Here is a 57,671-nt window from a genome sequence, read left to right as displayed (position 1 = left end):
TTCGAGCACGGCGGGCCGCGGCATCGTGGGCGGCACGCCCAGCGCGACGCGCCAGAGCGGTGGCCGTGGTGTCGGGGGGACGCGTGCCTCCCGGCCGGCTTCTTCGCTGGGCGCGGGCAGTAACCGCGGGCGACCGCACGGCGCGGCGGAGGACGAGGAGACCCGGCGGCAGGGCGGCCGCGGCACCGTACCGCCAGTCATCGACTGATGTGTCCAGGAACGAAAGAGAGCGACGTTCATGCGTACCAGCAGCACTCGACACAAGGGCCGCCGTGCGGCGGCTTCGGCGGTCCTCGGACTGCTGCTGGTCACCGCCGCGGGCACGACGGCCCACGCGGAGTCGATACGCGGGCAGCAGTGGTTCCTGGACGCGATGAAGGCCGAGCAGATGTGGCAGACCAGTACCGGCGAGGGTGTCACGGTCGCCGTCATCGACAGCGGCGTCGACCCGAACAATCCCGACTTGAAGGGACGCATCCTGCCCGGCAAGGACCTCGCGCCGGACCAGCCGGGCGATGAGCACACCGACTACGACGGCCATGGCACGGGCATGGCCAGCCTGATCGCGGGGACCGGCGCGTACGGCGGCGGCAACGGCGCTTTCGGGCTCGCGCCCGGCGCGAAGATTCTCCCGATCCGGCTGCCCGAGGGCGGTACGGCTGCCAACAAGGCGGAGGGAAACGCACGCTTCAACAAGGTTGTTGCTCCGGCGATCCGCTACGCCGCTGATACAGGAGCAAAGGTCATCAACATCTCCCAGGCTGTTACAGAAGGTTCACCACAGCTCACCGCAGCGGTCAAGTACGCGCTTGACAAGGGATCCTTGATCTTCGCCGGTGTCGGGAACGACGGTGACAAGGCCAACGAGGTGATGTACCCCGCTGCCACTCCGGGAGTGGTCGGTGTGGCGGCGGTGGGCAAGGACCTGCGCAGGACCGCCGAGTCCGAGTACGGCCCGGAGGTCGACATGGCCGCCCCGGGGGAGGACATGGTGGCCGCCTGCAAGAGCGCGACCGGCTTCTGCCGGAGCCGTGGCACCAGCGACGCCACCGCCCTCGCCTCGGCCAGCGCCGCCCTGATCTGGTCGGTGCATCCGGACTGGACCAACAACCAGGTCCTGCGCGTCATGCTCAACACCATCGGCGGCCCGACGGACGGCGCCAAGCGCAACGACTCCATCGGCTACGGCATCGTCCGCCCCCGCGTCGCCCTGCAGAACCCCGGCGACCCGGGCCCCGCCGACGTCTACCCGCTCCCCGATCTCGCAGCCGCCGAGCCGAAGTCACCTTCCCCCCGACCTTCCGGCACCCCCGAGACGGGCGCTCCGGCCCCGGACGACGACACCGCCGCGACGGCTTCCGAGGCGTCCACGGACGACGGCGCCCTCTGGACAACGCTGGGCATCGGTGTGGCCGTACTCCTCGGAGCCGCCGTCGCGGTTGCCACCGTCGTCCGCAAGCGACGGAAACACTCAGCAACGGCACTCCCGACATCCACCCCTTGACCAGGCCGGTTTCCCTACCCGACAGCGGGGTTCACGGCGCATCCGCCCACTCCTCCGGACGCACCGGGCAGCCTCCCCGGCCTGGTCAAGGACCTGGTCCCGTCTGAGTACGGCTACTCAGACACAGTGGTGGCCGATACGGATGAGGCGCATGATGACGGGCCGTTACCGTTCCTCTCGACCACAACCACTGCGTTGCGGGCGCACATCCATATCCGCTCGGCAGCGAGTGACAGGAACGAGGAGGAACCACGCATGGCGTGGGAGGAGTGGGAGCAGCTCAAGACCGCAGCGGCCGAGCGGCAGTCCGCGCAGACGCAGCTCAACCAGGTACCGGTCGACCCCGGTGGCAGTACGGGGACCCTCATCTCGAACAAGTCGACCTGGACGAAGGCCGGTGCGGACATCGGCTCGCTGCGCGAGGACATCGGCAAGGCGACGGCGAAGCTGAAGGACGGCCAGTCGGGACTCGGCAGCGACGTCGGTTGCCTGGCCGCCGCTGCCCAGAAGGATGTCCACGCTTCCTGGGAGACTTACGTCAAGAACGTCAGCGGGCGCTGCGGAAAACTCTCGGGCCTGCTGGTGAAGGCGGGCAACGACCAGCGCCAGACGGACGAGTCGGTCGAGGCGGAGATCGCCAGGCTTGAGGTGGCGTACGCGGACACGCCTGCTGTCGGCGGCCAGGACAAGGGGCGGTAACCGGACGTCATGGACCTCGCCACACTCAAGGCCCTCGAGCCGGCCGAGTACTCCGAAGCGGCCGACGGCTATCGCAGCACCTCCGACATGGCGAGTACGGCCAAGGACCGCATCGACAACCAGATCGCCGTGGCCATGCGGAGCCATCTGAAGGGCGAGGCCGCCACCGCGGCGGTCAAGCAACTGGGGAAGCTGAGCCAGAACTTCCACTACATCCAAGCGCAGTGCGGGCTCATCGGTACCGCTCTCGAAGCCTTCTCGTACGAGATGGAAGCGGCCAGGAGGAAGCTCGACGCGGCCCTGGAGAACGCCCGGGCGGCGAACCTCACCGTGAACAGCGATGGATCGGTCACCTACCCGCCCGGCGGCGAAAAGGGCGAGGACGGCAAGACCCCTGGCGGTGGCACGGTGAGCGGCCTGACGGACGGCACGGCCTCCGCCGTCGGCCGCCAGGCAGCCAACTTCGCCCCCAACCCCCACCACCGCCTCGCCCAGGACTGCGCCGACCTGATCGCCACCGCCCTCAAGGAAGCGACGGAAGCCGACAAGAAGTGGGCACCGAAGCTGTGGGCCTTGAAAGCGGACGACGACCTCACGGTCTCCGATGCGGACTGGGCTGACACGTCCTCGGACACCAAGGGTGTGACCCAGGCCGGCAAGCAGTACCTCGACTCACTGCCACAGCCACCCAAGGACGGCAGTCCGAAGGAGAACGCGGAGTGGTGGAAGGAGCTCAGTGCGGAGGAGCGGGCCGCATGGGTCTCCATGCGCCCCAGCACCGTGGGTGGGCTCGACGGGCTGCCCTCCACGGTCCGGGACGAGGCCAACCGCATCGTGCTCGACACGACGCGGGGCAGAATGCAGATGGAACTGAACTCGATCCCGGCGCCACCCGCCAATGAATGGACCTGGATCACGGCCGGGGGCTACCCGACCAAGGTGCACACCGATGAGTGGATGCAGTGGCACAACAAGTACGGGGACCGGTACGACCAGCTCAACAGGTCCCTCAAAGGCGTGCAGGCCATCCAGAACCGCTTCGACGCGACCGGTAAGAGAGGGCTGCCGGAGGCGTACCTGCTGGGATTTAACGCGGAAAAAGACGGCCGCGCGATCGTCGCCAACGGAAACCCCGACACCGCGGATCACACGGCTGTCTATGTGCCGGGCACGGAGTCGGACTTGGGAGGAATCGAGGGAAACATCAGCCGGATGGTGAACGTCTGGCACGCAGCCACCGGAAAATCCGGTGGAGAATCCGTTTCCACGATCACCTGGCTCGGTTACGACGCGCCTGACGACGTTTTTAAAGACGCGCCCTTCGAACACTATGCATACGACGGCGCCCCGGCGTTCCGCAGCTTCATGGATGGACTTGACACATCGCGTTCCGGTGATTCACCGGGTCACACCACCGTGATCGCCCACTCGTACGGGACGACTCTTGTCGGTGCGGCAGCCCAGACAGGGCACCTCGACGCCGATGAAGTCATCTTCGCGGGCAGTCCAGGCGTCAAAGTGTCCAGTGCAGATGAGATGGGCGTCCCCAAGGGACACGTGTGGAACCAGGAGGCCGATGGAGATGTGGTTCCGGACATCGGTCGCTGGGGCCACGGCGGGGACGGTTTCATCATCCCCAGCGACCCGGAGTTCGGCGCCAACCAGGTGACCACGGACACCGAAGGCCACAGTGATTACTGGAAGCCGGACACCGAGAGTCTGCTGAATCAAGCCCTGATCGTTGTCGGAAGGGACGACGAAGTAGCGCTGAAGCCGCCGCCCGACCCATGGGCGCATGCCAGGTAGGAGCCGATAATGAATGTTCGACCGAGCGCCCTCGCGCTTGCCGCTGCCGTTCTCCTCGCCACTCTCACTGGATGCAGCATGACTAAAGGTAACTCCGGCAGCGTTCCGTTTTCCGGCACAAGTACATCATCCGATGCCGCTGATGCGACGGAAAAGGTGTCCAGTGGTATCTACGATCTGATCGGAGTCAAGGGAAAGGCATCCGAAAGCTATTCGACGGTCATGGAATGCTCAGGCAAGGACGCGGAAAAGTACTTCCAGATCCTTCATCCCTGGAGCTTCTATCCAGCCTCGGCGAGCGACCTTGATGTGGCCATGGAACGCCTCAAGGAAGAACTACCGAAACATGGATGGGAAATCGTCGACTACGGACCGGATACCAGCAAGAACAAGAACATCAGGATGACCGCCGACAACGACAAGAAGAAGGTCAGCGCAAGAATTATCAAAATGAAGAAGGGTGACCCCCCGATGTTAAGCCTGGATGTCGTCTCCGGCTGCTACAAGATCCCGGACGGCCAAGAGATCGAACGCTTTTGAGGTGCGAACAGGGAGTAGGGCGACACTCATTTCGGCGACCCCCTGACCCGCATGGCGAGGATCGTGACTGGAGGAACTCCGTGAGGCAGTCCCAGGTGAATTTTGATGACCGCGCTCACCGGAGTCGTCGACCGGGCGAAGGACTGGCGTCCATCAGTGTGACCTCGCCATGCTTCGCCGATGACGTCGGATCTTCACGGGGATTGCAGGTGGAGAATTTGCGGGCTTCATCCTAAGTGGCGGGATAAGGGTAAGGAGCCTGCCAAAAATATCGCTTTGATGTTTTCGGGGAATTCTAGTGGTATTCAGTTGGGGCGACCTCGGTGAAGAATTTATGGAGAGCACCTCTGATCGTTGCATCAGGTGTCATCGCGCTGGTCGGCTGCGACGTAGCCTCTAACGCTGCAAAGCAAGCTCCAGAAGAAAGTCATAGGCCGGTTATGGATATCACCATGCAGCAGGCGAGTGAACGCGCGGATTCGATGCTTGACGCGACTTTGAGCGCAATCGAGCCTGAAGTTATATGGACTCATAGTGGGACCTCTGAAGGTGGTTGCGATGTTTCTCGCTCGCGTATGGTGATGACCATCATCTCCAAGGAGCGTCGAGGGAACTTTCTTGGAGTCGTGCAGCGCTTCTGGGGGAAGAGCGGATACATGATCAAGTCTGTAAACAAGAGTGGGGAATTCCCGGCCATTTTCGCTCAATCGTCTGACGGGTTCGGCATCTCTCTTGTAGTCGGTGGCGCAGGGCAGGTCGCCTTCGAGGTTGATTCTCCGTGTGTCAAGCCGTCCGAGGTTGCCGATCCCGCAACTCCAGCCAACGGTCCTGACTACGATCACCCCATTCCTCGCCCCAACGTTCACTCTGGCTTCTGGTCGTCAAGCACGTCAATCTCCGCGTCCTCACCAACAGTTTCGGCTGACTGACGATGACTCAGGAAATCCGTCTCCATCCCCCTGCGGTGGCATGTGCAGGGGGATACCGTCACCCCGCTCCAGGCATGATGCGTGCCGACCCCGTGAGACAGAGTTCCCGTTGGGCAGCCGCGGCGCTGGTTCTGATGCTTGCCGGATGTGGGTCGGCCGGTTCTGAATCCTCTGCCAAGAAGCGGGAGGCGCGGATGAACATGCAGGAGGCAGCTGACAGAGCGGACAGCATTCTAGATGAGACGTTGGCGGCCGTAAATCCCCCCGTTCAGTGGACGCACACGTACTCCATGCCGGGTGATTGCTATGTGGATCGCGAGCGTTCCGTCATGACGATGATTTCGGAAGAGCGGCGCGGCAGCTTTCTAGGTGTTTTGGAAGACCATTGGAAGGGCAGTGGTTACAGTTTTGTTGCGGCAAGTGAGAACGGATTGGCCGTGAACTTCAAAACGCAGGACGGCTTTCAAATCCAAGCCCTGGTCGGGTCCAACGGTCAGGCCCATCTCAGTGTTACTACTCCTTGCGTGGAGAAGTCCGAGGTTGCTTCGCCGACCAGTAATCCGAACGGCCCGAACTACTCGAAGCTGGAGCTTCCGGCTCCAAACATTCGATCTGACTTCTGGTCGTCAGCCATGCCAATCTCCACAGCCTCACCAACAGGGCCGGCTGGCTGACGATGACTCGAGAAATTCGTCTCCACCCCCCTGTGGTGGCATACATAGGGGAATGCCGTTACTCCGCTCCAGGCGTGATGCGTGCTGACCCCGTGAGGCAGAGTTCCCGTAGGGCAGTCGCGGCGCTGGTTCTGCTGCTTGCCGGGTGTGGGTCGGCCGAGTCCGGATCCTCCCCCGAGAGGCGGGGCACGCGGATGGCCATGCAAGAGGCGACCGATCAGGCGGACGCCATCCTCGACGGGACGTTCGCTGCCATCGAGCCTGCCGTCCACTGGACCCACGGGGAGTCAACCGAGGGCAGTTGTGACGTGTCGCGGCGTCGCGCGGTGATGACCATCATCTCCCCGGAGCGCAGGGGAAGTTTCCTCGGGGTGGTGGAACGCTATTGGAAATCCGAAGGGTACCGACAGCTCGGTGTCAACCAGAGTGCCAAGAGTCCTGCGACATACTTCGAGACACCCGACCAGTTCCGCGTGCGCCTTCTCATCGGTGGCAACGGCCAAGCCTTCTTCGAGGTGGCCACACCATGCGTCGCCAAGTCCTCGGTGTCGCCACCGACAGCAGATACGACCGGCCCCAATTATGCAGGAAAACCCATCCCGGACCCCAACGTCCGATCTGACTTCTGGTCGGCAGCCAGCCCGATTTCCTCCGCTTCGCCAACGACGCCGACGAGCGAAGGCTGAACCGTAGCGACGCACATGCCGGCGACGCCTTCGTGGCCATCGCCACCGAGTGCCGAACGGGATGTTCGCGGTCAACGCGCAGAGGCGGCGGATGCCATGAGCGAATCTGTCTACTACTGGCAGTTCTGAAGCAGCTCCACCGCCCTGGGCCGGGTGCCTTCACATATCCGTCCCGGGGTCGACCGACGCCCGTCCCGCTCCACTGCATCCTCCACGACTTCGCACTGCTGCGGCCGGAGTTAAGGTCGCCGGATGCATCAATGCACAGGGGTAGAGGCCTTTTCGGGGCTTGCGCACGAGACGCTGGGGCCCGATTTCCGCACAGTCGGGGTGGACCGGTTGCGGGGTGGGAGCAGAAAGGGGGTCTACCGGGTCCGGGTCGACGGGCCGCGCGCGGGGAGTGTGATCGTCTACAGCTGGGCCGAGTCCGAGAACTTCTGGCCCGGTGCGGAAGGCGCCGACGCGGCCCACCCGTTCGCTCCCGCCTCCGGGCTGGCCCCCTTCCTCGCCGCTCAGCGGAGGCTGGACCGTCTCGGGGTCCGGGTTCCCGGGGTCCTCCTGGCTGACGACAGCCGCCGGCGGTACCCGGCGGACGTCGCGGTGGTCGAGGACGTGGCCGGCGGCACCCTCGAAGCGCTTCTGGCGACGGACCCCGCCCGTGCGGCGGCTGCCTTGAGGGAGTTGGCCGCCGTGCTCGACGTGATGCACCGGCAGCACAGCCGGCGCTACGGCAGGGTGGACGTGCTCGAACGGGGCGACCGGGCGAGCGGTGTCTCGTGCGAGCAGCTGGTTCTCGAGCGTGCCCTCGAGGACCTGGCGGACGTGGCGGAACGGGACCCCGGGATCGGGTCAGCCGCGAGCCCTCTGCACGACCGCCTCCAGGAGCTGGCCGCAGACGTCCCGCCGCGGACGAGCCACGGACTGATCCACGGCGAACTCGGGCCCGACCACGTCCTGGTCGACTCCTCCGGGCGTCCGGTCCTGATCGACATCGAGGGGCTGATGTTCTTCGACGTCGAATGGGAGCACGTCTTCCTTCAGCTCCGCTTCGGTGAGCGGTACCCGGCCTTGTCCCGCCCCGGCCTCGATCCGGCACGGCTCGACCTCTACATGCTCGCGATGCGTCTCTCCCTGGTGGCCGGCCCTCTGCGCCTCCTCGACGGCGACTTCCCGCACCGGGCGGCGATGCGCGGGATCGCCGAACACAACGCCAGGGAGGCGTTGGCCCTCCTGCCGTCGACGTGACCGAGCGGACAGTTCCCCACGGCCCACACCTCCCCGGGCCGAAGTCAGGTGGCCGGATGCGGCAAGAGGTCGTCGAGCAGGTCGTCGAGCAGGTCGTCGAGCGGGGCGGGTACGCGGTCGGGTTCGAGGGCCTCGACGAGGACGCGGCCGTAGCGGATCTTGCGCCCCTTCTTCGTGCCGAGGAAGCGCCGCAGTTGCTGCTGCGGGGTGCGGCCCTGCTGGGCGGGCTGGCGCAGGAACGTCCGCAGGGCGCGCAGGTCGCCCTCGGCCCGGACGAGTTCCTCGACCCGTGCCACACCCAGCGCGCGGATCAGCTCGTCCTCCAGATCCGCCGCGCAGACGAAGAACCGCTGCGGCTGTGCCGTACCGGCCACCGTAGGCCCGGCCCCGGCAGGCCCGGCCTCCGCCGACCCGGTCAAGGCACGGGCGTAGAAGGGACGTTCCCTCACGTCGCACAGTCCCGTGAGGCGCAGCCCCAGGCCGGGTGACGGCCCGAGAAGCCGGGCGAAGCGCCCTACGCTCATCGCACCGCCCATCGGCAGCACGCAGACCCCTTCGCCCTCCAGGTCCTGTCCGCGCCGCTCGGCCAGTGTGTCGACGGCCGCGGCGTCGCTCGGCCCTTCGAGCAGGACGACCGCGCGGACGGACAACCGCGCCGCCAGTTCGCGCGCGGGCTCACCCGGCCCACCGGCGTCCCACGCGACGACTGCTTCCCGGAACGCCCCCATGTCGGCCATGCGAAGAGTCTGCGCCCTCTCCGGCCGGCACGGTACGGTTTTTCTCCGCCGGAGCCTCGGCGATCTCCCCCTCGGCTGGACGAGCGGCAGTATGAGGAGTCCGGCCGACGCACGGTGGGAGAACATGGTGGAGGCGAACATGACCAACCAGTGGGTGAAGCTCGAACTGGACGTCGCAGCGTTCGACGCGCCCTACTTCGAGACGTATGTGGCACGGTGCCGCGAGGACGGCATCCGCCTGACCACCCTCGCCGAACTGGGCGACACACCGGAACACCGTCGCGCGCTGTACGCACTGAACAAGGAGTGCTCCGCGGACATCCCCGAGCGCGGGGAGTTCTACACGTACGAGGAGTACGCCGAGCGCCGATTCGGAGCCGCCGGCTACGACCCGCGCGGCATCGTGATCGCCCTGGACGGCGACGAGTGGATCGGCATGGCGGCCACGTCCCTCCAGGAGGGCTTCCTCTTCAACGAGATGACCGGCGTACGGGCCGGCCACCGGGGCCGCGGCATCTCGATCGCCATGAAGACCTTCGGGATGGCGTTCGTCAGGGAGTCCGGAGCGAGCACGGTCCGTACCTTCCACCACCCGGCCAACGCGAACGCGATAGCGATGAACCGCAGGATGGGCTACGTGGAAACGGACACGGAGACGGAGACGGATGGCTGAGCGCGGGCCGTCCCCGGCCGGCGGGGGACGCCGACTGCTCTGTTGCCCGGTTTCCCCCGAGGGCGCATCTCCCCTCGGACGGAACCAGATGATCCGGACGGGTGCTCTTGACGGTGGAGACCTCGGCCGGAGGAAAAGATGATCCTGAATACCGCAGGGAAGCCCTCGTCCCGGCGCACAGTGCTCGCCCTGGGAGCCGGAGCAGTACTGGCCACAGCCTTACCTACGAGCGGAAGTGCCCACGCCTCGACACCCGAGGGCAGCAGCGAGGTCGTGTGTCGGCTGCGGGATCTCGAACAGCGGCACTCCGCCCGGCTGGGGGTCTACGCCCGCGACGTCGCCACCGGCCGGACGGTGCGGTACCGCGCGCACGAGCGTTTCCCCGTCTGTTCGCTCTTCAAGACACTGGCCGTCGCGGCCGTGCTGCGTGACCTCGACCGTGACGGTGAGTTCCTGGCCAGGCGCGTCCGGTACACCCGGAAGGACGTCACGGACTCCGGTTACGCGCCGATCACCGGTGAGCCGGAGAACCTGGCCGACGGCATGACGGTCGCGGAACTGTGCGCCGCCACCATCTGCCACAGCGACAACGCCGCGGGAAACCTCCTGCTCCGGGAGTTGGGAGGACCCACCGCGATCACCCGGTTCTGCCGCTCCGTCGGGGACGGGACGACGCGGCTCGACCGCTGGGAGCCCGAACTGAACTCCGCCGAGCCGGGGCGCAGGACGGACACCACCACCCCGAGCGCCATCGCAGGGACCTACGCCCGTCTGGTCCTCGGCACCGCACTGGCGGCCGGCGACCGCGAACGGCTCACCGACTGGCTGCTCGCCAACACCACGGGCGGCGCGAAACTGCGCGCCGGCCTGCCCTCCGACTGGATCGTCGCCGACAAGACGGGGGGCGGGATGTACGGGACCAACCACGACGTGGGCATCATCTGGTCTCCGGGCCGCCGCTCACCCCTGGTCATGGCGGTCCTCACGACGAAACACGAGCCCGACGCCTCCCCCGACAACCCGCTGATCGCCGAAACCGCCACCCTCCTGGCAAGAGCACTCACCTGACCTCTGGAACAAGTACCGACCTGTCAGTCCTGTGCACCGAGGCTCGGAGACGGTGGGGAGCCCGGTGCACTTCCACTCCACGGGCCACCGACGCCGAGCCCGGGAGGGCACGTCAGTCCGAACGCGCCGCGTCATCCGGAGTCAGGGCGACAACAGCCACCGTCGGGGGCGGGGGCGACGGCGTGTACACATAGGCCACGGCGAACCCGGGCACGTTGTTCCGGGGCTCGATTCTCGTCTTCCGCACCTCCGTGCCGTCCTGGCGCACCGGTCCGAGGCGCACCCCGAGACGAGGAGCCTGTTCCAGTTCCTGCCGCAACGCTTCCAGTTCCTGTTCGACTCCCCATTCCTTCGCTCGCTGGGCAGCCCGCACGGTAATGGCAGCGATCACACCGCTCACGCGTCAGGGTCCTCCTGCTTCAGCTGTGCCGTCAGCTCTTGGCCCTCCTGTATGGCGATGTCGAAGTCCGGGTCCTGGTAGAGGCGAATTCGTCCCCGATAATCGACGATCACTGACGCGACCGCATGGAGATCAGCCTCCGAGGAGGCTTCCAGTGCTTGCTGGAGATCGGCTTCGAAGGTCTCCTGATCGCCGGGGAACCCGAGCCCGGACCGCAGCGCAGCCCGAATGTCGCCGATGGTCCTCAAGGGCAGTGATGCCGGGATCGGTGTCTCTGCGTGCTGTGCGCTCACAATCTTCTGCTCCTTGTTCTTCCGTTCTTCCCGTTCCACGAGGAGTGTCCTACATCTTCGTATCCTCATCCTGTGCAGTCGCCGCTTCGAGCCGAGGTCGGCGGCGGCACAGAGGCAGGACTCCCAGAGTGCCACCAGCGCTGGAGAGGAAAGGTGCAGCCTTCCGGACCGAGCCGCTGGTGCACGCCGTTCTCTTCGGCCGTGGCCGTGCGGAACAGGCCCCGAAAACACCTCGGGCGGTGCCCGCGCGGTGAGCGCGGGCACCGCCCGAGGCGATGTAAGAGGGCGAGGAAAGCGAAAGGACTTGTTCAAGGAAGGAGTTGAGAAGGAAGCCCCTTCATGGCCTCGCCGTGGGCAACGCTAGCACTCAGCCCGGGATCACGTCGCGCAGGTTTTCGAGGGTGATGACCCGGGAGTCCGGGTGCAGTCCCTCGGGACGTTCGAGACCGATGTACGTCACGGGCTCCTCCGGGACCGGCCCGCCGTCCCACAGGTCCGCGGCCGTGGTGGTGGTGCCGTCGGACATCAGGTCGACCAGGTACCGCACCGTCAGGTGCTCGCGCTCCACGACGGCGCGCACCACCTTGGACACCGACACCTGGTTCTGCTCGACCCGGTTGGCCGACGAGATGCCCTTCAGGTACAGGTGCAGCCACTTCGCACGCCACCGGCCGTCGTCCCCGCGCCGGAACACCAGCGGCAGCGCCACCCGGCCCGCCCCGCGGAGGTCCGACTTCATGCGCACCGTGCGCGGCTCGAACGGCCGGCCCCTCTGTTCGCCGTCGCGCAGCATGAAACCGAAGAACGACTCCTCGACCTCCTCGAAGCCCTCGCCGGCGTAGATGTTGACCTGCGGAACGATGAACGCGCCGCGCACCCGGCCCAGGGTCAGGTCGATGAACTCCGAGGCCCCCTCGGGCGCCTCGGTGAGGTCGCCCGAGTGCCTGCCCCCGACGCCACTGAGGGACGTGTAGGAGAGCCAGGAGAGGGTGTTGTAGTCCGCGTCGAGGAGCAGCGCCGAGAGGTCGTAGTCGGTCCGGTGTGCGGTCTGCTTCCAGTACACGAAGAAGCGGAGCCGTTCGCCGTCGACCGCCGAGAGCGAACCTCGCGGCAGTACGCCGAGCCCGGCCGCGGTCGCCCGGCCGCTGAGCGGGAGCGCCACGTCGAGGACGTCGGGGTCGAGCAGCAGCCGGCCCGGTGCGGGGAGCCTGCGGCGCAGCTCGGCGTCGAGGGCGGCGATCAGCCGGTCGCGGTCGGCGGCGGGGACCGGCGGCCGGGTGTCGGGGGCGGCCCAGCCGCGGCCACGGCGGTTGACGAAGATCCGGGGCGCGCCGGTCGTCCGCTCCCGGTTCTGGAAGTGCTCGCGGACCGAGAGCACCACCCGGCCGGAGACCTCGGGGGCGACCCGCGCCGCGGCGGCCACCACCGCGTCCCGCTCCTCCTGGCCGGCGGCGCTGCGCAGCAGGAGGTCCAGGGCGCGGAACAGTTTGCCGGGAGCGGACTCCAGCAGCCGCACCGCACCGGGGACGTCGGACGTGCCGAGCAGCTCCTCGGCACGGCTGTCGAAGGAGCGCGCCTCCTTCTCGCCCCGCGCCACGGCGAACACCTCGGCGGCGTGCGGCCAGCGCGGGTACTCGTGCGGGTGAAGACGCTCCCCGAGCCGCTTGAAGGGCTCGCGGTGCGCGTGCACGTCCGCCAGCTTGCCGGGGTTCGCCGCGACCACGGCGTCGAGACCCGCGAGCAGCGCACGGCGGGCCGGGCGCGGGAGAGTACGGAACCGGGTCGGCTCCTGCAGCGTCACGTCGCCGCCCGACAGCGCGCAGGCCAGCCGCAGCACGTCGGTGACGGTGTCCAGCAGGAGGTCCGTGCCGGCGGCGAGTCGGGCCTCGTTGACGACCGCCCGGTTCTCCCGGACCGGGATCGACTCCGGCTGGGGGCCGAGCGCGCAGCACTCGGCGAGGGTCCTGAGGTCACGCAGGTGCTCCTCGCCCAGCGGCGTCGTACTGCCCGCCAGGGCCAGGTACAGATCGGTCAGTTCGTCGTCCAGGCCCCGCCCGAGGTGCAGCACGGTCACCCGGTCGCCCGCCGAGGCGATCAGCTCGTCCTGCGCCGCGAGCATCTCCTCGTAGGTGTGCTGGTAGCGGCCGTACGTGGGGAGGCCGAGCAGGTTCAGCGCCCCGTGCGTCAGCTGCGTCAGCACGCTCTCGCGCGTGGTGTCGTCGCCGAGCGCCTCCGCCACGCACCGCATCCAGAACTCCTCGGTGTCGGGCACGTTCGCCGGGAAGTCGATGAAGTACGCGTTGTGCCGGACGTGGTCGCCCACCATCTCGCGCACGGTGCGCAGCGTCCGCTTCGCGGTGTGCAGGACCGCGGCCTCGGACAGCCCCGACAGCCGCTCCAGCAGCTCCGCCGAGAGCTTGAAACCCACGGACGTCAGCGCCGCGTCGAACTGTCGCGCGGCGACGGCTCCTTGCCCGGCGGAACCTCCGGGGGAGGGAAGGCGGTGGGTGTGCCGGATGACCAGCGATTCGAGACTGTGCGCCATTCGGGGATGGTCGCAGAGGTGTGCGAGCCGGCGCACCGGAGTTTCCGTACGCGCTCCCACGAGGGTCCGGCGAGGACGGCAGCCGGACCCCGCTTCCCACCTACGGGTGAGCGACACGTTCCGGGAGCGCATCGCCCCGGCACTCTTCCAGGTGAACGCGTACTTCCCCGTACCGCTTCTCGGCGCGGCTCCGCACAGGGCCCGGGACGGCCCTCCCCGCAGCGCCGCCGGCGCAGCCCGCCGTGATTCCGACGAACCGCCGACGACGCAGATCACCTGTAGGGCTGTTCATTCCCTTTGCCTCTCACCTCGAGCCCGAGAACGACGACATGTTCCACACACGCGTCACACCCGTCACAACAGCCATGCCGGCACCGGTCGCAGTGAGGAAAGCCAGAGAGGACACGGTGGGGTTGACCCAGGCCGGGACGAGGTCGAACTCCGCATTGCACTTGTTGTGCAGCGGGAACCAGCGATCGGCCTCGTCGGCGTGCCGGATCCGGTAGTCGTCGTCGTACTTCTGGCCGTGCACGAGGGGGCACCCCAGCGGCGCTGCCGGACCGCCCGCGTACGCCCGGTACGCGGACGGCCCTCCGCCTTGCGATCACGACGCACCGGACACCGCGAGCCCCACCCCGCGGACAGGCGAAGCCACTTCACGGCCAGGACCCGGGACGGATCGCGCACCGCGATCCGCTCAGCTGAAGGGGACGGCATCCGCCGGGACGGTGTGCCAGTTGGTGACGATCGGCTTGTCGACCGTGATGGTGCCGACCTTGAGGGAGACCGGGTTGGGGTCTTCATCGCCGACGCCGACGATGATGGAGTCCAGTTCCTTGCCACCGTCTTCGTTGGTGGTCTTCGGGTTGACCCCGGCGTACGCGGTGGTGCTCCCGCTCAGCTTGATCTGCTTGCCGACGGTCTGCTCCGCGGGCCCCGCCTGGGTGCCGTCGGAGCCGAACGCCACGGTCGGAAGCGCGGCGGGCAGGTAGCAGGTGATCCCCGACTTCGCCTTGGCCATGATCAGGATGTAGCCGCCGGCCTGGCTCTCGGACCTGGTGCTCCAGGAGATGTCGTTGGCGCCGCAGACCTGCTCGACCGGCTGCCGCCCGCCGTCGCCCGTGTCGACGCCGGAACCGTCCGACCCCTTGTCCTCCTTGACCGGCTGCCGCCCGCCGTCACCGGTGTCGGCGCCGGAACCACCCGGCTTCTTGTTCTCCCCGCCCGTTGCGGAGGAACCGGACGAGGCGGCCGCCGAGGAGTCCGCCGCGGGGGTGGCTCCGTCCTCGCAGGCGGTCATCAGCAGGGTGCCGCACACGGCGACTGCGGAGAGGAGTAAGGCCTTGCGGCGGTTGCTGGACATGAAATCCCCCTGAGGGCAAAGTAGTTGAGTCCGGGGCCGTGGCGGCTCCCGGTGGTCGCTCGATCACTATGACGGGACCCCGAGCCGAAGGGTCACCGGCGTCTCCGCTCCAGGACAACGCTGTCACCAACCGGTGACACGGTCACGGACAGTCGGAGGAGCCCGGACCGGTTCGACAGTGCAAGGCAGCCGGTGCCGGTATTGACAAGCGGCTTGGCGCAGCCGATAACGAGTTGACTTCGCTTTCCCTTCGACCGTTGTGCACGCCCAACACAGTTGACGTGAACGGGGGTTCCATCCGTATGAACCGCATCCGTCGTTCCCTCATGCCCGCGCTCGTCGTGGGCGGCCTCGTCCTCGGCCTGGGTGCCTGCTCCGAGACCGCCGAGAAGGCCGAGGAGGAGCTGGTCGAGGAAGTCGACCGGCAGCTCGACGAAGAGTACGAGGTCACCTATGAGGTGACCGGTGAGAAGGCCGACTCCATCGAGTTCAACGCAGGCGGCGGGGACGCGGCCGACCCGAAGTTCGAAACGGTGGACAACCCCACGCTGCCGTGGAAGAAGACGGTGAAGCTGCGTGGCATCGAGGCACCCGTCGTCATACCGGTGACCGTGGACGCCGATGGCTCGGGCAACCTCTCCTGCAAGATCCTTCACAAGGGCAAGACCCTGGCCGAGGAGTCCGACGCGGGCACGGTCTCCGTGACCGGCTGCGTCGCCGCCTCCCCGATCGTCGGCTGAGCCGGTGGCCGCCGAGGCCGGTCCACCCCCGTGGGTCCGGCCTGCGGCGACGTCAAACGAGCCTGAACCGTGGGAACTTGTCCGGCAACGGTGTGCGCTGTCCGGGACAAGGGCCGGGCTGTCCGGGCCGGTCGGAAGGCTGTCCGGAACAGCGGAGGCGGGACGCCCGACGTGGCCGGGTCGGGGATTGCCGGGTGTGAGGCGCCTGACGACAATGACGGAATGGCGATCTCAGGCGGCATGGAGCCCGGTGAGGCGCGGACTCCGGCCGAGTACGTCGGACTGCTGCGGCGGCTCAAGGAGCACAGCGGGCTGACCTACCGGCAGTTGGAGGAGCGGGCCGCCGAACGCGGCGACGTGCTCGCGCGCAGCACCCTGGCGGACGTCCTGCGCCGGGACTCACTGCCGCGGGCCGAGCTCGTCGCGGCGCTGGTACGGGCCTGCGGCCCCGGGGAGGACGTGGCCGAGTGGCTCGCCGCCCGGGAACGGCTCGCGGAGTACGAGCACCTCGCGGATGCGGAGAGGCCGGAAGCCTCCGGGGCCGGCGATGCGCCGGAGTCCGATCGCGCCCTGGACGCCGACCACGTTCCGGGGACGGGCCGCGCCCCGGAGAGCGGGACCGCCGAGGGCGAGGCCACCGGTGGCGGTCGTACGCGTAACACCCTGCTCACCCCGCTCACCCCGCTCGTCGCGCTGGCCTCGCTCGGGACGGTCGTCCTGCTCGTCATCGCCGCAGTGGTTCTGCTGCCGGACGACGAACGGACGGGAGACTCCAAGGGCGGTGGCCCGGAGGCCCCCATGAGCCCGGCGGCCACCCCCGTGGCGGCCGGGCCGACTCCCGGGTGGTCGCGGTTACGGCCGGTCGGGGCGCCGACGTTGTGCCTGACCGACGGGGAGGCCCGGGTGGACGGCGACACCAAGACGGTCGCGGTGCAGCGGCCCTGCACGGAGGCGGTGCCGCCGCGCACGTATCTCCAACGGGAGTCCGACGGCCTGTACATCATCAAGTGGGACCACCCGGACCACGGCCCCGGCTGCCTCACCGTCCTCGACGGGGGGCCGTTCCACGGGATGCTCGAACCCTGGCCCTGGAAGGCCTGCCAGGGCGGCAGCACCGCCCAACGGTTCCGCATCGAGCCCGCCCCCGGCGGCGGCACGGACCACTGGCGGTTCAGGCCGGCCCAGGACGCGGAACCCCTGTGCGTCGGCATCCGCGAGAGAGCCGAGGACCCCGACGGCTCCCAAAACTCCGACAAGGCGGGCGCGGTGGCCGTGGCCCAGCGGTGCACCGTGCAGGACGCCAACGGCCAGGTGTTCATCATCGAGCCGGAATGACACACCGTCACCGACCGCGCGCCCACCACCGCACCCGGCCCCACCCCTCGTCGTCCGGAAATCCGCTCCGCCCATGAGGTGCCACCCGTACGTCACCGGCCTCCCGGGGCCCTCCCGCCGGCGTACGAGCGTGAGACGCGCAGTCGAAAGGGGCGCCCGAAGCCACCTTCTGTGCCTTCGGGCGCCCCTCCTGCAAACACTCCCCATCAAGGAGACCCACGCCAGGCCTGCACCTCGGGTGTGCGGGCGAGACCGTCACCGGAGTGACGACAAGCCGCCGTGCCGTCTGCCTGCGCGTCCGGCCCACTCCGGAGGCGGGGGGCTCCGGGAGTCATCAAGCCCTGACGGGTCCTCCCGTGCCCGGAACGACCCGCCAGTTGCTCCCATGGGAAGTGCAGTAGGCGTACGACCAGCGGTTGTCGTTCGTCTGGACCCCCCTGGCGATCTTCGTGCTCTTGCCGTTCGTGCAGGTGACCTTCGCGTAGTAGGCGAAGGTCACGTCACAGCGAACCCCGTACGTCCTGCCGTCCACATCCCACGCCTCACCGTTGGTGCACCACGAGGGGAGGGCCAGCGCGCCCTGCGGTGCTGCCTCGACGGCCTGTGCGGGAACGGCCACGGCACCGAGAGCGAGGACAGCTCCCCCGAGTCCGGCACCAAGAGCGGAACGAATACGCACGATGTACTCCTTCTCGTCTGCTTACGGATTCAGCCGGGGCATCCCCGGCTGACAGCCTCAAGAATGGCAAGGACGAAGAAGGAGGAAAGCGGAGAAAGCTGTCCCGGACAGGGCACGGACTGTCCGGCCTGGCCAGGGCCCTGTCCGAGAAGCGTCCGGGACAGCTCCGCCGCAGTGAATGCCGGATCCACTGCGGCGGAGCCCCTGCGGTGATCACCGCGACCCACGGCGGACCGCCCCGGCCGCCGGGGCGGGGTGTACGCATGTACTTGCGGCGGCATCGGAAGGGTGGGGCGGGCATGACGATGGAAGCAGTGACCGAACTCGGGGCCGAATGCGCGCTTCGGCCGCCACACGCCCGGGCCGTGGTGCCGCTGTCCGCCCCGCTGCCGCCACACCCACACATTGACGGTGAGAACCTCTCGTCCCCCGCGCGCCACCTCGGCGAACCGGGCAACTCCGCCGACTACGGTGCGACGGGCCCGAAAACCGTGCAGTCCCGCGGTCCGCTCCAGCCGTGGACGGGCTGGGGCTCGCGGAAACGGTCAGGGCCGAAGGGCGCGGCGGCGTACAGCACACCAAGGACGGCCACCACACCGTCGACCGGCCGCCGGCCGCGCACGGGGCCGCTCGTCGTCCGAAATTCCGACCCCGCCCACGAAGGTGTGTCCCTCATGCGCCAGCAACCTTCCACGGGCCTCCGCGGCCCACGAGCGACTTGTCGGTTCCGAACAGTGGGAACCGTGGCTCTACCCGGAAGGATTGCGGGTCAGGGACCCCACGAACACACTCCACGCACCGGCCCGCACACGCACCACCGGTCCCTCCGCCCGCTTCGAGTCACGTACGAGCGTGCCGTGGGTGGAGTACGCGCATTCCACACACTCCCCGCCCGCGCCGTTGCTGTAGGACGACCTGAACCATGCCGAAGCGGGTCCCGTCCGATCCGCGGTGCTCACTTCGCGTACTCCTTCACCACTGACTTGATGAGTTGGGCGGAGCGCTGAGGACTCAGGGCCGCGGCGCGCAGCCTGTCGAAGGCCTTGGTGTACTCGCGGACGTGATGCTCGCCCTCCAGGTAGACAGCGTCCGTGATGCCGTCCCGATACACCAGGTCCGGGTCCTCGGGGGCGGGGAAACCGAGCATGGTGAAGGAGCCGGTGGCCGGGTACGTCCCCGCGTCGAAGGGGAGCACCTGCAGGGTCACGTTCGGCAACGCGGCTGAGTCAAGGGCTCGTTCGAGCTGCTCCCGCATCAAGGCGCGGTCGCCGATGACGTTGCGCACCGCACCCTCGTTCACGACGAACCAGGCATCGGGGGCGTCGGGGCGGGTCAGCATCTCCTGGCGCTCCAGCCGTACCCGAACGGCCCGGTCGATGTCCTCCGGCGAGAGGTGCGCGCCCGTGGTGTGCAACTCACGGGCGTACGCGGCGGTCTGCATCAGACCGGGCAGCAATTCGCACTGGTACTGGCGAAGTGCGGAGGCGTCCTGCTCCAGGCCGATGTAGATGTTGAACCACTCGGGCACACCGGCACCGTGCACCTGCCACCACCCGCGTGTCTTCGCCTCGCGAGCCAGCGACTTGAGGAACTCGCGCAGCTCGTCACTCGTCTCGTAGAACCGACAGAGCGCGTCGATGTCGGACGGCTGGACCCTGCCGCTGCCCGTCTCCATGCGGTTGACCTTGGAGCCGCTCCAGTCCAGTGCCTGCCCGACCTGGGCGCAGGTCAGCGTGCTCTTCTCCCGGAGCTTCTTCAGCTCGATCGACAGACGCCGACGGCGTGCCGTCGGTGATCCGGCCATCTCGTTCTCCTCAACCGCATGACGCGTAACGAGACTTCAGTCTCATGCCAAGAGGGCTGCTTGCCAATCACTCAGAAGTGGGAATCCCGTGCTGCACATTGCATGAAGGGATGGGCGGACGTCATGCTGAATCCGCGAAGCAACACAGAGTGAGCGTTCATCACGCTCCGGTGGTGCCCGTGAAGGCCGACCGGACCTCGATGGGAGAGACCCCGTGATCCAGAGAAGCTGCGTGACACGTGAGTCGTGGGACGTGCAGTTCGTCGCCCACCCGGAGGAAGTGGCCGCCCTGCGCCGCGTCGTACGGCTCCGTCTGTCGGCCTGGGGCCTGCACGAACTCGTGGACACAGCCCAGCTCTGCGTCAGCGAGTTCGTCTCCAACGTCGTCACGCACGTCGGTGTCGGTACCCGGGGCTCGCTCGTGGTCGCGATGACCGGCGCGTGCTTGCGCATCGAGGTCCACGACCCGGACACACGAACCCTGCCCGCCCTCGTCGTCGCGGAGACCGACGCCGAGGGCGGGCGAGGCATGACGCTGGTCGATGCGCTCGCTGACCGCTGGGGCGTTCAGCTCCACAAGGACCGCAAGGTGACATGGTGCGAGCTGGCTATTGGGCTCGCCTCGTCAGCAGGCGACGGGCAGGACCCGTCAGTGACGCGGGCTGAAGCGCTGTTGGACACGTACGCGAAGCTGAAGCCGGCGTCCTGCTCCTACGAACCCGGGCCCGGCAGGGTGAGTCGGGCGGTGGCGGAGGAGTCCGTGATCGACGTCATCACGGACTTCCTCCGCTGGCTCCGGGCCCACGGTGGTGACGCGGACGAGGTGCTCGACCACGCGCAGAGACGCTTCGAAGCCGCTCCGCCCGCGCACGTACGGTGAGGCTTGCCTCAGGCGGTCAGGACCTGCCGGAAGAATCCCACCGAGGGATCCTCCGGAGTGCCCACCAGCAGAGCACGGTCGAGCAGGATGTTGTTGTGCTCGCAGCTCGTCTCCGGAAGCATCACGCAGGCGTGACAGGCAGCGAGATTCGTCCCGGTGGAACCGGCCGCCTCGGCCTCCATGCAGAGGGGGTCGGAGGAGCACCACTCGGCCCGGCGGATCGCCGAACGCACCGTGCGGTCGAGGAGTTCCGGTTCGCCTTGGGCGACGAGACCGCCGAGGCTGCCCGCCGAATCGCTCGTCGCCGTGTAGATCAGCACCCCGGCCATGTCGTCCGCGGCGTACAGGCGCTCGCGCAAGGAGGCGGACGGGTAGCCCGCCTCCAGGCTCCACTCATCGATGAGGACGTGGGCCAAGGTGTGCAACAGCACCATGCGAGGCGTCGCCGGGGACGACACGGCCCGGCTCGGGTCGTCGGCCCGCTGCTCGAGCACCCGTTGGTGAGCGGTACGCATGCGCTCGACCCGGGCTGCCACGGCCGTAGCCTTCTCCCAGGCGTCCAGTCGGCTTTCGTCCAGGCGCAGGAAGACGCCCTCGCCCTGGACCTCCATGGCCGGCAGCCAGCGCAGCGGGTTCTGGGAGAGCGGCATCTCCTTCGCGTCGGTCGTCGACTCGGCGTCGACGAGACGGGTGAACGCCTTCAGGGCCCGTACCTCGCGGAGCTTCTTCACCAGCATCGGACCGGTGATCCCGAGGGGCTGGAGCACGCTCGGGTCACCGAGCGGTGTCTCGCAGACGAACTGCTCGTCACGAGAGTGCTCGCTCTCGTCGTTGCCGGAACGCAGGCGCTCGTACTCCTTGTTGCGCAGGGCGCGGTAGCGGTGGTCGAAGCTGTGCGCCTTGTCGTCCTCCGGGTCCTCCTCACGTTCCGCGTCGAGCAGGGCCGTGATCTCCTCCAGGGGAAGGGGCCACTTCTCGTCGCCGAAAACGGCGTCGAGATAGCCCGCGATACGCGCGGGGTCGTCGTACTTCCTCAGCTTCGCCCAATGTTTGGCGAGCGGATCCGCACGGCCGCTGCTCCACGGTGGGATGGAGAGCGCCGACTTCAGCACAGGCTGCCACACCGACGAGGAACCGCGCTGCAGTGTGCGCAGGGGAAGTCCGCACCCCGCCGGGTCCGTGGCGGAGGTACCGAGCCAGGGGCGGGCGCCTCGGCAGGTGAGACGCAGGTCCTTCAGCGCGTTCCTGCGGAAGGAACCCTCCATCGAGACCTCGGGCACCTGGCCGCAGGTGCAGGAGATGACGATGGAGCGGAGCGAGGAGGTGCGCCCGGTCGTGCGCATCCTGAGCTTGCCACCGCACCTCCCGATTCTCGTGGAATCACGGTCGGATGAGCGGTGCACCCACTGCCAGTAGGGAAACTCGTCGAGGTGCCCGGCCTCACAGGCGACGACGAAGCGGGAGGGGACGAGGTCCACCTCGCACGTACCACAGACGCTTCGACCGACCGGCGGTGAGAAGTCGCGGTGTGGCTGCAGGTCGTTGCACTCGGGACACGAGTGCATCAGGGGGAAGCGGCGGACCCGAAGACCGTCCTTGCTGGTGTCCTCGGACGCCGGCGGCAGCCGAAAGCAGTCGACATCGAGCAGCCGGGCCAGTCGCCGCTCATGGACGACGGGCGACTCGTCCTTGCTCCAGCTCCGATCGGCCTCGTCCAGGCCCGAGACGACGAAGGACTCGTGGTCGACGGCGATGAGCGACCCCACGCCGTACGTGCTGATCGCCTGGGCGCGGCGGACCGTACCGCGGCGGGGGAGGTTGTGGGCCGGGGCGGCGCCGTTCGCCGCGGTCCGACGGCGGCGGGCGGGGGGCGGGGTCATCGGTTTCCCTCCATGAAAAGGGCGGACTCGGCATCGACGTCGCGCAGGCTCCACAGGGTGGACCACGCCTCGCGGTCCGCGGACTCGTCGTCGTACGACTTCAGGAGCGAAGGGGCACGGCTGCCCCGCTTCGGTTCGAAGAGCAACTCACCGTGGATGTCGGCTTCCCGGCACCACCATTCGACGAACTCGTCGAATCCCTGCGCCACGGCCCCGGTCTCCGAGGGAGTCACCGCGCGGACGCGGTCCAGGAGCAGGGACCTGATGCGGCCCCGCAGGACGTGCTCGTAGGCCTCGATCCGACCGGCGCCCTCGTTCGGGCGGGCGGCCGGGATCAGGAGGCGGGCGAGAGCGACGATCACCGCGTGCAGTCCTCGTTCACGCGCGCGGGCGGAGAACGGGGTCACGGAGGTGGACTCGACCTCGCGGTAGAGAGCCGAGTGGTAGTGCTGGAAGTTCTCGTAGTGCGAGCGGTCACGGGCTCGCGCCGCGTTGAGCATGACGGCCACCAGGCCGGGGTGGGAGCGGCCGACACGGCTCGTGGCCTGGATGTACTCGGCCGTCGTCTGCGGTTGGCCCATCACGGCCATCAACCCGAGCCGGTCCACATCCACCCCCACCGCGATCATGTTGGTGGCGAGCAGGACGTCCACGGTGTCCTCGTCGGGGAGCCTCTTCTCGATGCCCTTGAGGCGCGAGGGAATCTCGCTTGCGTCGATCCGACTGGTCAGCTCCGAGTAGTTGGCCACCGAGCGTACTGCCACGCCCTCGCGTTCGGCGAGTAGCTCCAGGTACGCGACCACGTCGTCGTGGACCTGGAGTTCGGCCGCGGAGAGCAGCCGCAGGCTGTTGAAGTAACCGACGAGACTCCAGTACGCGTCGCGCACCTTGTCATCGGTCTCCGAGTGCATGGCCCGGTGCAGCAACGTGGCGTAGGTACGGATCAACAACGTGGACTGGCTGGTGCCGGGAGCCAGGAGGCCGACGTAACGGCGGCTCGCCTTCTCCTCGCGCGGGGTCTCCACGGCGAACCACGAGTCGCGGGAGTCCAGGCCGGCGGGCGGGAACTGCCGCACCTCGCGGGCGAAGAGGTGGCGGCCCTGGTCGGCGGCGCGGCGGATGGTCGCGGTGGAGGCGATCACCTTGGGGCGGTCGGCCAGCGCGTCCACGGCGGTCTCGTAGAGGCCGGTGAGGGTGCCCAAGGGGCCGGAGATCAGGTGGAGCTCGTCCTGGACGATCAGCTCCGGGGGAGGAGTGTCGTCGTGCGGGTCGTCGAGGTTGAAGAGCGCGGAGGTCGCCGGACGCCATGGCATCGAGGCGAACTTGTCGACGGTGGCGATCACCAGCGTCGGACGCGCGTCGTACACCGCCTCGTCGATCAGGTGGACGGGGAGGCCGTCGGCGAAGTCACAGTCCGTGCCGGGACAGCGGATGTACATCCGCTTGGCGTCCTCGTCGGCCTCGTAGTCCCGGGCGTCGAGCCGGGTCCCGCACCAGGGGCAGGCGTGCAGCTGGACGGGATTCTCGGTGGCGAGACGCTTGTCGAGGTCGGCGCGCAGCTCGTCGAGCCTGGCGGCGGCCTCGGCCAGCGTGTTGGGAGTGGCCGAGCGCCCCACCCACATGCCGACGGAGAACGGTTCGTCGCCCAACTCGGTTGTGTGGCGCCTCATGTGTTCCATGGCGCAGAGCAGGATCGCCGCACGTTCGAACTGCTGCAGGGTGAGCAGTCGGAGCGTGTAGCGCATGAGGACGGTGACGCCGCCACCGTCGGCGCCCTTGCGGATGCGCCGCAGGAAGGACGTCAGGGCGATCAACCCGAGATAGGCCTCCGTCTTGCCGCCACCGGTCGGGAACCAGAGCAGGTCGGAGATCTTCCGATCGTCGTGCTCGGGGTCGTCGATGCCGGCCATGCAGAGCAGCACGAAAGCGATCTGGAAGGGGCGCCAGCGCCCGACGGACGGGTCGGGGCTGCCGACGCGCCCATTCTTCACCCAGGCGCTGCGAGCGCGCTGGTCGGCCATGGCACGGTTGGCGAGCCGGAACGCCCGCATCAGGTCGGGCTTGCTGCGTAGCAGCCCGATGCCCTCGCGGATCCGGCCGAGCGCCTCGCGACAGGCTTCCACCTGGTCGCGCGCGGGCTGCTCGTGGGAACTGCCCGTCAGAGAGTCGGCCTCGGCCGACTTACGGGCGATCCAGTCCTCGTACCCAGTGGCCAGCGCCTCCAAAGCGGCCAGGACCTCGGTGTCGGACTTCTCGGCCAGTCCCAGCATCGACAGCGAGGAGCTGTCGATCTCCGGGTTGGAGTCGGCCAGCAGCACCTCCACGCTGGGAAGGAACTCGCTGCGTACCTCGGGGACGGCTGCCGGGATGCTGTCGGTCACGCCGATCGGCGACGGGTTCCAGTCCCAGACGGCGGCGCAGCCGTGGCCGATGGCGAAGGTCGGGGCATGGCGGTGCAGCAGTCGACTGGTGGCGACCTCCGGGTCGTGTGCGGCCGGGGCGGGACGCTCGACGAACGCGCTGGAACCGTCACCGGCCCGAACCGTCAGGCCGCACTGGAACAGGGCGAAGGCATCCTGGAGGTCCCGCTCACCGACTTTCTGCCTGTTGATCAGCGTGACCGTGACGGCGACCGTGCCGGTGATCGGATCGCGTCGGCGGACGATGACGTGCAGGGCGACCTTCTCGGGCACGAGGTCGATCAGGTCGCCCGGGGTGGGGGCGGTCACGTCGATGCTCTGCTCGGGGAGCCGGAGTTCCCTGCGCAGCCACCGCTCCCGCTGCTCCGCGACGGTCCGGGCCTCGGCGCGGCGGGCCGGGACCGGATTGCCGTCCGCGTCGGTGGGCTCGTAGACCGCCGCGCGCGCCGAGACCACGATCGTGTCGCTTACGGTCGGGTCGATCGCGAAGGTCAGGCCCATGGAGGACGGGCGCTTGTCGCCCGGGGCACCGGCTTCCTGCGCGGCGCCGGCCTCCTCGGCGTCCTCTCGGGCGAGTACAGGCGTGGCGTCCAGGCCGTTCTGCTCGGCGGCGTTCTCGACCCTCCGCTCCCGTGAGGCGCGGGGATAGAGCACCCCGGTCAGGTAGCGGTCGATCGGCGCGTCCTGAGGGAGAACCTCGGCCCGGTCCTCCGGCTCGGACTCCTCGGTGGGACCGAAGAGTTCCCTGCGCAGCCCCACGAGGATTTCCTCGTCCCGCACTCGATAGTGCTCGGAGTGCCGACCTGCCACGTGCGTCATGCGCCCTGCTCCTTTTTGTCGTCAGCCCGTCGAAACATGCCGATGCCGGTGATCCGCGGCGCGACCCACACACCTCGGTCGCCCAGGCCGGCATTGGCGCCGGCCGCGACGCTGCCCGTCACCGTCTCCAAGGTGTCGATCCGCAGACCGTGGATCTCGTCGGGCCACCACGGGTCCCAGGTCCGGTTCACCTTCTGCACCTGGAACAGCTCCTGTCGGAACCGCTCCGATGCCTCGCCTATCTCCCGTCCCCGGTGCAGCAGGGCGTACGGCGGGCTCTGAGCCTCGCCCGCCGGCAGATCGTGGCGCTTGCGCAGCAGCACCTCCTGACCCGGTCCGACCTCCTGCAGGAGATACGTCTGGGCCGCCATGGCGTCGGTCGCGTGACCGGGCGGGTTGTCCCGGCAGACGTCACCGGCCTCGGCCACCACGCCGTACCTGTCGTACGACCGCCACCAGCCGACGTACCGCCGACCGTTCTTGCGGTTCCCTGTCCTCTTGATGATCGGCAACTCGGGGGAGTGGACGTGGTAGAGATCCTGTCGGGCGCGGGTCATCGCCACATAGAGGGCACGGGCCTCCGCGGGGAGGTCCGCCTCGGTGCCGTACCGCTTGTGGAGTTCGGCGACGGTCGGCGGAGTCAGGACGATCACCCGATCGAACTCCAGCCCCTTGGCCCGGTGCACGGTGGAGACGACGATCCGCGCGGTCTCCGGGTCGGCCGCCTCGTCGGGGAACCGACCGTCGGCGACCAGGCGGCGCAGCCGGGCCAGATCGAGCGCGGTACGCCCGGGCGAACGGGTGGCGCGTCGCAGCACCGCCCACAGGGCGCTCGCGTTCGGCTCGTGGGGCAGCGGAATCTGTTCCAGCAGGGAGCGAAAACGGTCCTCGGGCAGGCCGGCCGCCTCGGTACGGCGCAACAGCTCACCCACCCAGTAGGGGACCGGCCGCTCCTCGAGGGGACGGCGCAGCCGGTGCCCGATGCCGTTCTCGTGAAGCACCCGTGAGACCACCAGGGCCTGCTGGTTGTCGCGGGTGAGAATGGCGCAGGTCTCGTCGAGGTCCCGCAGACCCTGCAGCGTGTACTCGTCGGTGAGGTCGCCCAGCGCGTTCGCCGGATCCAGGAGCAGGTCGCGAAGTTCCTCGTAGAAGGTGGCAGCCTCGTCCGTGTCACGGACCTGCTGGAGCCGGGGGCCGTGCGACAGCGCGATCCGCGCCTCCGGGGTGACGGCCCGGAAGTTCTCGGTGAGATGCAGCTCCACCAGGTCGTCGGGGTACGAACGGCGCAACCACTCGAAGAACCTGCCGGTCTCGTCGTTGCGTTCGACCGGGTCCTCGATCTGGAAGCCGTACACGGACTGGGCGGCGTCACCGACCACGGTGAAGCCGCAGCTGTCCTGGTAACGGTCGAGCAGGGACTCCACCAGTTCCCGGCGATCGCCCAGCAGGTCCTGCACTTCGTCGATCACCACATGGGACGGCGGGACCGAGTCGCCGGACTCCAACGCGCCCTCCTCGACGGCTTCCGCCGCGGCTCTGATCCGCTCGTCGAAGGAAGCCGTGGCCCAGTCCCGGTCCGGGTACGCCTGGACGAGCACCCCGTACGCCCAGGCGTCGAAGGTCTGGGCGCGCACCCGGCGGGCCCGGTCCCCGTGCCGGGTGATGCGCTCACGCAACTCCCGAGCGGCTGCCCGGGAGAAGGTGAGCACCAGGATGTCGGTGGCCTCCAGCGACTCCTCCGGGTCCTCGTGTCCGCACAGGGCGTCGAGCCGACGTACCAGCGTGTGCGTCTTTCCCGCGCCGGCCCCGGCGGTGACCAGGACCCGCGCGTCCCAGGGCTGCTCGACGACGGCTCGCTGCTCGGCGGTGAGCGGCGGACTGCCGAGGTAGACGTCGGTCACGTACGGCTCCAGAGGTGCTCGAACTGGGTGAAGGCCAGCGCGGTGTCGAAGTTGGCGATGTTGTCGTCGACGTTGAGGATCAGGCAGGTGTCCTTGCCGCCGTTCTTGGGGCCGCGCAGGCCGCGGCCGATCATCTGCTGGTACACGTTGGTGCTGTAGACCGGCCGTGCCACCACCACGACCCGGGTCGCGGGCGCGTCGAACCCCTGGGTGAGGACACCGTAGTTGGTGAGCACACGGATGCGGCCGTTCCTGAAGTTCTCGATCCGCGCCCGACGGTTCTGCGCACTGGTCGTCGAATCCACGGCGGCGGACCGGACACCTCGATCGTTGAGCATGGCCGCCAGATACTTGGCGTGGTCGACGGAGGTGGCGAAGAGCAGCGTCGGCCAGTCCGGCGGCAGCGCGGCCACCGATTCGACGATGCGCAGACTCCGCTCGTGGTCGTCGGCGAGCCGCTGCTCGGCGGCACGGGACAGCATCGCCATGCGTTCGGCGTGCGTCTTCTCGTCCTGGTCCAGCACGATCCGACCGCCCTCCAGGGTGCGGTGCTCGACCTGGGCGAGCATGCCCCACTCCTGCAGGTCGCGGTACGGGTCGCCGGAGGGGAACACGCCGTCGTCGAGCCGTCGGTTGCCGAAGCGGGTGATCAGCCGGCGGGTCTCGTCCTCGTTGGTGTTGCGGAACGGGGTGGCGGTAAGACCGAGCAGATGCCGGCGCGTCTCGTACTGGGTCAGACCCATCAGGCCGAGGATCTCCGTGTACCGCTTGGAGATGCCGGTGTGCGCCTCGTCCACGATCACGAGCGCGGGCTCACGCAACCACGCGTACTGGTCGGTGCTCAGGCATCGCTCCAGTTTCGCGTCCATGGCGACCACCAGGTGGGGGTGGTCGACGACGTTGCCGACCTCGTTGCTGCTCCACAGACGGCTGATGGTCAGCGGTCGCTCGGCACCGACCTTGCTCCAGACGAACTTCCAGCTCTGCACGGCCTGTTCGCACAGCTCTTCGGTCTGAGCGATCCACAGCAAGGGCCCCTTGAGATCGCCGACCCGCTTCACCCAACGGATCACGGCCTCGGCAGTGACCCGTGTCTTGCCGGCGCCCGTGGGCAAGGACAGCATGCCGCGCTGCGGGGCGAGCCGGTCGAGCAGGGTAGAGATGTTCCGGACCAGGTCCTCCTGGTAGTCGTGGAGCCTGGGAAAGTCCCGGGGCCCCTCGACCGTCTCGAAGGAAGGCGGCGAGGGAGTCCTGGAACCGGCGAACGTCACAGGCAGGAGCAGGTCGGAGACGAACGCGATGGCCGCCGACGAACCCCCGTACCCCACCGGTGCGTTGGGGAAGCGCGCCTGGATGTCCTGGGTGTGCTGCTGAAGCACTCCGTCACCGTGCGCGTTGAACGCCATCTGGGCGATGCGGCGCCCGGACGGCTCCACGCCACCGGTCGCCTGCAGCTCGGCGTCCATCAGTCCTTCGGGCAGGCCGGCCCTGAGCGCCTCGGCGCCGATCAGCAGCTCGAGTTTGGCCACGACGTCCTCGGCGTCGCGCACGGCCTTCTGCGCCGCCTTCAGGGCGCTGTCCTTGGCCATGCGGTCCTGGTGCTCCAGCACTGCGCGGCAGCCGGCCGTGCCCAGACCGAGGCCGAGCTCGCGGTCGATCAGTCGCAGCATGGGCTCGGGCTCACGCGGCACACGGATCTTGACCGTGCCGCCCTGGCGCACAGCGTCCAGGGGAGAGGCGTGTGTGCCGTTGGGAGTACGTGTGACCTCCTCCAGCTCGCTGCACCGCTGCACCGTGCTGCTCCGGTTGCCGCTGTTCAGACGCGGACGCAGAGCGGGGAACAGCTCGACGAGGGGGACCGGGTCGCCCTCGGGAACCTCGCGGGTCTCCCGACTGATCACGTCGGCGTAGCGGAGCATGCCCCACTTCTCGACCATCAGCTCGGCATCCTCTGCGGTCGGCACGAGCAGGGCCGGCAGTTGCTCGGCACGCAGGGCCCGGTACTCGGCGGCGCCGACGGCGAGGGTGATCTCGTCGTCGGGACGGGTGCCCCAGGTGTCACCGATCCGGCAGCGGGTGAGGGAGTCCTCGGGGAAATCCGCCTCGAACCGGGTCAGCATCACGTAGGTGGCGCCGACGAAGGCGTCGTCCTCGCTGCGGGACACCTCGTCGAGGAGCGCGTCCCAGCGGTCGGCGGGAACCTCCTCGACGGTGATCGGCAGCCGCAGCTTGCGGGCCTTCTCGAGGGAGATGTCGGCGACCGGCAGCACATCGCGGTAGGCAGCGAGCTGGGGGCCGACGGCCTCCGTCAGCGGCTTGATCCCCTGCGAAGTGGCGACCCTGCCGTACTTGCGCAGCATCCATCGGATCGGGGACATCACCGCCTGCCGAGTGCTGGTCTGGGCGCCGAACTGACGCGTCCAGTTGTCCACCACGGCATCGTCGGGCAGCGCCTTCAGGAAGGCGGCGCGGGACTCCTCGGACAGGGCACGGAAAAGATGGAGAGGACCACCGATCGCAGCACCCTCGACCCTCATCCGGTTCAGCGCGGGCCGGGGGGCACGGCTGTCCAGGGAGCGCAGGTAGGAAGCGTGGACGGCCGCACGGTACTCCTCGAACCAGGCCTCGTCGGCCTGCGGCTGCACGCCGCCGGCCGGCCGCTCCCGCAAGCCGATCTGAGGGAAGAAGGACGCGTCGTCGGAGTGGAACGTCATGTCGACGGCGACGCTCGGATCGCGCTCGGCGTCGACCACGACACCGGGCAGCATGCAGTCCGCGACCGGCCGGAAGCGCTTGTCGGTCGTCCGTACCCGGAGAGTGGTGCGCGGGTCGGGCACGCGCTCCAGGACCTTGTGGGCCAGCCGACGGATGCCGGCCTGGCGGAACAGCTCCCAGAAACGCTCCCAGTCGGACTCCCCGTAGTGGTCGAAGCCTTGGTCGAGGACGCTGGCGAACCGACCCTCGACGTCGGCCTCGCGGATGCCGAGGACGTTGAGCGCGTGCGCCAGTGACGGGTCCTGGGCGAGTTCGTCGACGACGTACACCGTGGACTCACGCAGTCCGTCCTGGTGCTCGGCCCGGCGGAACACCTTGCCGTGGACCGGGGCGACCAGCCCGTGCTCCTCGGTCAGCACGACGCGGGCCTTGCGGGCCTCATCAGCGAAGGGGGAGCGCCTCTCGAGCATGTCGGCCAGGATGCGGACGGCCACCGCCGACGCCTCGGCGGTGCCGTTCGCGACGAGGGCCTCCAGCCAGTCGCGGACCCCGGCCCGCTCGTGTCCGGCGGCGGCGAGGATGTGCTCGACCTTGCCCGAGCGCAGGGCGTCTGCCTCCACGCTCGGGTGCAACCAGTCCGAAGGCCGTCCGGGGCACTCGTGCCACATCCGCAGCCACCGCGTGAGCTGCTTCAGGTCCTTGTCCAGCCGTGGGTGGACGCGCAGTTGCTCGGGGGTGCGCAGGACACCGTCCTGGTCGGGCAGCGAGGGGCTCGTGGCGGTGCGGGCCCAGATCTCCCGGGTCAGGAACTCGTCGGCCCAGCTGATCGATTCCTTGACACGGCCGGGCAGCAGGGGGAGGTAGGCGGCCGGGTCCTCGGCCGGGGCCAGCGTGGGGAGGGACTCGACGACCAGTCGCGCCGACACCCTGATCATTTCCTGGTTGAACGGAGAGGAGTCGAGCAGGTTCTGCCGGTCCTCGTTGGTCTTCCACGCCCCGTTGAGGATGCCGCTCAGTGACATCTCGTACTTGGTGGGGAAGAAGGACCAGAACTTGCCGCGACCGCGTGAGCGGGGGCTGACGTACAGGCCGCTCTCAGAGTCTCGTTCCAGCGCGGGGACAGCCCAGGACAAGTCGAGCGCGACCCGGTCGTGCAGCTCTCCGGCGTCCGCGCGGGCCGCGGGCCCCGGCACGTGCGTGGTGGTGAACACACGCCAGCGCTCCGTGGAGAGGGCCTTCCCCGTGCGCTCCTCAGTCACGGTGTGCAGATCGCCGGACTGCTGGGTGGTCAGCGTCCGGCGGGCCATGGGCCTGGGACGGTGATCCTCCAGCACGACCTTCGCGACGTGCGGCGAGAAGAGCTGGAAACCGACCGGGAACTCCTCACGGGGCTCACCGTGGTCCTTGCCACGATTGCCGTGCATGTCCTTCCCCAGCCGGTCGTCGGCCTTCGGGAGCAGCGGGAGCCGGACGACCGTGGTCGCCCAGGCCAACAGCTTGTCCAGTACGGGGTCGGAGGCGCGTTCGGCCTGCATGTCGAGCGGGCGGGCCATCCGCAGGACGGGAGCGTCGAACTCCTGGCCGTAGCGCTCCGTCACACCGGGCACTGCCTTGATCTGCTCGTAGGACCAGGCACGGTCGAATCCGAAACTCCCGGTGCGGCTGAAGAATTCCGGAGCGTCGGTCACCACGAGGACCGACTTCACACCGACCCCGAATCGCCCGATCTGCCCGCCACGCTTCTTCGACATACTCATCCGAAGGATGGTTTCCGCCCCTTCCGGGGTGACCGGACTTCCCTCGTTGGCGCAGTACAGGTGTGTCTCCGTGAGGACCACGTGGACGCGTCCGCCGGGTTCACTCGCGATTTCGTCGGCTGCGTTCTGTACGAGCTCGAAAAGCTGACGGTCGCCGTACCCGCCCTGCGTGATGCGGCGCTCGCCATTGGCGTGCTCGGCTACGAGGCCGGGGTCCACCGTATACGTTTGCAGAACGCGGGAGGACTGTTCGAGAACGGTTTCGATCACCGCTGAGGACGAGGACGGCAAGGTTGCAGCGCTCCTGATGTCGAAGGTGGGTGAAAGCCTGGGTGATGGGCCGGCCCGCCGGCTGGGGGCGAGCCGGCCCATGGCTCATCGCACACCGGTGGTCGGAGCGTCTCTCCGATGGACGAGTGTGCAGGTCATGCGGGTGGAATGCGCAGGGTCAGGCGGCAGGAGGGCTTTCTTCCGGCAGCACCGGAACCGCCTTGTCCAGGTCGAGGAATCCCGAGAGGAAATCTCCCTCGGACAGGTCATGGCGGTTCGAGAAGTCCGCAACTTCGACCTTGCTCACCACTCGCTGAGTATTCAGCTCAAGCGCGCTGCGCTCCCGCTGGGAGAGCAGTAATGGAAAACAGTCGTCCTCGCTCATTGAGTCCCCGCCCCTGTCGATTGATGTCCTTTAATTCGCACGGGAGAGCAGTCGGGTAACGCCCCCATGAAGCGAATGGTTCCTGCTGTGGGATTCACGCTGACTGATCACTGTAGTGGCTGGATCCCCCCGGCCGCCAGAGCTTTCCAAAAACGTTTCCCCGTACGCTCGTTGAACGCATGTGGGCACACTGCTGGCCAGTCGCGCGGCCCCCGGGCAAACCGGTTCGCAGGCGAGTTGGCTTTTCCAACGTGGCGAACGTATCGGGGTTTTGTGAAGTCGGCAAGCCCCAACGTCTGCCCACGTGAAAGAAGTTGACGAATTCCGTTTGTGCAGAGCGGGCACGCAGGGGTGAAGAGGGTGAACTGGACGATTCGGGCTGACCGGCTGGACCTGTCGTGGCCCCTTGCTCGGTTAACTTTTGGTTGACATGATCGTGATCGTCAAATTAGCCTCCCTCGTACGACACGAGGAAGAGCAGGTGGCGCGTGGAGACAGGTGAGGAGTTCGGGCCATGGCTGGCCCGGCAGCTCAAGCTCGCGGGGAAGACGCAGGCCGAACTGGCCAAGGAGCTGCGGCTGACCCGAGCCGCCGTCTCCGCGTGGATCGCCGGGCGATCGACCCCCCGTCCGACCGTCATGACGGACATCGCCAGGGTCCTCGGTACGGACCTCGGCACGGTGCACACCCGTACCACCGACACACAGGCCGGCCTCCCGGTCACCTGGTACCACCGCCCCGGCTACCCCGACGGCGGCCGTGACCTGGGCAACGCCGCCGCCTTCGCCTTCGACGCCGACGTGCAGGTGCTCGCTCGGGAGACCTGCCAGAACAGCCTCGACGAGCGGCTCACAGAGAACGGACGGCCGGTCAAGGTCCGCTACACCCTGCACGAGCTGACCGGGGAGGCGCTCGACGCCTTCCGCGAGGCGATCCTGTGGAACGACCTGTTCCCCCATTACTCCGCCGTCTCCGAAAGCGCGGGCGGCCAGAAGGTCGGCCGGGTCGTGGACGCCGGGGTGCGCGACATGTACGAGAAGGGCCGCCTGGTCCTACTGCGTGTCGACGACTACAACGCCTCCGGGCTCACCGGCGACGACTACGCGGACGGCAAGTTCGCCGCCGTCGTCAGACGCCAACTGGAGAGCCTCAAGTCCGGGCACAGCGCGGGCGGTTCGTACGGCCTGGGCAAGGCGACGCTGTGGGCCACCAGCGCACTCGGCCTCGTGCTCATCAACTCCACCCTCTCCGTGCCGCACGAGGGGCGCACCGAGCGGCGGGTCATCGGTCGTCTCGAACTGCCCTGGCGCGAGGTCGATGGCGAGACGTACGCGGGCCCCGCCTGGTTCGGACGCCCCGACCCCGACTCGCCCGGAGCCATGGTCGCCCGTTCCTGGTGGGCGGACGAGGACACTGTGGAGAGCCTGTACCTGGCCCGGGAGAACGACGAACCCGGTACGTCGTTCCTCATCGTCGGCGCGCACGACGTGGGAGGCCTCGCGGAGAACTCGTCCGATGCCGACGACGGGTCCGCGGGCGACGAGAAGGACGACGAGGACACGCGGGACATCACCAGGATGCACAAGCGCCTGGTCGAGGCACTGGGCCGCGACTTCTGGGCCGCGATGACCGGAGGGGGCAGCCGGCTGCCCCTCCTGGAGGTCTCTGTCCGTGCCTTCCGGAACGGCAAGGAGGTCGTGAAGGAGCAGCAGGTCGACCCGTCCGTCGAGCAGCCCTCCCGGACCCGAGCCCTCAGGGCGCACTACGAGGGCACCACGGTGGATCGCCTCACCGAGGCCGGACAGGTCGCGGTGCGGAGCGTCCCACTGAAGCTGCCGCTCTCCGGCGGCACCCGGGGGACGCTCGGTACGCACCAGGCAGTCCTGCTCGTCACCGAGTCCGAGAAGGACGCGGACGGCGCGAAGAACTCGCTGCACTCGCTCCGCGGCAACCGCATGACCGTCAAGAGGGCCTCGGTCCCGAGGCTGCCGATCGGCACCAACCCCTTCCAGGCTGTTCTGCTGGTGGGTGAGGCGGCCGGGGAGACGGCGCCCTTCGCGAAGGAAGCCGAGGAGTTCCTGCGTGCGGCGGAACCGCCCGAGCACGACCGTTGGGGACAGACGGAGGAGCTGACCCTGCGCTGGTCGCCGTCCGCGTACCGGCGGATCAACGCACTGACCAGCGAGGCCAACAACGCGGTGAGGGAACTTGTCGCACGGCCGAAGCGAAGCAGCCGCGAGGGGGGGGAAGCCCTGCGCAAGGCGTTGACCGTGAAGAAGAGGACCAAGGCCAAGGTGCCCACAGGGCCGGCGGTCCCGGCACTGGACGCACTCGACGCAACCGTCGGCGAAGGCGGAGAGTGGCAGATCACCGCTGAAGTGACCATCCCGCGTGGCGACGAGATCGCCCCGATGGTGCCGGTGGCCCAATTGGAGGTGCGCTCTGGAGGACGCCCGAGGCTGGACTGGGCAGAACTCGTAGGCGTCGAGGGCTGCGAAGTGGAGGACGGGATCCTGCGCTTTACCCCCGGCGCACGACGCGCGAAGTTCCGAGGGACCACCGACGCCACCAGCCACCCGGTCAGGACCACGCTCACCCGCCTCGTCCTCGAACTGCGTGCCGGCAAGGGGAGTGACGCGTGAAGATCTACCCGTACAAGCGACTCAGCCGGCCGATCACGCTCAGGGTGACCTCGGTCTCCCTCAAACTCTCCGACGGCACCCGCGACCTGTTGGAGACCAGCGCCTACTCGACCCAGCAGCAGGCCGTGGCCCTCGGAATCGCAGGCCACACGGACTGGGTGAGCGCCACGATCGGCCTCTCGGCGACGTTGCCGCCCGGGGTGAACGCGCCGGACGTGCCCTGGTCCGAGCTGTGCGTCCTCGCTGTACTGACGGACGGCGAGACCAACATCCGTACCTCCGCGAACCTCACGCTTGATGCGGAGGGCGGCCACGACTGGTCCGGGTCGTTGGAGGTGCTCCGTGACGATCACCGGGGGCGGGCCTCCCTCGCCGTGCATGCCGTCGGAACGGTGGACGGGGTGCGCGGACGGTCGATCGCCGAGACCGACCGGAACTGGATCATCGACGCGGTGTCCGACGAACCGGTCCGCGACCTCCAACTCGAAGTCCGACAAGCGTCGTTCAAGAGAAGCTCCCGGGAATGGCTCCACGCCTACGCCGACGCGCCCTGGATAGTGGACACCTCGGCCAGAGTCCCCACCGTGCTCGTGAACACCGACGTCGAGGGTGTCATGGGGCTGCTGGACAGCAACAGCTCGGGCGTGGAGAGCAAGGTGCGTGACCTCCTGGTCGCCCAGATGGCCACCGACGCCTGGACCGCGGTGTTCCACGGCGCCATCGGCGATCTGGAGGTCGAACCCGGCGGCGGACCGGTCTTCCCGACCGACTGGCAGGGCGAGGTGCTGCGGGAGATGCTCCCGGACGTGATCCCCGGCGTCCACGTCGAGGAGGCACTGCGACGGGTCCATCGCCGACGTACCGGCGACTCCGGCTGGGTGGAACTGCAGACGCGTATCCACTACGCGGCGGTCAGACGCGCCGACGCCGGCAAGGCCCTCGCCTATGCCATTCGCAGTCTCGAACAGAAGAACCGCGAGAGTGAGACGTGATCACCCAACCGAACCACGTGCCGGAACGCCTGGCCCTGCTCGACACCTCGGCTGTCGATCCGTTCCTCACCGAAGAACTCCTCAGGGGCGAACAGGTCCACGGCGGCATCGATCTGGCCAAGGTCGTTGAGCCGCTTCCCGAGGACGACGCCAGATGGTGGGTCGAACCGATCCGAAGCCTGGTGGAAGACGCCATGTTCGAGTTCCGGGAGGACCGCACCCGAGCGGACGCGTGGCTCGCGCCACGGCTCCATGCCACGCTGCGCCTGACACGCCGGGAAGCGGCGGACAAGCGCCTGTGGAACCACATCGCCCTGGCGGTGGCTCCCGACTACATCGTCTGGCGACACCTGCCGGAGGCGACTACGAAGCAGCCGGAACCGCGTGTCGCCGCGCAGCGCTTCAGCGGCCCCGCCGACCGTCAGTGCTTCTCCCGACTGTGGTGGGCGGCTGAGCTCTTCCGTAACGGGCCGGACTACGGGCCGGTCGAGATCGCCTGCGGGAACCAGGACCTCATCCACACCGTTCTCCGGATGGAGCTGATCGACCACCGACCCACCGCCCAGGCGTTGGTCCGTCTCCTGCGAAACGGGCAGGTCACCACCGGGCGAGAGATCAACGGTCTCAGCACCGCGATCAACACGGCCGGCGCGACTCTGACCTACGACGTCCTCGCACCGGACGAGCCCCGCGATCCCATCCACCTGCGGGACTGGATCGCGGAAGTCGAATCGGCGCAACCGGTCGAGCGGCACGAACTCCCGACCGGGCCCGACGAGGACCCCGTCCCGGAGGAGTCGGTGGCTGCGCTCACCGGCTACTTCGCGGAGCTGTTCGAGACGGCGCCGATCAGGGGCAGGGAGAGCGGCTGACCCGGTGCCGTGAGGGCCGTCACAGAGCTCTCCGGCATCCCGCTCACACTACTTCGCCGCGGTCTTTTTGCCCTTGCGCGGGCGCACGGATGAGGGGGGCGGTACCTGGTCCTTGGGCTGTGGGCACCTGTCGGTGCAGGCGTCGGTATCCCCACAGCCGTTGTCGCGCAGCTTGGCCCGCTGTTCCTCGGTGGCCGGCTGCCACGGCTTGCGCAGGCTCTCCGGGTCCGGTCGGGGAAGGCCGAGCGCGGAGCTCAGCAGGTGCGCACCGAAAAGGGGCGGTACGGCGTTGCCCACCTGCTGGGCCTGCGCCGTACCGCGCCACGGATAGTCCGGCGGGAAGCTTTGCAACATTCCCGCCTCGTTCATGCTGAACCGCGGGCCCTCGTGGACGATGTTCTCGTCAAGGTGCTCGAAGACGACAAAACGGGAGATGCGGCCTGTGACGGTGGTGGCGGGCTGCTGATCGGTCCGCACTCCACGCCTCCCCGGGTGCCCCGAACTGCCGTAGTTCGAGCGGACCAGGAAGGGGGTGAATCGCCCCGGATGCGAGCCCACCGGATTCGCGAGGGCATCACGCATCGACCTCCAGGGCCGAAGGTCCGCTTCGGTCTTCGACGCGTCGATGTCCTCGTAGAGGGTCGGCTGACGGACCTGGTCCGTGGCCTGGTCGGGTTTGCCGGTGCCGTTTTTCCGGTTCCATTCCTTCGCCTGGTAGGCCCGGTGGGTCGGGGCGGGAAGCGAGGGCTTGCCGAGCCCTTCACGCCGAGCGATCAGCACCGCGCGGGATCGTGTCTGTGGCACTCCGTAGGTCTCGGTGGCGAGGACGCCGACGACCGCCTTGTACCGGGTCCCGTCGGGGAGCCCTGTCTCCTCCAGGACCTTGGCGTAGTGCTCCCAGAGCGGGGCCACCGCGGGGACCTGCTCCAAGACGATCACGTCGTAGGGGCGGCCCTCCCGGTTCGGGCTCCGGGTGGCTTGGATCGCGTAGCGGAGAGGTTCGAGGACCAGCGCGGTACGTGGATCGGTGAGGGTCTTCAGGTCCTCGTCGATCTTCTGGTCGGAGTCGCCCGCCATCAGCCGCTCGATGTACCCCCTGACCCGCTCCAGAGCCTGGCGCCCGGCGCCGTGCCCGGCCACCGAGTACGTCTGGCACGGAGGGCCGCCGGCGAGCACGTTGATCTCCGGCGGCAGCGACTCGAAGGCGTCCCTGCGTACCGCGCTCACGTCGGCGTGGAGGGTGTCCAGCCCGGCTGCGTACCGGGTCAGGCAGGCGCTCTTGTCCCACTCGATGCCGAGGCTCGGGATGTCGAGCGAGTGGCCAGCGACGTCCAGCCCTCCGGGACCTGCGAAGAGGTCGAGGACGAAGGGCTGGTCGAGGATGTGCTTGTGGGACGCCGTGCTGGTCATGTGGCGGAATTCTAGCCGGCCGGGGGGACCGATGGATCCCGAACGAGCGCCGCGGCCACAGCCTGCCCCAACGCCTTCCCCACGGGCGGAGGTGTCGCGTGGCCTATCTGGCGGTAGCGGGGGGTCTTGCGCCCGGTGATCTCCCATGTCTCGGGAAACCCTTGCAACAGTGCCGCCTGCCCAACCGTGATCTTCACCATGTGCTCCCTGCCGAGTTCGGGATCCCAGACGAAGTCCGCGTCGGGAACCTCGTCGCCCACGGTGTGACCGTTGACACCTATGGTCGCCCAGGTGTTCTTGGCTCCCGTCGGCCCCAGGTCCGCGCCGCCCCGGTTCTTCGAGCCACCGACCAGGGTCGGAGCCGGTCGATCGGCTTGTGCGGCCCAACGGGCGGCGTCCCGCCAACCACGTGATGCCATGGACGGCCCCAGAACGGCACCGACCGTAGCCGGCTGCCGCACAGTCGGTGCCGGCTGCCGGAACGCCGCCGCCCACTGTCGCTCGATGGCGACCAGGACGCCCTGCTTGCGGTTCTGGGGAACTCCGAAGTCGACTGCGTTCACGACGAACCAGCTGAACTCGTAGCCCAGGTGGGTGAGTTCGGCTCGGGCGAAATCACGGAAGTGCTGGTAGGCGTCCGAGTTCGCGAGCCCGGGAACGTTGTCGATGAGTACCGCACGGGGCCTGATCGCGTGGACGAGGTAGATCGTGGCCGTCAACAGCCGCTCCTCCGCGTCCGAATCAGGGCGTCCGACGGTCGCGCTCGACTTCACTCGTGGCAGGCCCGCCGACAGGAGATCCACGTCGTGGCTCACGGGGTACTCGGCCGGGTCGAAGTCGATCAGGTCGGTGTGAAGCACGTTCCAGTGCGGCCGATTGGCCCGCAGCGTGCGGACGGCGAGTTCGTCATCGTCCAGCAACATACGCGGCTTGAACCCCGCCTGCTCCAGTCCGAGAGCGAGCCCGCCCGCCCCGGAACACACGTCCACGAAGGTCAGGCCACTCATCCTTTTCTCCCCCTCGTTCGCTCTGCGAGCTGCTGGTCCACAGTGGCCGCCACCCGCGCGGCCACTTCCTCAGGGGCCTCGTGCTCCCAGAAACGCAGCACTGTCCACCCCTGCGCGACCAGGTGCTCGGTCGTCTCCTGATCGCGGGCCATGTTCCGGTCCAGCTTCTTGCGCCACCACTCCGCGTTGGCCTTCGGCTGCGTCGCGTGCACCGGGCACCCGTGCCAGAAGCACCCGTCGATCAGGACGGCGACCTTCGCCCGGGTGAACGCCACGTCGAGCCGGCGCCGGGCCATGCCAGGCACCGGGTACTCCACCCGATAGCGCAGCCCGGCCGCGTGCAGCAGCCGTCGTACAGCCAGCTCGACCCCCGTGTCCTTGCTCGCCTGCCTGCTCATGCGAGCCGAGACACCGGGGGAGGAAGGAGTCACGCTGTTCAACGTCGAGAGCCTCACGAACCCATGTCGACACGGTCGATGATTACTGATTCTGCCCTGGTCGAGTCGATCGCACGGAACCGCACCAAGGCGCGGTCACCCTGCGCTGTCGACGGTGGGGCGACGAAGGCGAAGGCCATGATCAGATCACGCGGATCGACCGACCCGTCGGACAGGATCCGGGGCTCGGATTCCACCACGGGATAGAGCACCAGTGCACCTCGGCGTGGACGGACGTACTGCTCGACGGTCGTGTTTCCGGTCAGGTGCGAGGCCCCGGCCAGGCGCTTCGCAGCCGCGACATGCTTGGGATCGCGGATCGCGCCGAACAGAGGCCCGCGGCGGCGCTTGCGGTGAGCCAGGGAGAAGGGGCCGTGTCCCAGAATGCGCACCTCGCTGCGACGGGCGGACCTCTGCATCGGAGCGATCACGCACCAGTCGTCGATCGTGCCCGATTCCTGCCCGGCGTCCAACAGGAACTCCAGATGGGGCGAGAACTGCCCCGGGACGGACCAGCGCAGGTCGCACAGCACCGTGAGCAGCTCCTGGTGCGACACCGTGCCCACCCGCGCGTCGTACTGCGGACCCCCGTCCACGCCGAGCGAGACGGGAGCATGCGACAGAGCCCCGAGTACCGGTGCCCAGCACTCCGTGTTGTGACGCATGGCGTCAGGGTCCTCGGGGTAGGCCGTGGGCTCCTCCCAGACACCTGGCGATCGCACCTCCACCAGCTGAGCATTGAACATCTTGTTCCGCGCCGACGGCTTCACCCACGGCAGATGCTGGGCTACCAGCGGCGGGATCTGGGCAGGGGTGACCTGGGGGCGACCGTTCACCAAGGGGGCGTAGCGGGCCAGTTCGGCGCGGAAGAGTTCTTCGTCGCGGCAGATCGCCTCGAAGGCCTCGTACAGGTCGACCGTCTTCGCGGTGCGGCCCCTGCCGAGCTGTTCCTCACGGCCGATGTACAGCCGCACAAGATCCCGGTACCCCCGCCGGAAGCCGAACCATCGGCCCATCTGCATCAGGGTGTCGGCCTGCTGCGTCGTGCGACGGTAGTACGTGATCGTCAGGCCTTCGACCGTGAAGCCACGGGACAGCTTCGTGCCGCCGACCAGGATCTTCCAGACGTGCGGGGTGCGATCGAAGTCCAGGTCGGGCTGGGCGTAGTCGCGTTCGCTGTCTCCGTTGACGACGATGACGGGTCCGCCGCCCTGGTTGATGAGGTGGCGTGCATCCTTGAGGTACGGCTTCAGTTCGTCGTATGTCGAGGGGGTGGGCAGAGAGGCTTCGTCCGCGTGGGGGCGAAAGTCCTTCTCGAAGAGGCGGGCCAGGCGTGCGTGACCCTCCGGGTGCGTGTGTGCGGCGTTGTGCCACATGGTGTTGATGCGTAGGGCGAGAGCGGTGTGCTCGGCCATGCGGACCGATTCGTGCACGAGCATCGTGTGGTGCCGGAACGAGTCGGAGGAGACGCCGTGGGCGGCGCGGTAGCACTTCAGAGCGCCTGTGAGGACGAAGGCGTCCAAGGCTTCCTGAAGGCGGTCGCCCGTGGAGTCGTGGATCCCACGGACATGCCTCTGCTCGGCCCCGCCCTCACCGCCCTCGACGCCGTCCAGGTCGTGGAAGTCCTGAACACCCATGTAACCGGTGGGACGAGGGAGGGAGATCAGGAAGTCGCGCGGGAAGATGTCCTCCTCGTCACCGGGATCGATGAAGACATTGGCGAAGGGTGTTGCGGTGTAGCCGATGTACTGGGCTCGCGGGAGCAGTCCCAGGAGCTTGGATATCAAGCCGTTGATGGCCGTGCGCTCGGTGCTTCCCCGTTCCCACTTCTTCGGGTCCGAGGTGTTCACGGAGGCCTGGTCGGACTCGTCGTCGATGATGAGGGTCGGCAGCTCCCCCAGGATCCCGTGGATCTGCTTGAGGTCCTTGACGAGCTTCGTGAGGACGGCCTTGTTCTTCTTCACCACGAGGATCCGCGCTGCGGTGTGGTGAAGGTTCGCCGAGTCATGCAGCGGCAGGGTGGGGGCTCGCTTCTCGAACTCCAGGGCCCGGATGCCCTGGGCCAGGCTCTTGTAGTCGTTGTCGCGTGTGGTCAGGCGCTCGATGTCGAACGCCCCGAGCGTGGAGGGACGGCCGCCGTGCTGGACGAACTCCGGCCAGCCCTCGTCGTCACCCACGTAGTCCACACCCACCAGGGAGTCCATGTCTGTGACATCCGCGCCCCGCAGGATGTTCTCCTGGCCGATCAGCTCCATGTCGAGGCGCCTCTGGGTCTGGGCGCGCAGCAGGTTGAGGGTGCCTCCCAGGACGATGACGAGACGGTATCCGGCATCGATGGCCTTGGCGGCCACGCCGGTGAAGTTCGCCGTCTTGCCGGACTGGACGTAGCCGACGACCAGGCCCTTCGCCTGGCGGGCCGCCGACTGTTCGGGGTCGGCGAGGCGCTCGACGACTGCCCGGCTCGCCTGGTCGAGGCTCGCGATGGCGGTCTCGGGCCAGCCCTTGTCGCGGAGCTTCCGCTCGTACGCCGTCCAGTAGAAGGACCTGGCCGCCGCGCGTTCAGGGGTGTACCACGGGGTGAATTCTCGGGTGATCACTGTCGCGCCGGGGATCTTCGCCACGGGTACTGCCTCGTCCAGGACCTTGCACAGTTCACTTCCGAACCGGAGCCGTTCGTAGATCACTGCACGCCGTTCGTCGGTGCGCGCCGAGGAGTCCGCGCCCCATTGCGGGTTCTCCGCGAAGTCCCAGGCGGTCAGGTGGCGGTCCCACAGAGAGGTCAACGCGTCGTCACCACTGACGAGGAGGGAGCGGAACAGCTCCTCGCCCAGGTCCGCGTCCGGGTAGGAATCGTCCGCGGCAAGCGCTGCCCAGCGTTCGAAGTGACGTGGCATGCTGCCCATCCCCGCCAGTGCGGAGGTGTGGATGTCGAGGAGCACACCGGAGGAAGTGTCGGTCATCTCTTGTCCTCAGTCAGGGGTCGGAGCGGGCCAGGAGTGAGAGCGGTACCGGATCAGTCGGTCGCCTGGGCCCGGCGGTCGCGGTGCGCACCTGCCGCTGCCAGGAGGATGGTGTTCCAGTAGTCCACTCGGTCCTGGCGGCCACGCTCCCAGCGTCCGAGACCGAAACAGTCCTCGAGCAGCAAGTACAACAAGGTCTTCGTGACGGGGGCGTCGTTGCTTCCGCCGCGACGGCCGTCGTTGAAGTCGCTGCGGAAAGCCTTGTTGAGGAGGACGGTGTTGTTCTCACGGTCGAGGTCGAAGAACTTGTCACCGGGAAGCGAAACCCAGGTGAACGAGATGGGCTCTTCCCCCGGTTTCTCGGGCAGCTCCTCCTTGACGACCCGCTTGACCTTCGGGTCTATCCCCTTGCCCGGGAGCGTCACGGGCTTGCGGACGATCTCCGTGCGCTTCGCGCCCTCCCGGTAGGTGGCCTCGGCGTCGCTGAGGTACCCGTGGAAGGTGTTTCCGGAGGCGTCCACGGCTTTCTCGACGCCGAGCGTGAAGGCAGGCGTGACAGTGACGTTCTCCTTCTTCACGTCGAGGCTCAGGACGCTGTTCTCACGGGGCGGAAGGTCGACGGCCACGCGGGCAAGAGCGAGGTGTCCTTCAGGGTTGCGAAGACCGTTCCAGCCGCCGGCCTGGACGAGGCGGTCGTTGCGGTAGAAGTAGAAGCCCTGACGGTCGGCGAGGGATCCGATCTGCCGGAACCCGGCCTGCTTCGACTTGGCGGGCCAGATGTGCGCGGTCAGTTCGACGTCCCCCAGGCCCTCCACGGGGGCCGTGAACGTACGGGGGTAGCGCGGCTTCCCCGGGACCTTGTAACCGAAGGGGTCCAGCGCCTCGACGGCGATGTGGTCGACTTCCTCACCGAGTGCTCCTTCACCACTGCTGACGTCCCACACGGCGATGTCGAGCTTGAGGCCGTTCTGGAGAAACCTGTGCAGGTAGAGCCCGAGGTGCGTTTCCAGGCGGGCGATCGCCTTGGACAGGTAGTGGTCGCTCTGGCCGGCGGTCACCGTTTCGAAGGCCCGCACCTGGTCCCAGCGCACGATCGTGCCGTGCCACTCGATGACGCCGTCGTAGCGGTCGACGAGTTCCTGCGCGTAGCGCGGATCGACGGTGTCACAGCGGAAGCCGTCCTCGATGCCCTCAGCAGTGAGACGGCGTCCTGCGGCCCGGCTGCGCTTGGTTCGGCTGACCACGGTCAGGGATGCCGCGTGGGACAGTGAGGCGGCCTTCAGGCCCGTGCCGTACAGGCCGAGGGCGCTCTCGCCGTAGTCGCGACGCCGTCCCACCGTCATGGCGGCGTCCAGGCCGGGATCGTCCATGCCCTTGCCGTTGTCGATGACCAGCAGGGTGAGGATGCGCTTGGCGTCCCGCAGGAAGTGCACGACGATCTTGTCGGCGCCGGCATCGATCGAGTTGTCGATCAGGTCGGCCACGGCGACCTCGAAGCCGTACCCCTGATTGGTCAGAGCCTTGCCGTAGCCGGAATCCGGTGGCAGGTGGGTGCTGCTGGTCGTGGGGACCTCGTACTGCCAGACGGTGCCGGGCTCGTAAGGCATGGTGCGTCCTCGTGTACACAGGGCTGGGCCTGCTCGGTGAGCGGCGGCCCTCGGGGTCGGGCTGGTTCGTGTGACCGTACTGCAAAGGTCGGACATGAAGGCGGTTGGGTGATGAAGTTGGGGGATTGGTCCCAGAACTGTCGAGTGGGTGCTGGACCGGAACACCCGGCGGGATAGACGACCAATGCGGTTGCTTCAGTTGCGTTTCGGCTTCGCCGTCGCAGGCGCTCGTCGCCGGTGTCCGCGGCTGCCAGGCCCCGGGATACACTGCTCCGCCCCACCCCGACCGGAGGTCATCTCAGTGTTATCCGCACGGATACTCGCCGGTGCCCCGTTGGCTTTGGTGATCCTCTCCCTGTCCGGCTGCTCCTTCCTCTGGAGCTGCACCGACACGACGGCGGAGCGCGGTGAGGCCGGTGTGAGGGTGCAGGTCGAGAACACGTACGGGCAGCTTCTCGGCGTCACCGCCGAGGTCGTCGACTGGCGCCTTGAGCCCAACCCGCAAGTGCCCTCCAGAGGTGACCAGGTCTACTTCCGCTTCCGCTTCGAGGGCGCCGACGAGTACTCCGGCCCCGCAGTGGACGCCTGCGCGGTCGACAAGGAGCGCGTGGTGTTGGGGTGTCAGACGGTTTACTCGTCCCGGGCGTTCGGGTCGGCCGACGATTCCCTCACGGGCGACGACTGGTTCACCGTCGAGCACCCTGAGCAAGTTGCCGGAGTGCTGTTGATACCCAATGACCAGTCCTACGACGGACGCACCTGTGAAGAGGACATCAAGGACGGTGGCGGGATGCATCCTCCGGAACCACCCAGCAGGGGGGACCAGCTGTAGGGAGGTCAAGGCGGTCGAGCGCGAGGCGCGGGCCTGCCTGCGCCCCGGTGTTCGCGCTGTTCGGTGGTTCGGTTGTGCGCCCACCGCCCCGGCTCGACCGGTCCCACCGGCGGCAGGCAGTCCGGACATGATCGAGCGGTTCGGTCGGCGGGTTCCGGCAGGTACGGCGTTCGGTGTGCGGTCCGGGTCGCCGCGCGTGCGGCACCCGGTCACACCTTTCCAGCGCTCCCTCTTCCGCTGTCCCGGCGTGGTTCGTCACTGGTTCCTCGGCCGACGCGAGGGCTGAGCACCACAGGCCCTGCGGCTCGGATCGGCGCGCCGGTATGCGGTGAATGCTGCTTTTTCCCCTGGCTGGCCCCATGGCGTCACACCTTGAACATGCCTGAAATGCCAGCTATGGGGGATTTAGTTACGTTCATCGCAGGTCGGTCGCCCGGCCGACGTCCGTGCGACAGAGAGAAGTGACATGCCTACGCGCACATTTGCTGTGGCCGCTGCCGGAGTAGGCGCGGCGGTCCTTGCAGCCACCGGTATCACCTACGCCTCGACCTCCGGATCCGCCCCGGCGTCCCCGTCTGTCCACCAGGCGGCCGCGTCTGCCCAACGGGCGGCCGAACCTGTCCAACGAGCTGCCCCTGCCGCGCCTCCCGCGAACGGCGGCAGCGCAAGCGGAGAGAAGAAGGACGAGGGCCGCGACCGCGAGGGCCGCGACCGCGAGGGCGGCGACCGCGAGGGCGGCGGACGCGGCTACGGCCACAAAGAAGAGGGAAAGATCTACTTCAACGAACGTGTGTACTCCGCCTCCGCCGAGGGCTGCGTCACCGCGGCCAGCGGACTGGGCTCCAGCAGCTTCAATGTTTTCAATGACAGTCGAAGGACTGTCGAGGTCTTCCGCGGCCTCACCTGTGACAACGGCGCCCCGGTCGCCACCGTGGGTCCCCACGGCGCCACCAATGGCGTGGTGACCCGTACCGTCCACGGGAGCCTGTTCGGTGACGATGGCGTCGTGGGCAGTTTCCGGGTGCTCGGCGACTACGACGAGTGGTGACAGCGCCGCCCGGAGCGCAGGGAAGATCCCGGCCCGCCGTGATCGGGCCACGTTCCCGGCTTCGTGGATATACGTGGGGCCACGGCGGGCACCTGCGTGGGCTTGATCCGCTTTGACCGGCTACTGATCGCGCTCGGTGGAGCTTGACTCGCCCGTTGAGGTTCTCCCACTGGAGATCACTTCGAGTGGTTGTCGAGGACAAGGGCGGCGCGGGTGATCTCACCGATGCGGCTGGGGCTGAGGCTGACGTGCTTCAGCGCGCGCCGGCGGTGCGGCGGCCACTGCGCCGGTTCCCGACCCTGCTGACGGCCGGTCACATCTCGTCTACGCCTGGATCCATCGCCGCAGTGCCTCGATCGTGTCCTCCGGCGTCGTGTTGAAGCACAACCGGACCCAGGGCGCCTCCTCGGTGAGGACGTTGACCAGGCGCTCGAACAGCAGGGTGTTCTCCGGCAGCATCCGTATGCCACCGCCGATCATCGCCAAACCGAAGGTGTGCTTCTGGAGTTGCTCCCGGACGATCGCTGCCGCGCAGTCCGGCTTCGCCCCCCCGGGCAGGATCCGGAGACCCCCGACCCCGCCGAGGCGGCCCAGGACACGCCGGTCGCGCGCCGCACCGAACCCCCGGACGCGGCTCACCGGAGGCCGCACCGCGCACCGGCCCCCGCCCACGTCGAGGACGTGCCAGGGGCGAAGACGGATCCTCGGCACCACCGCCACCCGCGTCGACGGCTGGTGAGCGACACGGGACGGAGCGGCACGGCAACACGGAGTCCGGGGGCGCGGCAGGCCCCCTTCTCCCGCTCTTGAACTCGCACCCCGGCAGGTCCACCATGGGAGCGCTCCCAACATCCGGGAGCCCCCACAGTGACTCAGGAGCCGCTCATGCCCACCTCCGTGTCGTTACGCAGGCGCAGAACCCTCTCCGCAGTCCTACTGGCCAGTTCACTCCTCGTCGGCGGTCTGCTGACCGCGCCGGCCGCGGCGGGACTCCCCGCCGCCGCGGCGGCGACCACGGCCGTCCGTGTCAATCAGGTCGGTTATCTGCCGGACGGCCCCAAGCGCGCCACCGTCGTCACCACGTCGTCGCAGGTGCTCACCTGGCGGTTGCGCACCGCGTCCGGCACGCTGGTCGCCTCCGGTTCGACCGTCCCGCACGGCGCGGACCAGGCCTCCGGGCAGTCCGTCCAGGTGGCCGACTTCTCCTCGTACCGGGAAACGGGGTCGGGGTACGTCCTGACGGTGGACGGCAACAACAGCGACCCGTTCGACATCCGCGCCGACCTCTACGACGGCCTGCGCTCGGACGCGATGGCGTTCTTCTACCACCAGCGCAGCGGCATCGCCATCGAGTCCTCCCTGGTGGGCTCCGCCTACGCGCGCCCGGCCGGGCACCTCGGCGTGGCGCCGAACAAGGGCGACACCTCCGTCCCCTGCCAGTCCGGGATCTGCGACTACACCCGGGACGTCAGGGGCGGCTGGTACGACGCGGGCGACCATGGCAAGTACGTGGTCAACGGAGGCATCTCCACCTGGCTCGTCGTCAGTTCCTTCGAGCGGGCCAGGCGTGCGGGCACCGACGCGGCGCTGGGCGACTCGACCCTGCGCGTCCCCGAGCGCGGCAACGGCGTGCCGGACGTCCTGGACGAGGCGCGCTGGGAGCTGGACTTCCTGATGCGGATGCAGGTGCCCGACGGCAAGCCGTACGCGGGCATGGCGTTCCACAAGGTGCACGACGCGGCCTGGACCGCAATACCGACCCGCCCCGAGCAGGACGACCAGGTCCGTGAGCTGCACCGCCCGTCCACGGCGGCGACCCTGAACCTCGCGGCGAGCGCCGCGCAGTGCGCCCGCGTCTACCGGCCGTACGACGCCGCGTTCGCCGACCGCTGCCTGGCGGCCGCCCGCAAGGCATGGACGGCGGCGCGGGCCGATCCGGCCCTCTACGCGCCGGATTCGGACAGCACGGGTGGCGGGGCCTACGGCGACACCCAGGTGAGCGACGAGTTCTACTGGGCGGCCGCCGAGTTGTACGCGACGACCGGCGAGAGCGCCTACCGGGACGCGGTCACCTCCTCGACCTGGCACACCTCCACCGGCGCCTTCACCCCGTACGGCTTCGGCTGGGCGGACACGGCCGCGCTCGGCCGGCTCACCCTGGCCACCGTGCCCAACGGGCTGCCCGCCGCCGACCTGACCCGCATCCGCTCCTCGGTGACCTCGGCCGCCGACAGCCACCTGTCCACGATGGCCGGACAGGGTTACGGGATGCCCATCCCCACGGACGGGTACTTCTGGGGCTCCAACAGCGAACTCGCCAACAACGCGATCGTCATGGCCGTCGCCGGTGAGCTGACCGGTGCCGGGCGCTACCGCGCCGGGGCGCTCGAGGCGATGGACTACCTGCTCGGCCGCAACGCCCTCGGGCAGTCCTACGTCACCGGCTACGGCGAGACGTCCTCGCGCAACCAGCATCACCGCTTCTGGGCGCACCAGGCGGACGCCTCGCTGCCCAACCCGCCGGCGGGTTCGCTCGCGGGCGGCCCGAACAGCGCCCTGCAGGACCCGGTGGCGGAGGAAAGGCTGGCCGGCTGCGCGCCCGCCGCGTGCTACGTCGATGACATCGGCTCGTACTCCACCAACGAGGTGGCGGTCAACTGGAACGCCCCGCTGGCCTGGCTCGCCGCCTACGCCGCCGAGCGGACGTCCACCGGCGAGGAACCCACCGCGGCCTGCGCGGTGACGTACACGGTGGACAACGCCTGGAGCGACGGGTTCACCGCGACGGTGACCGTCAAGAACACCGGCTCGGCCGCCGTGGACGGGTGGCGGCTGGGGTGGAGCTACGCGGGCGGCCAGCGCGTCACCAGCGCCTGGAACGCGACCGTCACCCAGAGCGGCACCGCCGTCGTCGCCCGCAACGCGGACTGGAACCGGGTGATCGCGGCCGGGGGGACGGCGAGTTTCGGCGTCCAGGGGTCGCTCAGCGGAAGCAATCCCTCCCCCACGGCCTTCACCCTCAACGGAAGCGCCTGCGCCTGACCCTCGGCGAGAACGGACAGGGGGACGACGGCCGAGCGGACGGACGCTGCCCGGACCACCGGCCCGCCGCGCGTGCGCGGCGGGCCGTGGTTCCCGCGACCGGAGCCGGGGACGACGCTCAACTGCCCCGATGGTCAGCCAAGTCGACGAACGGGCAACGGGTCGGCCGAGAAGCCCGTGAATGTCGTCCAAGCGGTTCACACGAGAGGAGGGACGCATGAGACTGTGCCGCTACGTTTGACATGTACCCTGCGACTTCGCGAGCCCCCCACCTGCTGCACGCACCCCCAGGAGACACTCCCCCATGCGAAGACTCCTCGCCTGTCTGGCGGCCGCCGCCACCCTCGGCGGGCTCACCGCCGCCGCCCCCTCCGCCTCGGCCGCCGACTCGGGCACGTTCAGCGTGCTCAGCTACAACGTCGCCGGCCTGCCCGGGAGTCTCTCCAGCGCCCCGACGCCCCGTGGGTCCAGCACCACGGAGATCGGCCGGCGGATCGCGCCGTACGACATCGTCCATGTGCAGGAGGACTTCAACTACCACGCCCACCTCTACGCGGCCGACACCGCGCACGCCCACCGCACCCCGACCAGCGGCGGTGCCGGTATCGGCAGCGGACTCAACACCCTGTCGAAGGTCTCCTACGACGGGGACGACTTCGAGCGGGTGCGCTGGAACTCCTGCCAGTTCGACTCGGGTGACTGCCTGACCCCCAAGGGCTTCACCTTCATGCGCGAGCGGCTCGCCGAGGGCGTCTACGTCGACTTCTACAACGTCCACACCAACGCCGGGACCAGCGACGGCGACCTCGCCTCCCGCGCGGACAACCTCAACCAGCTCACCGCCTTCATCAAGAGCCACTCCGCCGGCAACGCAGTCGTCGTCATGGGCGACACGAACACCCGCTACACCCGCTCCGGCGACACCATCGCCGAGTTCGCCTCCGCCAACGGCCTCACTGACGCGTGGGTCGAGCTGATCCGCGGCGGCACCCCTCCCGCCAAGGGCAGCGCCGCGCTCGTCTGCGACCAGACGCAGCCCACCGTGCCCAACACGTGCGAGGTCGTCGACAAGATCCTCTACCGCGGCAGCAAGCTCGTGTCATTGAACGCCACCTCCTACGACAACGAGCACGCCGAGTTCCTCACCAGCGGCGGGCTCATGCTCTCCGACCACGACCCGATCGCGGTCGGGTTCTCCTGGTCGCGCAACGCCGGCTTCCGGCTCAGCGACCAGTTCGGCGGCCCGCACGGCACCTACTTCAACGACATCGACAGCGTCCCCGCGTCGGCCCGCGCCACCACCATCGCCCTGCGCGCCGGCTCCCGCGTCGACCGGATGAGCATCACCCTGAGCAACGGCACCACGCTCGCCCACGGCGGCTCCGGCGGCACCGCCTCCTCGCTGACGCTGGGCAGCACCGAGTACGTGACCACCGCGTACCTGTGCCAGGCCAAGAAGGACGGCCGCACCCGGATCTTCCACGCCAAGTTCACGACGAACCTCGGCCGCACCCTGGCCGGCGGTTCGCCCACGTCCGACTGTGTCACTCGCACGGCGCCCTCCGGCTGGCGGATCGCCGGATTCCACGGCCGTTCCGGCGACGAGGTCGACAAGATCGGCTTCATCTACACCCGGCACTGACCCCCGCGGTCACGGCGGCGTCCCGGCCCGGGGAGCCGGGTGCACCGCGCGCCCGGCTCCGAGCCGCTTCCGGGAGCCGAGGGCCGCGCAGCATCGGCTCGCCGGGCGACTGCGCAAGCAGGTTTCAGCTGCCACCCGTGCGAGAGCGCCGGCGGGAAGCCGCGGGTCTCTGCTGCGCGTGCGGTGACACCGGCCGTGTCCGAGGGGGCGGGCAACGGTCTCGGCGGTGGGCCGTTCGGACCGTTCGGACCGTTCGGACGGTTCGGACGGTTCACGGTCTCAAGGCGTGCGGACGCCCGGCAGGCAGAGGAAGGCGGAGGCCGCGGGTGACGGGGTGAACCGGCTCCAGACGAGGCGCTCCACCCGTATCGGCCCGTTCGTGATCGGCACGCACCGCAGTCCGTGCAGTTCGGCGCTGAAGGCCGCGGGCAGCAGGGCGATGCCCAGTCCATGGCGGACCATCCGGACCAGGAGCTCGACGCCGGACACCTCGAACGCGACCTCGCGCCGCAGGCCGACCGCCGCGAACGCCTGGTCCGACTGGGCGCGGGCGGCGCTGCCGTCGGCGAAGTCCACGAACACCTCGTCGGCGAGGAGGCTCAGATCCACCTCATGGTGCGTGGCCAGTGGGTGGTCCGGGGCGACCACCGCGACGTGCTGCCCGCGGCCGAGTTCCCTGTCACGGACGCCCTGCGGCCGGAAGCCGGGCTGCACGCCGAGGAACGCCGCGTCCAGTGTGCCTTCGCGCACCTGCTCGACGAGCAGCTCGCTGGAGCCCGTCCGGAGACTGAACCGCACCTGGGGGTAGCGCCGGCGGTAGTCCCGGATCACCGACGGGAGATCGACGGCCGCCACGGTGGGGATCGACCCGATGGTCAGCGTGCCGCGTATCTCGCCGGTGGCCGCCGCCACCTCCGCCCGGGCCCGCTCGGCCGCTTCCAGAGCCTGGCGGGCGGCGGGCAGGAAGGCCTCTCCGGCGGGGGTCAGCCACACCCGGCGGCTGGTCCGCTCGAACAGTCGGGCGCCCAGTTCCTTCTCCAGCCGGGCCACCTGGTGACTGAGCGCGGACTGGACGATGTGGCACTGCTCGGCGGCGCGGGTGAAGCTGGCGGTCTCCGCCACCGCGAGGACATAGCGCATCTGCTGGAGATCCATTGATCCATCGTGAAACCCGATCGATCCCATGACAAGCATGTGTTGGACCGATGGATGCCCGCCCGGCGATCCTCGAACAAGGACAGGCCGTGCTGCCGGCGACCGGCCACTGCCCGTGCCCGGCGGGGCCCGCAGCCGCCGACCCCGTCATACCGCCCGCCGACGCCCCGCACCCCCGACCCCACGGAGACACCCATGCGCGTGATCGCCTTCGACCACCTCGTCCTGAACGTCACCGACATCGAGCGCTCGCTCGCCTTCTACACCGGCCCCCTGGGCCTGCAGCCGGTGCGGGTGGAGGAGTGGCGGGACGGCAGGGCCCCCTTCCCGTCCGTGCGGGTGAGCCCCACCACCATCATCGACCTCGTCGAGGTGCCCGCCGAGCGGCCGGAGGGCTCCAACGTCGATCACATCTGCCTGGTGGTCGAGCCGCTCGACTGGCAGCACGTCGTCGATTCCGGCGTCTTCACGGTGCTCGACGGCCCCGGCAAGCGCTTCGGAGCCCAGGGCATCGCGGACTCTCTCTATGTGCAGGACCCGGACGGCAACACCGTGGAACTGCGCTGCTATCCGCCGGACGCCTGAGAACCCCCCACCACGACAGTCACCCGATGGGGGCGGCTCCTGTTTCCGCCGCCGATCGCCGTGTCGTGCCGTGTCGTGTCGTTGTCCGTTCCCTTCACGGACGGCCCGACGTGGCTTTCGGAACCGTTGTCTCACCGGCTCTCGTGTGGAGCATCCTGCCTGGGCTGACCTGGGCGTTCGCAAGCGAATCGAGGAGCCGGCCGTGCCGGGAGGCCGATGACCCCGCCCCCGGGGCAGGGGCGGGGTCATCGGTGCTCAGGGTGGTGGGGGTTTCCCCACGGGGTTCGCTCCGAGGTCGGCGGGGCCGTGTCCGGATACGGGACCATCGGATACGGGACCACCGGACACGGGGCCACCGGACACGGGGCCAGGGGTCACTCGGGCTGCAACGGGCCGCGGCCGAACATCGAGAGCACCTGGTAGCTCTTGTCCTCGGGGCCGGGCTTGCTCAGCTCCATGGCGAACCCACCGGTGAACAGCTCCTGGTCCACGGGGCGTTCGTGGATCCAGTCCCGGATCACCTCGCGGAAAGTGATCTTCCAGACGCCGTCGCGTTCCTCGTACCGGTTGAACGTGCGGCTGGCGGCGATCAGTTCGCGTGACGGGTCACCGAACCGGTGGTACGAGAGGCGGTGGGTCTCGCCCTCGGCGGTCTTGCCGTCCACCTTGTACCACTCGTTCAGCAGGTAGTGGGTGGTGTTCTCGAAGCGGGGCTTGAACTCGTCGATGATCCAGTCCACCCACTCGTCCACCCCGCCCTCCTTCATGTCGCCCAGGCGGACGAAGGCGTCCTCGAAGAAGATCGACTTCAGCAACTGGGGGTCACGCCGGTCGATCCCGCGGCAGTAGGCGGCTTCGAGGTCGTGCAGCCGGTCCTTGACCTTCAGTTCCCGCAGGAGGCGGAGGTCCTCCTCGGTCACCATGCTGGCGGCGCGAGCTGCATCGTCGGTCATTGTTCTTCTCCCTCGGGTGAGGATTCAGGCAGGTGGGGGGAACGGAGGGGCGGGTACGGCAGGGTGCGTGCGGTCCCCGTCACGCCTCGAGTCGCCGGCCGGTGCGGTCCGGGAGGAGGCGGATCGCCACGGCGGAGATCAGGATCGTGAGCAGGCCGTAGGCGGTGATCAGCAGGGTTCCGTTGTCCGAGATCTGCATCAGCCACGTCGCGAGCAGGGGCGCGGGCGCGGCGAACAGCATGTTTCCGCCGGTGAGTCCGAGGGCCGATCCGGTGTACCGGACGGGGGTCGGCAGCGCCTCGGCGTAGAAGGCGCCCTGGCATCCGGTCATGAACTGCACACCGCACAGCGCACCCGTGATGGTGAGCGCGGCCAGCCACCAGTTGCCCGTGTCGAGGATCAGGAAGAACGGGACGAGGAAGGCCAGCAGCACGGCGAGACCCGTGAAGAGGACGCGCTTGCGGCCGATCCGGTCGCTGGACCAGCCGCCGAGCAGGCTGGCCCCGATGGAGATCGAGTTCGCGACGACCATCAGTCCGAAGGTGGAGCTCTTGTCGAACCCGAGCTGGCCGGTGAGGTAGCTGATGGCGAAGGTGACGGTGATGTAGTACAGCGCTCCCGGCGCGGCCCACGCGAGCACCAGCAGCATCACGGTCTTCCGGTGCTGCCTCAGCAGCCCGCGCGCCGGCTGCTCGCTCTCGCTCTTGCTCTCGCTGGCGAGGAAGGCGGGGGTCTCCTCGACGCGGTGCCGGATGTAGTACCCGACGGCGATGAGCGCCACGCTCAGCAGGAAGGGGATCCGCCAGCCCCAGCCGGTGAACTGGTCCTCGGTGAGCCACGCGGCGAGGCCGGTCAGGGTGAGGGTGGCGAGTACCTGGCTGATCGGCGAGCCCACCGACATCAGGGCACCCGCGAGACCGCGGCGCCGGCTCGCCGAGTGCTCCATCACCATGAGCTGCGACCCGGTGTGCTCACCCCCCAGGGCGAAGCCCTGCAGGAAGCGCAGCGTCACCAGCGCGACCGGAGCCACGATGCCCACCGTGGCGTAGGTCGGCAGCAGGCCGATCAGCACCGACGCCACACCCATGAGGAGCAGCGTGAACATGAGGACGTTCCGGCGGCCGAGCCGGTCGCCCAGCATGCCGAACACGAGGCCGCCCAGGGGCCGTGCCACCAGCCCGACCCCGAAGGTCGCGAACGACGCCAGCAGCGCGGTGCCCGGTGCGAGGTCGGGGAAGAACAGCTGGGGGAAGACCGTGGCCGACAACGCGCCGTACACGGAGAAGTCGAACCACTCCAGTGCGGAGCCCAGCGCGCCACTGACGACCGCGCGTCGGGCGGTGGGTGTCCCGCTCCCGGCTTCCGGGCTTTCCGGTGCCGTGTCCGGCCGGCTTGCTCCGGCCGATCCCTCGAGTTCACTGACTGTCATCGCTTCACTCTCCTCGGTGTCCTCACTGCGCGGCACGTCACACGAGCTGACGGGCGGTTCACGCCTCAACGGCCACTTACGCCAAGGGCAGGCAAGGGGGTGGTCTCGCGCCCAGGAGTCCGCGCCACGCAAAGACACTCGTTCGAGTGCGCGTTCGCCTGCGGACATCGAGAGAATCCACTATCAGGGAGTGGGTAGTCAATCATTCCCTGTATGTGGGAACATCGGGGCGTGAACACTCTTCAAACTGTGGACAGGGCGCTTCGGCTGCTCACGCTGGCCCAGCAGGAGCCGGTCGTCACCCTCGCCCGCGCCGCCGACGAACTGGGTGTGGGAACCTCCGTCGCCCATCGGCTGCTGGCCACCCTGGAGGCGAACGGCTTCATGCGGCGCTCGCTCGACGGCCCCGGCTACCGCCTCGGCCCGGCCATGACCAGCGCCCGCCCCGCCCACGCCGACACGGACTTCACCCACTTCATCCAGGACGACCTGCTCGAGTTGCAGGCGGCCACCGGCGAGACCGTGGAGTTCGCGGTCCTCGAAGGGCAGGCGGTGCGCTACATCTACGGCATCGCCTCACAGCACCACATGCGCATCGAAGCCCGGGCGGGGACGATCCTCCCCGCGCACACCTCGGCCTGCGGACGAGCCCTTCTCGCCACCCTCACCACCGAGCAGCTCCGCCGGATCTACCCCAACGAACCCCTCCCGCACGCGGCGAAGACCACCACCCCGACCCGCACGGCCCTCGAAGCCGAACTGGAGAACGTCAGGCAGCGCGGCTACGCGCGCAACGTCGAGGAGACCCAGCCCGGCATCGCGGCACTCGCGCAGACCCTCCCCACCCCGCAGGGGTACCCGCCCATCGCCATCACCATCTCGGGGCCGCAGGCGCGCCTCTGCTTCACCCGCGAGGACCCCCGCACCCCGTCCGAGACGGCACTCACCCGAGCCCTGCACCAGGCGACCCAGAAGATGCAGGCGAAGCTCACCTCGAAGCTCCAGCACTAGGACCGGTCCGGCGGATCAGGTCGCAGGGAATCGGCGGCGCCCTCTTCTGCGCCCGGACGAGTTCGGCCGCCTCGACCTGGACAGGACCGGGGCGTCGCACCCCCATGCGGTTCAGGTGCGGATGCGCTTCATCCCAACGGGGCGCTCAGTTCCATGGAACGCAGTGCCGCCGCAAGGGCCGGTTCATCGCCGACATCGAGGGCTGTGTCTGTCAGCTTGATGACGTGTTCATCGCCGTGAGCCAAAGCCCGTTCGAAAACCTCTTCGGGAGTGAAGGTGCCGACGGCCGGGGCGTATACGACCGACTCGGCCGGTGCGTACATCGCGGTCACTGCCGCGGAAGCCGTCCAGGCTGCCCGCAGGCTCGATGGCCACAGGGCGTGCGGGAGCGCGGGCAGGGTGCGCAGGACGGCGTTGGGAGCCGTGGCCGCGTGCACCAGCATCGTTTCCTCGCCGTGGCCGTGAGTGGCATACCGGTGGGTGGCCGCCCGCACCAGTTCGGCGAGGTGGCGGTATGCGTCGTTCGGTTCCGTCACCGCGGCCGCCCACACCGGCAAGGACCTCACGCGGTCGAGCCGGGCGGAGAAGCCACCGTCCTGCAGGGCGATGGTCGGCACCGTGTCGAGAGCGGCGGCTGCGCTGTCGGCGCCGGGCAGCGGGGCGAGAACCGCGACGGGCCGGTGGCGCGCGGCCCAGTAGCCGAGACCGTGAGCGAGTTCAGCCAGGCGAGGTTCGGTGATCTCGCCGGACAGGAGCATGCGCACGGCGTGCCCCACCCGGATCACCGGATGCGTCGAGCCGCCGTACATGCCGGGCAGAAGACGGGGCCACCACTGAGTGAGCACCTCGCGCCACGGCCGCTCGGCGACCTCGCGCTCGAAGTAGCCGATCCAGTCGGCCGCGCGGCGCGGGTCGCCGAGCGCCGAGAACCAGCTGTCGTCCGTGACCGGCTCGACACGGGACGGGAACTCCTCGAGCTTGCGTGCGTACAGGTCGAGCCAGCGGTGCACCGAACGTGCCTGTCCACGAGCAGCGAGGGCCTCCACGGCCATCGGCGCGTGATTGGTGAGCCGCCCGAGCCGCTCGGGCCCCGAGTCGTGCAGTCGCTCAAGCGCCTCGTCCAGAGTCCCTGTCGTATCCATGGCAAGGACAGTAGGCAGGACGCCATGGCGGCGTAACGGGCTGGAGACGTAAGTCCGACCTAGTACTGCAACGGTACTTATGCTGATTGCTGACCAGTTTCAGGGACTGTGCCCGCGCCGCTTGTAGTGACTGACGCGGGCCTGGTATTGCCGTCTGC

General features: G+C 68.7%; 47 protein-coding genes and 1 pseudogene (1 of these 48 running past the window's edge). 23 read left to right on the top strand and 25 right to left on the bottom strand.

Annotation, left to right across the window (positions count from 1 at the left end; genetic code table 11):
- The 9 genes from ACWEQO_RS26615 to ACWEQO_RS26575 all read left to right on the top strand — a co-directional run.
- A protein-coding gene (locus tag ACWEQO_RS26615) for a translation initiation factor IF-2 (protein WP_452985523.1) crosses the window boundary here: on the top strand, window positions 1-208 show its end. It extends 1,367 nt beyond the left edge of the window; the window shows 208 of its 1,575 coding nt (coding positions 1,368-1,575); its start codon lies off the left edge, out of view; it ends in the stop codon at window positions 206-208.
- Between the two features lie 30 nt (window positions 209-238).
- Window positions 239-1,504, top strand: a complete 1,266-nt coding sequence (gene mycP, locus ACWEQO_RS26610; protein ID WP_452985522.1) for a type VII secretion-associated serine protease mycosin — start codon at window positions 239-241, stop codon at window positions 1,502-1,504.
- 255 nt (window positions 1,505-1,759) lie between these two features.
- Window positions 1,760-2,203, top strand: a complete 444-nt coding sequence (locus ACWEQO_RS26605; protein WP_452985521.1) for a hypothetical protein — start codon at window positions 1,760-1,762, stop codon at window positions 2,201-2,203.
- A 9-nt stretch (window positions 2,204-2,212) separates the two neighbouring features.
- Window positions 2,213-4,009, top strand: a complete 1,797-nt coding sequence (locus ACWEQO_RS26600) for an alpha/beta hydrolase (RefSeq protein WP_452985520.1) — start codon at window positions 2,213-2,215, stop codon at window positions 4,007-4,009.
- Between the two features lie 9 nt (window positions 4,010-4,018).
- On the top strand, window positions 4,019-4,549 hold the full coding sequence (locus ACWEQO_RS26595; RefSeq protein ID WP_452985519.1) for a hypothetical protein: 531 nt from the start codon (window positions 4,019-4,021) through the stop codon (window positions 4,547-4,549).
- Between the two features lie 323 nt (window positions 4,550-4,872).
- Complete coding sequence (locus ACWEQO_RS26590; RefSeq protein WP_452985518.1) at window positions 4,873-5,478, top strand: hypothetical protein; 606 nt, start codon at window positions 4,873-4,875, stop codon at window positions 5,476-5,478.
- 194 nt (window positions 5,479-5,672) lie between these two features.
- Window positions 5,673-6,152 carry a hypothetical protein gene (locus ACWEQO_RS26585; protein ID WP_452985517.1) on the top strand — a complete coding sequence of 160 codons (480 nt, stop codon included), beginning with the start codon at window positions 5,673-5,675 and terminating at the stop codon, window positions 6,150-6,152.
- Window positions 6,153-6,346: 194 nt separating this feature from the next.
- Window positions 6,347-6,838, top strand: coding sequence for a hypothetical protein (locus ACWEQO_RS26580; protein WP_452985516.1), 492 nt, complete (start codon window positions 6,347-6,349; stop codon window positions 6,836-6,838).
- 252 nt (window positions 6,839-7,090) lie between these two features.
- Window positions 7,091-8,083: a phosphotransferase gene (locus ACWEQO_RS26575; RefSeq protein WP_452985515.1), complete on the top strand. Its 993-nt coding sequence runs from the start codon at window positions 7,091-7,093 to the stop codon at window positions 8,081-8,083.
- 44 nt (window positions 8,084-8,127) lie between these two features.
- Here the strand turns inward: ACWEQO_RS26575 and ACWEQO_RS26570 are convergent, their stop codons facing one another.
- Window positions 8,128-8,820, bottom strand: coding sequence for a TOPRIM nucleotidyl transferase/hydrolase domain-containing protein (locus ACWEQO_RS26570; protein ID WP_452985514.1), 693 nt, complete (start codon window positions 8,818-8,820; stop codon window positions 8,128-8,130).
- A 124-nt stretch (window positions 8,821-8,944) separates the two neighbouring features.
- Between ACWEQO_RS26570 and ACWEQO_RS26565 the strand changes: the two genes are divergently transcribed.
- On the top strand, window positions 8,945-9,493 hold the full coding sequence (locus tag ACWEQO_RS26565; protein WP_452985513.1) for a GNAT family N-acetyltransferase: 549 nt from the start codon (window positions 8,945-8,947) through the stop codon (window positions 9,491-9,493).
- Window positions 9,494-9,631: 138 nt separating this feature from the next.
- Entirely contained in the window at window positions 9,632-10,561 is a 930-nt protein-coding gene (bla, locus tag ACWEQO_RS26560) for a class A beta-lactamase (RefSeq protein ID WP_452985512.1), read from the top strand.
- Window positions 10,562-10,673: 112 nt separating this feature from the next.
- Here the strand turns inward: bla and ACWEQO_RS26555 are convergent, their stop codons facing one another.
- From ACWEQO_RS26555 to ACWEQO_RS26535, 5 genes are all read right to left on the bottom strand, one after another.
- Window positions 10,674-10,961, bottom strand: a complete 288-nt coding sequence (locus tag ACWEQO_RS26555) for a hypothetical protein (RefSeq protein ID WP_361449090.1) — start codon at window positions 10,959-10,961, stop codon at window positions 10,674-10,676.
- The gene (locus tag ACWEQO_RS26550) at window positions 10,958-11,389 is read right to left on the bottom strand and encodes a hypothetical protein (RefSeq protein WP_452985511.1); all 432 of its coding nucleotides are present in this window, start codon (window positions 11,387-11,389) and stop codon (window positions 10,958-10,960) included. Before ACWEQO_RS26550 ends, ACWEQO_RS26555 begins: the two co-directional genes overlap by 4 nt.
- Window positions 11,390-11,621: 232 nt before the next feature.
- Window positions 11,622-13,799: a TerD family protein gene (locus ACWEQO_RS26545; RefSeq protein ID WP_452985510.1), complete on the bottom strand. Its 2,178-nt coding sequence runs from the start codon at window positions 13,797-13,799 to the stop codon at window positions 11,622-11,624.
- 304 nt (window positions 13,800-14,103) lie between these two features.
- Window positions 14,104-14,331: a hypothetical protein gene (locus ACWEQO_RS26540; protein WP_452985509.1), complete on the bottom strand. Its 228-nt coding sequence runs from the start codon at window positions 14,329-14,331 to the stop codon at window positions 14,104-14,106.
- A gap of 165 nt (window positions 14,332-14,496) precedes the next feature.
- Window positions 14,497-15,162: a DUF4232 domain-containing protein gene (locus ACWEQO_RS26535; RefSeq protein ID WP_452985508.1), complete on the bottom strand. Its 666-nt coding sequence runs from the start codon at window positions 15,160-15,162 to the stop codon at window positions 14,497-14,499.
- A gap of 302 nt (window positions 15,163-15,464) precedes the next feature.
- On the opposite strand from ACWEQO_RS26535, the gene ACWEQO_RS26530 reads away from it, so the two are divergent.
- Both ACWEQO_RS26530 and ACWEQO_RS26525 read left to right on the top strand, forming a co-directional pair.
- Window positions 15,465-15,902 (top strand): MmpS family transport accessory protein, encoded by a 438-nt coding sequence (locus ACWEQO_RS26530; RefSeq protein WP_452985507.1) that lies wholly within the window; start codon window positions 15,465-15,467, stop codon window positions 15,900-15,902.
- A 222-nt stretch (window positions 15,903-16,124) separates the two neighbouring features.
- Window positions 16,125-17,237 (top strand): helix-turn-helix domain-containing protein, encoded by a 1,113-nt coding sequence (locus tag ACWEQO_RS26525; RefSeq protein ID WP_452985506.1) that lies wholly within the window; start codon window positions 16,125-16,127, stop codon window positions 17,235-17,237.
- A gap of 334 nt (window positions 17,238-17,571) precedes the next feature.
- On the opposite strand, the gene ACWEQO_RS26520 is transcribed toward ACWEQO_RS26525, so the two are convergent.
- The 4 genes and pseudogenes from ACWEQO_RS26520 to ACWEQO_RS26505 all read right to left on the bottom strand — a co-directional run bounded on the left by ACWEQO_RS26520 (window position 17,572) and on the right by ACWEQO_RS26505 (window position 19,720).
- On the bottom strand, window positions 17,572-17,916 hold the full coding sequence (locus tag ACWEQO_RS26520; RefSeq protein ID WP_452985505.1) for a hypothetical protein: 345 nt from the start codon (window positions 17,914-17,916) through the stop codon (window positions 17,572-17,574).
- Window positions 17,917-18,314: 398 nt separating this feature from the next.
- Window positions 18,315-18,592 (bottom strand): annotated as a pseudogene (locus ACWEQO_RS26515) (carboxylesterase family protein); the annotation flags it as partial.
- Window positions 18,593-18,665: 73 nt separating this feature from the next.
- Window positions 18,666-18,875, bottom strand: a complete 210-nt coding sequence (locus ACWEQO_RS26510) for a DUF397 domain-containing protein (RefSeq protein ID WP_452985504.1) — start codon at window positions 18,873-18,875, stop codon at window positions 18,666-18,668.
- Window positions 18,872-19,720, bottom strand: coding sequence for a helix-turn-helix domain-containing protein (locus ACWEQO_RS26505; RefSeq protein ID WP_452985503.1), 849 nt, complete (start codon window positions 19,718-19,720; stop codon window positions 18,872-18,874). Before ACWEQO_RS26505 ends, ACWEQO_RS26510 begins: the two co-directional genes overlap by 4 nt.
- Window positions 19,721-19,952: 232 nt before the next feature.
- Here ACWEQO_RS26505 and ACWEQO_RS26500 point away from each other — a divergent pair, with 232 nt between their 5' ends.
- A complete protein-coding gene (locus ACWEQO_RS26500) occupies window positions 19,953-20,600 on the top strand; it encodes an ATP-binding protein (RefSeq protein ID WP_452985502.1) in 648 nt (215 codons plus the stop codon).
- Window positions 20,601-20,608: 8 nt separating this feature from the next.
- On the opposite strand, the gene drmB is transcribed toward ACWEQO_RS26500, so the two are convergent.
- The 5 genes from drmB to ACWEQO_RS26475 form a co-directional block, all read right to left on the bottom strand.
- On the bottom strand, window positions 20,609-22,480 hold the full coding sequence (gene drmB / locus ACWEQO_RS26495; RefSeq protein ID WP_452985501.1) for a DrmB family protein: 1,872 nt from the start codon (window positions 22,478-22,480) through the stop codon (window positions 20,609-20,611).
- The gene (locus ACWEQO_RS26490; protein WP_452985500.1) at window positions 22,477-25,719 is read right to left on the bottom strand and encodes a helicase-related protein; all 3,243 of its coding nucleotides are present in this window, start codon (window positions 25,717-25,719) and stop codon (window positions 22,477-22,479) included. Before ACWEQO_RS26490 ends, drmB begins: the two co-directional genes overlap by 4 nt.
- Window positions 25,716-27,620, bottom strand: coding sequence for a UvrD-helicase domain-containing protein (locus ACWEQO_RS26485; RefSeq protein ID WP_452985499.1), 1,905 nt, complete (start codon window positions 27,618-27,620; stop codon window positions 25,716-25,718). The genes ACWEQO_RS26490 and ACWEQO_RS26485 overlap by 4 nt, the downstream gene beginning before the upstream one ends.
- Complete coding sequence (locus ACWEQO_RS26480; RefSeq protein WP_452985498.1) at window positions 27,617-32,383, bottom strand: DEAD/DEAH box helicase; 4,767 nt, start codon at window positions 32,381-32,383, stop codon at window positions 27,617-27,619. The genes ACWEQO_RS26485 and ACWEQO_RS26480 overlap by 4 nt, the downstream gene beginning before the upstream one ends.
- A 157-nt stretch (window positions 32,384-32,540) precedes the next feature.
- Window positions 32,541-32,747, bottom strand: coding sequence for a hypothetical protein (locus ACWEQO_RS26475; protein WP_452985497.1), 207 nt, complete (start codon window positions 32,745-32,747; stop codon window positions 32,541-32,543).
- 488 nt (window positions 32,748-33,235) lie between these two features.
- On the opposite strand from ACWEQO_RS26475, the gene ACWEQO_RS26470 reads away from it, so the two are divergent.
- Genes ACWEQO_RS26470 through ACWEQO_RS26460 form a run of 3 tightly spaced genes read left to right on the top strand, consistent with a single transcriptional unit; the run spans window position 33,236 to window position 37,253 of the window.
- The gene (locus ACWEQO_RS26470) at window positions 33,236-35,389 is read left to right on the top strand and encodes a helix-turn-helix domain-containing protein (RefSeq protein WP_452985496.1); all 2,154 of its coding nucleotides are present in this window, start codon (window positions 33,236-33,238) and stop codon (window positions 35,387-35,389) included.
- Window positions 35,386-36,381, top strand: coding sequence for a hypothetical protein (locus tag ACWEQO_RS26465; RefSeq protein ID WP_452985495.1), 996 nt, complete (start codon window positions 35,386-35,388; stop codon window positions 36,379-36,381). The genes ACWEQO_RS26470 and ACWEQO_RS26465 overlap by 4 nt, the downstream gene beginning before the upstream one ends.
- Window positions 36,378-37,253, top strand: a complete 876-nt coding sequence (locus ACWEQO_RS26460) for a DUF6339 family protein (protein ID WP_452985494.1) — start codon at window positions 36,378-36,380, stop codon at window positions 37,251-37,253. Before ACWEQO_RS26465 ends, ACWEQO_RS26460 begins: the two co-directional genes overlap by 4 nt.
- A 48-nt stretch (window positions 37,254-37,301) precedes the next feature.
- On the opposite strand, the gene ACWEQO_RS26455 is transcribed toward ACWEQO_RS26460, so the two are convergent.
- From ACWEQO_RS26455 to ACWEQO_RS26435, 5 genes are read right to left on the bottom strand one after another with little or no spacing between them, the layout of a single operon-like run.
- Entirely contained in the window at window positions 37,302-38,663 is a 1,362-nt protein-coding gene (locus ACWEQO_RS26455; protein WP_452985493.1) for a DNA cytosine methyltransferase, read from the bottom strand.
- Between the two features lie 11 nt (window positions 38,664-38,674).
- Complete coding sequence (locus ACWEQO_RS26450) at window positions 38,675-39,670, bottom strand: DNA cytosine methyltransferase (protein WP_452985492.1); 996 nt, start codon at window positions 39,668-39,670, stop codon at window positions 38,675-38,677.
- Window positions 39,667-40,068, bottom strand: coding sequence for a very short patch repair endonuclease (locus tag ACWEQO_RS26445; RefSeq protein WP_452985491.1), 402 nt, complete (start codon window positions 40,066-40,068; stop codon window positions 39,667-39,669). The genes ACWEQO_RS26450 and ACWEQO_RS26445 overlap by 4 nt, the downstream gene beginning before the upstream one ends.
- 53 nt (window positions 40,069-40,121) lie before the next feature.
- Window positions 40,122-43,067, bottom strand: a complete 2,946-nt coding sequence (locus ACWEQO_RS26440) for a Z1 domain-containing protein (RefSeq protein WP_452985490.1) — start codon at window positions 43,065-43,067, stop codon at window positions 40,122-40,124.
- 53 nt (window positions 43,068-43,120) lie between these two features.
- The gene (locus tag ACWEQO_RS26435) at window positions 43,121-44,674 is read right to left on the bottom strand and encodes an ATP-binding protein (protein WP_452985489.1); all 1,554 of its coding nucleotides are present in this window, start codon (window positions 44,672-44,674) and stop codon (window positions 43,121-43,123) included.
- Window positions 44,675-44,975: 301 nt separating this feature from the next.
- On the opposite strand from ACWEQO_RS26435, the gene ACWEQO_RS26430 reads away from it, so the two are divergent.
- The gene (locus ACWEQO_RS26430; RefSeq protein WP_452985488.1) at window positions 44,976-45,506 is read left to right on the top strand and encodes a hypothetical protein; all 531 of its coding nucleotides are present in this window, start codon (window positions 44,976-44,978) and stop codon (window positions 45,504-45,506) included.
- Between the two features lie 466 nt (window positions 45,507-45,972).
- Window positions 45,973-46,554, top strand: coding sequence for a hypothetical protein (locus ACWEQO_RS26425; RefSeq protein WP_452985487.1), 582 nt, complete (start codon window positions 45,973-45,975; stop codon window positions 46,552-46,554).
- Window positions 46,555-46,878: 324 nt separating this feature from the next.
- Here the strand turns inward: ACWEQO_RS26425 and ACWEQO_RS26420 are convergent, their stop codons facing one another.
- On the bottom strand, window positions 46,879-47,193 hold the full coding sequence (locus tag ACWEQO_RS26420) for a hypothetical protein (protein ID WP_452985486.1): 315 nt from the start codon (window positions 47,191-47,193) through the stop codon (window positions 46,879-46,881).
- Between the two features lie 246 nt (window positions 47,194-47,439).
- Here ACWEQO_RS26420 and ACWEQO_RS26415 point away from each other — a divergent pair, with 246 nt between their 5' ends.
- On the top strand, window positions 47,440-49,596 hold the full coding sequence (locus ACWEQO_RS26415; protein ID WP_452985485.1) for a glycoside hydrolase family 9 protein: 2,157 nt from the start codon (window positions 47,440-47,442) through the stop codon (window positions 49,594-49,596).
- 304 nt (window positions 49,597-49,900) lie between these two features.
- Entirely contained in the window at window positions 49,901-51,238 is a 1,338-nt protein-coding gene (locus tag ACWEQO_RS26410) for a jacalin-like lectin (protein ID WP_452985484.1), read from the top strand.
- Window positions 51,239-51,517: 279 nt separating this feature from the next.
- Here ACWEQO_RS26410 and ACWEQO_RS26405 read toward each other — a convergent pair whose 3' ends face one another.
- Window positions 51,518-52,393, bottom strand: a complete 876-nt coding sequence (locus ACWEQO_RS26405; protein ID WP_452985483.1) for a LysR family transcriptional regulator — start codon at window positions 52,391-52,393, stop codon at window positions 51,518-51,520.
- Window positions 52,394-52,588: 195 nt separating this feature from the next.
- Between ACWEQO_RS26405 and ACWEQO_RS26400 the strand changes: the two genes are divergently transcribed.
- Window positions 52,589-52,978, top strand: a complete 390-nt coding sequence (locus ACWEQO_RS26400; RefSeq protein WP_452985482.1) for a VOC family protein — start codon at window positions 52,589-52,591, stop codon at window positions 52,976-52,978.
- Between the two features lie 374 nt (window positions 52,979-53,352).
- Here the strand turns inward: ACWEQO_RS26400 and ACWEQO_RS26395 are convergent, their stop codons facing one another.
- Both ACWEQO_RS26395 and ACWEQO_RS26390 read right to left on the bottom strand, forming a co-directional pair.
- Window positions 53,353-53,931 carry a nuclear transport factor 2 family protein gene (locus tag ACWEQO_RS26395; RefSeq protein WP_361449171.1) on the bottom strand — a complete coding sequence of 193 codons (579 nt, stop codon included), beginning with the start codon at window positions 53,929-53,931 and terminating at the stop codon, window positions 53,353-53,355.
- 79 nt (window positions 53,932-54,010) lie between these two features.
- Window positions 54,011-55,360 carry an MFS transporter gene (locus ACWEQO_RS26390; protein WP_452985481.1) on the bottom strand — a complete coding sequence of 450 codons (1,350 nt, stop codon included), beginning with the start codon at window positions 55,358-55,360 and terminating at the stop codon, window positions 54,011-54,013.
- Window positions 55,361-55,609: 249 nt separating this feature from the next.
- Here ACWEQO_RS26390 and ACWEQO_RS26385 point away from each other — a divergent pair, with 249 nt between their 5' ends.
- On the top strand, window positions 55,610-56,371 hold the full coding sequence (locus ACWEQO_RS26385) for an IclR family transcriptional regulator (protein ID WP_452985480.1): 762 nt from the start codon (window positions 55,610-55,612) through the stop codon (window positions 56,369-56,371).
- Window positions 56,372-56,499: 128 nt separating this feature from the next.
- Here ACWEQO_RS26385 and ACWEQO_RS26380 read toward each other — a convergent pair whose 3' ends face one another.
- Complete coding sequence (locus tag ACWEQO_RS26380) at window positions 56,500-57,513, bottom strand: questin oxidase family protein (protein WP_452985479.1); 1,014 nt, start codon at window positions 57,511-57,513, stop codon at window positions 56,500-56,502.
- Window positions 57,514-57,671 lie beyond the last annotated feature (158 nt).

The organism is Streptomyces sp. NPDC004051 (genome assembly GCF_053604275.1).
The sequence above is the reverse complement of the archived record's forward strand: the minus strand, read 5'-3'. Positions and strand labels throughout refer to the sequence as shown.

Coding starts and splice junctions, on each gene's coding strand:
- mycP (WP_452985522.1), top strand. CDS start 239: ATGCGTACCAGCAGCACTCGACACAAGGGCCGCCGTGCGGCGGCTTCG.
- ACWEQO_RS26605 (WP_452985521.1), top strand. CDS start 1,760: ATGGCGTGGGAGGAGTGGGAGCAGCTCAAGACCGCAGCGGCCGAGCGG.
- ACWEQO_RS26600 (WP_452985520.1), top strand. CDS start 2,213: ATGGACCTCGCCACACTCAAGGCCCTCGAGCCGGCCGAGTACTCCGAA.
- ACWEQO_RS26595 (WP_452985519.1), top strand. CDS start 4,019: ATGAATGTTCGACCGAGCGCCCTCGCGCTTGCCGCTGCCGTTCTCCTC.
- ACWEQO_RS26585 (WP_452985517.1), top strand. CDS start 5,673: ATGAACATGCAGGAGGCAGCTGACAGAGCGGACAGCATTCTAGATGAG.
- ACWEQO_RS26580 (WP_452985516.1), top strand. CDS start 6,347: ATGGCCATGCAAGAGGCGACCGATCAGGCGGACGCCATCCTCGACGGG.
- ACWEQO_RS26575 (WP_452985515.1), top strand. CDS start 7,091: ATGCATCAATGCACAGGGGTAGAGGCCTTTTCGGGGCTTGCGCACGAG.
- ACWEQO_RS26570 (WP_452985514.1), bottom strand. CDS start 8,820: ATGGCCGACATGGGGGCGTTCCGGGAAGCAGTCGTCGCGTGGGACGCC.
- ACWEQO_RS26565 (WP_452985513.1), top strand. CDS start 8,945: ATGGTGGAGGCGAACATGACCAACCAGTGGGTGAAGCTCGAACTGGAC.
- bla (WP_452985512.1), top strand. CDS start 9,632: ATGATCCTGAATACCGCAGGGAAGCCCTCGTCCCGGCGCACAGTGCTC.
- ACWEQO_RS26545 (WP_452985510.1), bottom strand. CDS start 13,799: ATGGCGCACAGTCTCGAATCGCTGGTCATCCGGCACACCCACCGCCTT.
- ACWEQO_RS26535 (WP_452985508.1), bottom strand. CDS start 15,162: ATGTCCAGCAACCGCCGCAAGGCCTTACTCCTCTCCGCAGTCGCCGTG.
- ACWEQO_RS26530 (WP_452985507.1), top strand. CDS start 15,465: ATGAACCGCATCCGTCGTTCCCTCATGCCCGCGCTCGTCGTGGGCGGC.
- ACWEQO_RS26525 (WP_452985506.1), top strand. CDS start 16,125: ATGGCGATCTCAGGCGGCATGGAGCCCGGTGAGGCGCGGACTCCGGCC.
- ACWEQO_RS26505 (WP_452985503.1), bottom strand. CDS start 19,720: ATGGCCGGATCACCGACGGCACGCCGTCGGCGTCTGTCGATCGAGCTG.
- drmB (WP_452985501.1), bottom strand. CDS start 22,480: ATGACCCCGCCCCCCGCCCGCCGCCGTCGGACCGCGGCGAACGGCGCC.
- ACWEQO_RS26490 (WP_452985500.1), bottom strand. CDS start 25,719: ATGACGCACGTGGCAGGTCGGCACTCCGAGCACTATCGAGTGCGGGAC.
- ACWEQO_RS26475 (WP_452985497.1), bottom strand. CDS start 32,747: ATGAGCGAGGACGACTGTTTTCCATTACTGCTCTCCCAGCGGGAGCGC.
- ACWEQO_RS26455 (WP_452985493.1), bottom strand. CDS start 38,663: ATGACCAGCACGGCGTCCCACAAGCACATCCTCGACCAGCCCTTCGTC.
- ACWEQO_RS26450 (WP_452985492.1), bottom strand. CDS start 39,670: ATGAGTGGCCTGACCTTCGTGGACGTGTGTTCCGGGGCGGGCGGGCTC.
- ACWEQO_RS26445 (WP_452985491.1), bottom strand. CDS start 40,068: ATGAGCAGGCAGGCGAGCAAGGACACGGGGGTCGAGCTGGCTGTACGA.
- ACWEQO_RS26440 (WP_452985490.1), bottom strand. CDS start 43,067: ATGACCGACACTTCCTCCGGTGTGCTCCTCGACATCCACACCTCCGCA.
- ACWEQO_RS26435 (WP_452985489.1), bottom strand. CDS start 44,674: ATGCCTTACGAGCCCGGCACCGTCTGGCAGTACGAGGTCCCCACGACC.
- ACWEQO_RS26425 (WP_452985487.1), top strand. CDS start 45,973: ATGCCTACGCGCACATTTGCTGTGGCCGCTGCCGGAGTAGGCGCGGCG.
- ACWEQO_RS26415 (WP_452985485.1), top strand. CDS start 47,440: ATGCCCACCTCCGTGTCGTTACGCAGGCGCAGAACCCTCTCCGCAGTC.
- ACWEQO_RS26410 (WP_452985484.1), top strand. CDS start 49,901: ATGCGAAGACTCCTCGCCTGTCTGGCGGCCGCCGCCACCCTCGGCGGG.
- ACWEQO_RS26405 (WP_452985483.1), bottom strand. CDS start 52,393: ATGGATCTCCAGCAGATGCGCTATGTCCTCGCGGTGGCGGAGACCGCC.
- ACWEQO_RS26400 (WP_452985482.1), top strand. CDS start 52,589: ATGCGCGTGATCGCCTTCGACCACCTCGTCCTGAACGTCACCGACATC.
- ACWEQO_RS26395 (WP_361449171.1), bottom strand. CDS start 53,931: ATGACCGACGATGCAGCTCGCGCCGCCAGCATGGTGACCGAGGAGGAC.
- ACWEQO_RS26390 (WP_452985481.1), bottom strand. CDS start 55,360: ATGACAGTCAGTGAACTCGAGGGATCGGCCGGAGCAAGCCGGCCGGAC.
- ACWEQO_RS26380 (WP_452985479.1), bottom strand. CDS start 57,513: ATGGATACGACAGGGACTCTGGACGAGGCGCTTGAGCGACTGCACGAC.